The organism is Actinoplanes sp. NPDC089786 (assembly GCF_040684855.1).
Classification (GTDB): domain Bacteria; phylum Actinomycetota; class Actinomycetes; order Mycobacteriales; family Micromonosporaceae; genus Actinoplanes.
The window spans coordinates 118,393-174,698 of record NZ_JBFBGU010000021.1 but is presented as its reverse complement, the minus strand read 5'-3'; the positions used below and the strand labels follow the sequence as shown (position 1 = coordinate 174,698).

Below are 56,306 nucleotides of genomic sequence, written 5' to 3'. Positions count from 1 at the left end.
GACCGGCGACGGGGTGAGCCGGGCCAGCGCGTCGTAGAGTGCCGCGATCCGCTCCCAGTCGGTGTCCCCGGGTCGGAGGGCCCGCGCGTGGCAGGCCGCGATCGCCGCCTGGAGGGCGTAGTTGCCGCCCGTTCCGCCCAGCCGCTCGATCCGGTCGAGGTTGGTCAGCCCGCGCCGGATCAGCAGCCGGTCCCCACCGCGTACGGTCCTGATCCATCAGCAGGATCGGCGTCCCCGACGGGGTGACCCGCGCCCGCAACCGCGACGCCTGGAGCTCGATCAACGCCAGCAGCCCGAGCGTCTCGGTGTCCCGTGGCGTCAGCGTCGAACCGGCTCACCCCGGCGAGCCCGCCCTCCTCGTCGACGGCGTCCTCGCCCCGGAGCAGCCGCCAGAACTCGCGGACCGACTCCGCCCCCGGCACACGGCACGCCATGCCCACGATTGCTCCATGACCTCGCGCTTCGTCGCCAGCGAGTAGGCCACGTCCACCGCTTGCACCGGCTCTCCCGAGGACAGGCGCTCGCACAGCCCGTCCAGGACCCGCACGGCGCCCGGCTCGACCTCGACCCGGGCGCCCTGCGAGCTCCCGTGCACGCCCTCACCGGCGAGCAACACGCCGGACATCGCCGCTTCCCGCGTGTAGTCACCGATCGCGGCCTGGGTCTCCGGGGTCGGCGGGACCCCGTCCTCCATCTCCTGCGTCTGAAAATGCATCACCGTTCCAGCAGCCGGCGCACGAGCGTGGCGCTCCCGGTCGTACCCAGCTTGGTCGTCTTCTTCACCGCCCGCAGCTCGTCGATGCTGGTCAGGGAGGTGTTCTCCCAGTCCGGTGCGCCGAGCGTGGTGGAGACGACGTACTTCCGCGCCCCGTTCATGGCCGCGGTCATCGGGTCGGCCGGATCGGCGGTCGGCCAGTAGGCGGCGAACTCCTCGTAGGTGGTCCGCCCCAGCAGCGTCGCCTCGGTCTCGCCCATCAGCTGCCCGACCACGGCGCCCATCTGGTCGTCGAAGTAGGGGAAGTGCCATTCCGCCGGCTTCTCGATGACGCCGTCGAGCGAGATGAACAGGCTGGCCTTGATGAATCCCATGATCGCTCCTCGTCCGCAGTGGTTGCTTCACCCCCTGCGCCGAACGAGCCCGCGTCATTTCGACAACCCGGCAAGAAAATCTTTTTTCGTGGCTTGGTGGGGGGTTCAGACCGCTGCTCCCGCCGAGGTCGGCTCGCTTCGCGTCGCCTGCGGCCGGCGTGCCCACTCACCCTTTTTCCTCCTTCCGGCCGAGGAGCCGCCGAGATCATCGGACCGTCAGCCGGGCTCGATGAAGCCGGTCACCGCCCGGTCCAGCGCGGCCGCGGCGACCGGCTCGACCGGCCGGTCGGCCGCGTCGAAGGCCTTGACGAGCCGGCGGCACTCGGCCCCGGCGGCCAGGTCGACGCCGGTGGCCGAGCGGCAGAACACCTTGAAGCTGGTTCGTCCGTCGTACCCCGCGTCGGCCCAGGTCTTGGCGGTCAGGCCGAACACCGACGGGTGCACGACCTGGAAGATGTCGGAGAGCCCGTGCATGACCAGGTGGAGCCGGTCCTCGATGCCGCCGTCGAGCACCGACGCGAACATCCGCAGCATCTCGACGTCCTCGGCGCGACCGCGACCGGCCCCGATGCCGGCGCGCAGCTCACGGATCGCCGCCGCGCGGCCCCGGGTCGCCAGCGTCTCCCGGACCCGGGCCCAGCGCCGGCCGGCCTCCGCGGCCGACACGTGGTCGAACATCATCCCGAACGAGGTCGAGGTCATCCGCTGCCACACCGAGGAGGCGGCGATCCCGGCCCCGCGGACGCCGTGCATCCGGCTCATCACGATGTTGGCCGCGGCCAGCCGGGGTCCGTGCAGCCGCTCCAGGATCTCGAAGTCCCAGTCGCCCTCGACGTGCAGGACGCGGGTCGCGGCGAGCGCGCCGGGACCGTAGGCGGTCAACCGGCCGAGCAGGTCGACGATGCCGCGCTCGGGACGTTCGAGGGAGTACCGGCCGGGCCCGTCGAACAGCAGGAAGTCGGCGACACCGACGAAGCGGGCGGCCAGGTCGAGGCTGTGCGTGGCGATCAGGGTGCGGCCGACGCCGGCCCGGGCCGCCAGCGTCTCGGCGAGGTGGTGCGCCGCCGGCGCGAACAGGTTCACTTCCGGCTCGTCCATCGCCACCCAGGTCGTCCGGGTGGCGAAGGCGCCGGGCTCGCCGGGCGGCAGCAGCGCCCGGTCCAGATCGCCGGCCAGCGTACGGGCGGAATCGGTCTTGATCTGGGTCAGTTCCGCCTCGGCCACGGACTGTTGCAGCTCCCGCAGCGTCTCGGTGGCGGACAGCGTGCACCAGCGGCTCAGCGCCCGGCTGGCCGACACCAGCGGTATCCAGTGGCCGTCGGCGCTGACCTGCCAGGCGAAGTTCTCCACGGCCAGGCACCGCAGCTCGACCGCGAACCCGGCCAGCACCCGCAGCCGGCGCGCCGCGCGTTCGGCGAGCAGGCCACAGAACGCCTCGGCCAGGGCCAGCAACGAGATCGACCCCAGGGCGTCCGACCGCGCGACCAGCGGGTTGGCCGGAACGGTGGCCCGGGCCGAGCCGGTGGCCAGCGCGGCGTGCGCCCAGTCCCGGAACACCCGGGTCGTCTCGGCGTCCAGCGCGGTGGGCTCCAGGTCGCCGGGCCGCACCCACGGCTCGACGGCCAGGCCGGTGTGCCGGTGGGCGGCCGGGATGGTCACCAGCGGCGTGAACGGGTCGTCGGGCGCCACGGCGTGCAGAGCGTCGGGCGCCACCGACCACCACAGCTCGGGCCGGTCGAGCCGGGCACACCACCACCCGCGGTCGTCCTCCCGCGGTCGGATCGATTCGGCCGTCTCGAACAGCTCACGATCGCCGCGCGTGGTCCGCCGGCCGCTCTCGATCGCGGCGCGTTCCATGGTGAGGTACGGGCTGAGCCGGCCGGGCAGCGTCGCGAACAGCCGTGGGGTCCGCCGGTCGACGATCGCCTGGAGCAGCCGCGTCTTGCCGTACCCGTTCGGCCCGATCAGCACGATGAGACGCTCGCGGTACGGAATCAGCACCGGCCCCGGGAACGGCGGCCCCGGCGCCGGCAGCCAGCCGAGGAAGGTCATCGGTTGCCCACCAGCCGGTCGATCACCGCGTGGACGGCCGGCCCGGCGACGTCGGTGCGCACGAACGTGACCACGTCGGCGCGCGCGTCGGGGTCCATCGTGAGGCACACGGTCGGCCGGCCACTCCGGTTCATCTTGCCCTCGTAGACCAGGCCTTCGGCGCGGAGGGCCCGGTACAGCCGCCGGACGACGAAGTCCTTGTGCTGCGGGTCGGTGCCGCCCATGAACGCGGTCCAGCTGATCGCCTCGTCGACCGCGACGTTGTTCTCGCCCATCCGGGACTTCACGAACTTGCCCAACCGCGCCTTCACCACGTCCCGCACCCAGCCGGTGAAGTCGGTGGCGTGGTCGCTGGCGGCCCGGGTCACCTCCGGCGGGAACCGGTCGCGCAGCTGAGGTCCGAAGAACTGCGACTCGTCGATGATCACGCTGGCCACGGCGGCGTCGGCGATCCCGGGCGGCACCACACAGTCCTGCAAGGTTGTCCGGTCGAGCACGGCCCCGGCGAACCGTGCCCCGGTGAGGTCGCAGTCCTTCAGGTAGCAGCCGGTCAGGTTGGACTCGCTCAGATCGGTCCCGGCGAAGCTGACCCCGGTGAACGTGAGACCGGACAGGTCCCGGCCGGCCAGCAGCCCGCGGAGGTCGTCCGGGACCGGCGCCACCTGCCCGCTGTCCGGTTCGCGGCGCAGCAGCCACATGCGCAGCAGGTTGCGGACCAGCTTGTCGCCGCTCTCGGTGGCCTCGACCAGCAGCCAGATCCGGATCTCCTCGTCGATCAGCCCGGCCGCCGAGCGCAGCACACCCTCCGGCAGGTCCCGGTTGGTGATCGCGTCCCAGGCGGTCTCGTTGCGCTCGTTCACCCGGACGGCCAGCGCGCTGCCCTGGAAGTAGTCCCGCCACACCTGGTGCCGGATGCTGATCAGGGTGGTCCCGCCCCGGTCGTCCGGGAGCAGGAAGTGGTGGCCGGCCAGGGCCTCCCAGTTGGTCAGGGCCAGTTCGTCGTCGACCGCCTCGGCCACGAAGAGCTCGATGTCCTCCCGGAGGTAGCCGGTGCTGCCCGAGGTCAGCAGGTCGAAGGCGATGCCCTCGAGGAAACGCCGTTGCTGCCCGTCGGTGTACTCGTGGAACTGCCGCTCGCGTTCACGCTGGAAGGTGCGTTCGACCAGGAACTGCAGGCTGCCACGACGCTGGATGTCGGGGATCGACCACTTCTCGTTGGCCACCATGTTGACGAACTCGGCCAGGAAGATCGGGCTGCCGAGAACCTCCAGGTTGCGATCGTTGTCGAGGATCGTCTGGGCCCGGGTCAGCACGTTCGACCGGTCCGGCCCCTCGCCGATGCGCTTGCGCAGGTATTCCTTGGCCTGCACCCGATCGAACGGCAGTAGGTCGATGACCTGGACGTCGGTCTCGTCGAGCAGCGGGTCGCCGACCTGACCGACCACATCGGAGTTGGTGCGGTAGAACGTCGAACGCGAGGTGAGCAGGATCCGGCTCTCCGGTCCCGCACCCTGCACGAACGCCGTGATGTTCTCCTGGGCGTTCTCCGGGTTGGCCTCGACCATCTCGTCGTAGCCGTCCAGGATGAACAGCACCCGCCGCAACGAGACCAGGTACTGGAAGGCGTCGATGGTCAGGCGGTTGTTGCCGAACCGGTCGAGCGCCTCCAGGATCAGCCCCGCGAACGACGTCGAGCGGCGGTACTGCCCGAACGGGATGAGGATCGGCACCGGCATCCGGTTGGCCTCGTCGGCCTGCTGGTAGGCCGCCGCGATCTTCTTGGCCAGCACATGCGTGACCTTGCTCTTGCCGTGCCCCGCCGGCGCCAGCACGATGCACAGCCGCGGGGTGTTGCCTTTCGCCCACCCGTTGAAGAGGTGGTCGATCGCGTCGACCCGTTTCCGGTCCAGGGACGCGTGCTGCCGGATGAAGTCGTCATCCTTGAGCAGGTCGGTGCGGCTCCCGCCGGTGGTGAGGTCGTCGCAGACGGCGGTCGGCCGCAGAAAGCCGTCCAGCAACTCGGACAGCGCCACCACCCGCCGGACCAGTCCCTGAACGGCCCGGTTGAGCCGGGGCACCGCCGGGGCGAGCCGATCGGGCACCACCATCTCGGTCCGTGACGGGTCCAGGTCGGCCCGGAGCAGCGCCGCCCGATCGGGCGTCACGTCACCCACCGGCCCGTCCGGCTCGTACAGCACATAGGTGTTCAGCAGCGCATAGTCGTCATCGGTGGTGACGAGACTGGTCACGTCGTCCACCGGAACGGGCCCGACCACCCCGACCCGCTGCGCGCGCAGAAACCCGCACAACACTTCCGGAACCGCGGTGAGCGGCACATTCGACACCGGCGCGGACGTCATGAGCTGCCCCCTCGGCCGTGGCTGTCACGTCACGTGTCTCTGACGGACGGCCGGGCCGGCGGTGACCCCCTGACGGGCGCGGGTTTGCCGCCCCGCGCCCGCCGGGGGCCCTAATCACCGGAGGTGACGATCGACGGCCGCCGCCGGCCCGGACGCCGAGTGAGCCTGCAACGACCCGAAGGCACACAACCCGAGCAGGAATCCCAGAATCGTGCAGATGAAGGCGACTTTGATGATCGAGGAAACGTCCGACCACACCTTCATGATCGTGTTCCGCCCCGGCGGTCCGAGCCTTTCCGGCCCGGGTGATGAGTTGTGCCGGGGGATGAATCGGCCGCGACGACACCCGCACCGTTGCGGTTATGCCTGATAGTTTGGTTCATTGGTTGCCATCCTGTGGGGTCGGACCCCGGAGGGTTGCCGAGCTGGGCCGGTGCCACAACCGGCCCAGCTTCATTGTCTGAGCGCCGATGAATTGATCGCTGATCTTCCGATCACCCCCTGTCGACGTCGGGCTGAATGATGATCGGGCAAGCTCTGCATTGATCAATTTAAACTTGGCCGTAACACCATGCTGCGTGATCCATTGGCAATTGCCAAGAATCAATTGCCAAGATATTGTTGCCGAGGGAACATGCCATGTGGCGGAATGCAATGTGGCCTGTCCGTCGGAGGTGAGCCGGCTTTGTCTGATGACCCCGGACCGATGGTCCGCCGTCGCCAGCTGGGCAGCGCCCTGCGTCGTTACCGCACGGCGGCAAAGCTGACCGTCACGGAGGTCGCGGCTCGGCTGTCCGTGGCGCCGTCCACCGTCAGCCGCATCGAGAACGCTCAGCGAAAGCCGTCGGTCGGCGACGTCCGCTACCTGTGCGAGATCTACGGGATCAACGATCAGGCCACTCTCGATCAGTTGATGGGCCTGGCCCAGGGGAGCCGGAAACGCGCGTGGTGGGAGGACGGCAACATCCCGCCCGCCATGCAGAAATTGATCGGGCTGGAGGGTGCAGCTGAATTGATCAAGGAGTTCGAGCCGCTCGCGATTCCCGGACTGCTGCAGACCTTCGGCTATGCCACGGCGGTCGTCACCACCTATCACGGCGGCGACGCGGATCAAATAGATAACATCATCAATACGAGGATGCGGCGACAGCAGATCCTCGACAGGGAGTCATCGCCACGGTTCCACGCCGTTGTGGACGAGGCCGTCCTCTATCGGGTCGTCGGTGGCCCGGACGTGATGCGTGGACAGATCGAGCATCTCATCAAATTGTCCGAGGAATCCCACGTCTCGCTCCGCGTCATCCCCTTCACGGCGGGGGCGCACATCGGCATGAACGGTGGATTCACGATCCTTGAATTCTCGCCGGCCGAGGAGCCGCCGTCGACTTCGACGCTCAGATCGGCGGTCTATGTGGAGGCACTGTACGAGTACGCATTCCGTGATTCGGACGAGGAGCTGAGAAGCTATTCGGCCGCCTTCGCAACGCTGACGGAGCGCTCCTTGAGTGAATCTGAGACCCTTGCTCTCCTCAAGCGCGCAAGCCACACGAAAGGGTGAATTTCGGGTGGGGCACTGGACGCAAGGACGTCGACCGGGACGGGTTTCCACAGCCGGCGCGGCCCTCGGGATCCGGCTTGCGGCGGCTCCGATGAGCGGTTCGCAACTCAAGACACACGAGCACCAGACGTCCGCGAGACGGTTGACGTCCCCGAAGATGGTCGATGCGGTGAGTGATCATACCTGCTCAGATCATCACGGAATAAGGAATGCCGGTCGGCGGAGCGTGCCGCTGCGTGCCCTAGTAGCCTCTCTGCGTCCGAGGCGGATCAAAGAGCAACATCATGGGTGGGAGTCTTAGATGACCGGTACGGTGCAGGAGGATCTCGATTGGTCGGTCTCCAGTTATTGCACGAGCGGGAATTGCGTACAGGTCGCTGTCGTCGACGGTGGAACTGTGGCGATGCGTGATTCCAAGAATCCCGGCACAGTCCTTCTGTATTCGCTGGAAGAATGGCGGGATTTCCTCGACGGCGTCGACAACGGAGACTTTTAGCACGCGCACCGAGGAAAGGAACGGCGTCCCGCGACGCTGTTCCTTTTTCATTTGTCGAGAATCGGGCCCGGGCTCAGCCGAAGGCGGCGAACTCGATCAGCTCGGCATCGCCGCGGCGCCAGCCGTCGACCACCACGGCCAGGTAGCGGGCCGAGGTGTCGAGCGGGATCTCGGTCAGACGGCCGGGACGGCGGACCCGCGCGACGGCCGGGTAGGACACCCCGTCGGTCGAGCGCTCGATCCGGATCGGCGGGCGGCCGCCCTTCGTCCAGGACAGACGCAGCGACGACACGGTCGAGACGGCGCCCAGATCCACCACCATGCGGCCGGTGGGACCCGGACGCCACGACGTCAGCGGGTTGGCGTCGACGGCGAAGGACGGGGAGTTCATTCCCACCGGGAGCGGGGACGTCGGGAAGGTTGCCCGGGAGCGGGCCAGGTCGGAGGTCGGGGTGATCGGGCCCCCGGGGACGATCACGGTTCGAGCCTGGCCGGCCGCGAGGCGCACCGGGGTCGACCAGGCGCCGGACATCAGAGTTACCGCCACCGGTGACGAGGGTGGCGCGGTCACCGTGACGCGGTGTGAGTTCACCACCTCGAAGCGGGTGCCGATGGGCGGGTGGCCGGAGACCACGAAGCGGGGTGGCTCGACCCGGCCGGTGGCCGCGGGCTGGGTCACCGACCAGGCCAGGCCGTCGCGGCGGACGGTCTGGAGGCCCTGGTAGAGGCGGCGGGTGGACGGGATGATCACCGTCGCGCCGCGGACCGCGTCGTGCGAGAGGTTGAAGAGGCTCAGGTAGCCGTCGGCGTCGCTGGCGCGCAAGGGGGGCGGGGTGCGCGGGATGCGGCGGCGGGACAGGGCGGGCAGGTCGAGGCCGTCGCGGGCGTAGCCCTCGATCAGGACGGGGGACGCGGGGCCGGTGGCCGCGATGACACCGGTCGAGGTGACCGTGATCGGACGGTCGGTGCCGTGGGTGACCAGCGCGGCGCGGCCGTCGATGTCGACCCAGCCGCCGGAGATCTCGTGCGACTGCGGCACGACGACGGCGTCGGACCAGCCGATCGCGTCCATCGACGTCTGGATCACGTACTTGGTGGCGTACGCGGACTCCCAGAAGAGCCTGACCCCGGCGACCGAGACCGGCGAACCCAGATCGACCGCGAACCAGCTGTCCTGCCGGTGTCGTTGGGTGCGGTCGACGGCCCAGCGGGTCTCGGGGTTGCCGTCGGTGGCGTTGTAGGCCGGGTAGGTCACGTCGGACGACGACGCCGCGGGCAGGGCGCCCTGGGCGATGTCGGCGCCGGCCTCGTCGAGGACGCTGAAGGTCCACAGTGAGTAGCCGTACTGGTTGGCCGCCTCGCGACCCTGCATGCGGACGTAGCGGGCGTTGCGCGGCTCGAACCGCAGCTCGTCGACCCCGCCGTCGCCGCCCCCGCCGCCGCTGCCGTCCAGCGTGAGGGTGCCGGTCGAGCTGGTGAACGTGCGCCGGCCGGTGAGCCCGGGCATGCCCGGCATGTCCAGGTTGAAGAGGCTGAGCGGGCCCTCGTCGGTGCCGATGCCGGTGCTGGCGTACACCACCGTGCCGGTCGGCAGCGTGGCGTACCCGGCGAAATTGTCACCGAAGGTGAGCACCGCGGCCGTGGCGTCGACGCCGTCGCGCAGCCGGTCGTAGGCCCGCGTCCACGTCTCGTCGGGATTGCGGGCGGAGGCCGGCACGAAGGCCGCGGCGCGGGTGTCGACCAGCCAGTTGTCGTGGCGCGGCTGCCAGAGCAGGTTGACGTAGCCCTGCTTGGTGACCGTGGCGGCGAAGGCCGAGACCGACTGGTGCGCGGTCAGGCCCACGTCGGGGCCGAAGTCGCGGGTGCCGCTGGCCCGGGCGAAGAACTCGGCGCTCGACACCGGCCGGGTCGGTGTCCGGCGGCGCCGGTGGAAGAGGTAGGCGATGGCGAGCTCGGCCCGCGCCTCCGGCTCGTACTTGTCCTCGCCGCTGAACTTGGCCAGCCGGTACTCCGGCTCGTGGCGCAGATACGGCACCAGCCGGGCGGCGAGGTCGGCCTCGGCGCGGGCGGCGTCCTGGTCGCCGATCACCTGGGCCAGGTAGGCCAGCGGCAGCACGTCCCGCCCGTACAGGTGGTAGCGGTCGGCGATCATCGGCATCACCGGCTCGCCCGCGTCGCTGGCCAGCAGCCGCAGCGTGCGCCACAGCTGTTGCCCGTTGGGCTGGTGCAGCAGCACCTCGGGCACCGGCTTGCCGGCGGCCAGGAAGTGGATCGCCGCCCGGCCCGCGGTCCGCCACAGCTCGGCCTGGTAGTGCGGATTCACCGTCTCGTGGTTCTCCACCACGAACGTGTCGTGGATGTTGTGCGCGCGGCTGCGTTCCTTGACGAGCAGCCCGTCCAGCCGGGCCAGGTTGGCCCGGTCGGCGGTCGGCAACCCACTGGCGTTGGCCGCCCAGAACGAGAACCGCTCGCGCAGCGCCGCGTCGTCCTTGCCCCAGGCCAGCCCGGGGGCGATGGCCTGCGCGTAGACGCCCATCTCCTCGAGCTTGGTGTCGCCCCGCCAGCCGCCGGCCGCGCCGTTCGGGCTCCACTCGCCGCTCATCGGATCGTCGGAGTAGGCCAGCCCGAACGCGTACGCCGCCTGCCCCGACGCGATCGCCGCGACCCGGGTCCGCGTCCGCGCGTCGAGTTCCCGCCAGAGCAGCCGCGCGGCCAGCACGAAGTACAGCTCGAAGGTCGAGTCCCAGAACAGCTGCTTGCCCCACTCGTCCCCGCCGGCCAGCCGGTTCGTGCCGGCGAACCGGGCGATCGTGGCCACCGTCCGGGCCAGCAGGGTGTTCTTGGCAACACCGGCCAGCGCCGGGTCGTAGTCGCGATCGGTGAGCAGCACGGCATTGCCCAGCACCGCCGCGAACCGGAAGTCGGCCGGGCTGTAGGCGCCGATGCCTGGATCCCACTGTTGCTCGACCCAGCGTGTGTGCAGATGCAACACACGGTGATAGATGTCGGCGACTCCGTCCGATTTGGGCGGACTTTGCAGGGGGTCGGGCGTGGCGGCGACGTCGAGCGGGGCCGGCAGGGTGAGGCCCGCGCCGAAGACCCCGCCGTAGGCGAGGAAGCGGCGGCGGGACAACGACACTCGGACCTCCACGTCGCGGCAGACGAGCAATGAATATCCCGCCACGACACGCCCTGACAAATCGGAGCAGTCTTCGTTATAGAGACGCTCCTTTTCGATCAAGATCAAGTTCAAGATCAAGGTCTGGATGTCGTAGCTGGGTGGGTGGTGCCGACGTCGCTCCCGCCGAGGCCGGGCGCGAGGCTCCAGGCCGCTGGCGCGGCCAGAACGGAGCCGCGCACCCTTCATTCTGCGTAAGTGGTTGAACCCCCCCCGGTCACTCCAGGAGGCGGAAGAGGGTTAGCCACTGCTCGGGCCATACGGCTCCTACCGGGGTGTCCGCCCAGACCCGGACTGCTCGGCAGGCGCCGGATGCGCGGCGGCCGTAGCGGCGGGACAGGGTGGCCTGTAGGGAGCCGCCGACGCCGGAGAAGCCGAGGTCGACGAAACGGCGCCAGGCCGGCATCAGTGACGGTGCCACCAACGGGATGTCGCGGTGGATCAGGCGCAGGATGGCGCCGTCGACGGCCGGGACGGGACGGAAAGCTGTGCGCGGGATGGTGGCGCCCAGTTGCCAGTCGTGGGTGGGCCAGGTCAGGAGGGTCAGCCGCGTCCAGCGGTGGTAGTCGCCGGTGCGTTTGCGGGCGTATTCGCGCTGGGTGACCAGGGTGGCGTGATCGAGGAAGGCGGCGTCGAGGCACCACGAGACCACGGCGGCCGTCAGGGCGAACGGCACATTGCCGACCACCGCGAACGGCTCCCGTGGCGGCGTGGCGGCGAGGAAGTCGCCGACCACCAGCGAAGCACCGTCCACCGGGGTCGCCACCGCCGGATCCACCTCGTAGGCCAACAGGGAACGGCAGCGCGGCACCAGCATCCGGGTCAGGTGGCCGCGGCCGGCGCCCACCTCGTACACCAGGTCGTCGGGTTTGAGGTCGGCCGCGTCACACACCTGACGGAGGACGCGGCGGGAGGAGAGGAAGTTCTGTCCATAGATGCGGCGAGCACGCCGCGGAGAAGAGGGCGCCATGACCATGTCCTGGGAGAAGGAACAACGGACTCTGGACGGCCCTGGTGAGAAGCGAGCGGAAAGAGAGCTACGCGCCCAGGACCGGACGCCGGTCGCGCAGGCGGATCGAGTGCATCGAGCCCCGCGCGGGCGTCATCGCCATCGTGAGCAGGGCGTGCGTCGTGTGCATCCGGCGACCGTAGCGCCCACCGGAGAGTCGCGACAGCGAATTACCCGGCCGCCTGCCGCAGGTCGACCTCCGCGATCAGGTCGCGGGCGGTCGCCTCGTCCATCCGCCGGTCCATGACGGCCTGGCCCAGGGCGGTGCGCTGCCCGTCGTACCTGTCGATCCCGGCGATGATCTCCGCACCCTGCCGGCGCATCTCCCCGGCGCTCGTCTCCTCCGCGCTCAGGTCGATCTTCAGCCACCGGCTCATCGCCCGCAGCGTCGTGCCCTGGATCAGCAACGTCCCCAGGGTGATGACCAGCGCGATCACCTGGATGGCATCGCGGCCGGGCACATCCTCCGGAACCGCCGCGGCCGCCGCCAGGGTGAGGATGCCGCGCATGCCGGTCCACGACACGAGCAGCGTCTCCTTGCCCGACAGCGGCTCGAACGGCTGACCGCCCCGCCGCTCCCGCCACGTCTCGTAGCGCTGCCGGAAGACCAGGTCGCGTTCCAGCCGCCGCTTCCACTGCCGGTCCTTGAGCGCCCACCGCCCGAACAGCAGGAACACCGCCGCCAGCCGGATCACGATGGCGGCCACCAGCAGCACCCCGGCCGCGAGCAGCGTCCGGCCCAGCCCGAACTCGAGGTCGGTCAGGACGAACCTCAACTGCAGGCCGATGTACGCGAAGACGAAGGTTTCGAGCAGGAAGTCGAGCACCGGCCAGACCCGGTCCTCCTGGATGCGTGTCAGGTGGGCGCCCTCGTACTGGTGCCGCGGGTCGAAGGTCAGGTTCGTGGTGACGCCGAACGAGGCCACCACCACGGCCAGGATGCCCGACGCGTGGATCTCCTCGGCGGCCAGGAACGCGGTGAACGGCAGCAGCAGGACCAGCGACGTCTCCAGCGCCGGGTTGTGCAGCCGTTTGCGCAGCCACAGGGCGCCGGCGGCGAGGATCCCGCCGATCGCCATCCCGGCGACCGCGGTGTAGAGGAACTTCCCGATCCCGCCGGCCCAGGTGGTGCTCTCGCCGCTGACCGCCGCCACCGCGATCGTGAACAGGGTCAGCGCGGTCGCGTCGTTGAGCAGGCTCTCGCCGGTGAGGATCGAGGTGACCCGTTTCGGCAGGCCGATCTCGCCACCGTGCGACACCGTGGTGATGGTGTCCGGCGGGGCGAGCACCGCACCCAGCACGAACGCCGCCGCCAGCCCCATCGACGGCAGCAGCCACGACGAGATCACCCCGAGCGCGGCCGTGGTCAGCAGGACCAGCAGGACACCGAGGGTGAGGATGGGCCGCAGGTTGGCGCCGAGCGACGTGAACGAGGCGGTCCGGGCGCCCGAGTAGAGCAGCGGCGGCACCACGATGGCCAGGATCAGCTCACTCTCCAGCTCGAGCCGCGGCAGCCCCGGTATGAAGGACGCGGCCGCGGCCAGCACCACGATGACCAGGCCGGGTTCGATGCCGCGCCGCTTGGCGATGGCGGACACCGCGATACCCAGTCCGATGATGAGCAGGATCTCGACACCGTTCACGTTGATCAACCTAGAGGCACCGGTATGCTTTGGCGCGGGCCGTGACTGGCGTGTTCGGATGGGCAACCATCGGGGAGCGGCCCCGTCACAGATGACGCCTGCCGTGCGCCTGGGCCTTTCCCGCACGTGTGCTGTGCTTGCACAAACCGTGGAGGTCCGATGAACGCCGAGTCCCAAGCCTTCCGCTCCGCTCTCGAGGTCGTCCGCACCATCGAGCCGCGCATCGCCGACGCGATCGCCCAGGAGCTCACCGACCAGCGTGAGTCGCTCAAGCTGATCGCCAGCGAGAACTACGCGTCACCGGCCGTTCTGCTGGCCATGGGCAACTGGCTGTCCGACAAGTACGCCGAGGGCACCATCGGCCGTCGCTTCTACGCCGGCTGCCAGAACGTGGACACCGTCGAGTCGGTCGCCACCGAGCACGCCCGCGAACTGTTCGGGGCGCCGTACGCGTACGTCCAGCCGCACTCCGGCATCGACGCCAACCTGGTCGCGTACTGGGCGATCCTGGCCGACCGGGTCGAGGTGCCGTACCTCAAGAAGTTCTCCAAGCGCCAGGTCAACGACCTGACCGACGCCGAGTGGGCCGAGCTCCGGGCGGCGTTCGGCAACCAGCGGATGCTCGGCATGTCGCTCGACGCCGGCGGCCACCTGACCCACGGGTTCCGCCCCAACATCAGCGGCAAGATGTTCGACCAGCGCAGCTACGGCGTCGACCCGGCCACCGGCCAGATCGACTACGAGGCGTTGCGGGCCACGGCGCGCGAGTTCAAGCCGCTGGTGATCGTCGGCGGCTACTCGGCGTACCCCCGCAAGGTGAATTTCCGCATCATGCGCGAGATCGCGGACGAGGTCGGCGCCACCTTCATGGTTGATATGGCCCACTTCGCCGGACTTGTCGCCGGCAAGGTCTTCACCGGCGACTTCGACCCCATCCCGCACGCCCACATCGTCACCACCACCACCCACAAGAGCCTGCGCGGCCCCCGCGGCGGCGCCGTCCTCTGCGGCCCCGAACTCTCCGACCAGGTCGACCGCGGCTGCCCGATGGTGCTCGGCGGCCCGCTGGCCCACGTGATGGCGGCCAAGGCGATCGCGTTCGCCGAGGCGCGGCAGCCGTCCTTCGCCGGCTACGCGCAGGCGATCGTCGACAACTCCCAGGCGCTGGCCGAGGGCCTGCTCCAGCGCGGCGTCCGGCTGGTCTCCGGCGGCACCGACAACCACCTCGTGCTGATCGACGTGCACCCGTTCGGGCTCACCGGCCGCCAGGCCGAGCAGGCGCTGCTCGACTCCGGCATCGTCACCAACCGCAACGCCATCCCGCAGGACCCCAACGGCGCCTGGTACACCTCCGGCATCCGCGTCGGCACGCCCGCGCTCACCAGCCGTGGGCTGGGCACGGCCGAGATGGATCAGATCGCCGAACTCATCCACACGGTGCTGTCCCAGACCACGCCGGCCGCGGGTTCGAAGGCCAAGTACAACCTCGACGCCGCCCTGGCCGACCGCATCGGCAAGCAGGCGACCGAACTGCTGGCCCCGTTCCCCCTCTACCCCAGCGTCGACCTGGGCTGAAATCACGATCAGGATGTCGTGCCTCGGTGGGTGGCGCCGATGGTCGCTCCCGCCGAGGCACCTTCGTCTCGCCGCCCATCTTCAAGATCAAGAGCTTGATGTCGTAGCTGGGTGGGTGGCGCAGACCGTCGCTCCCGCCGAGGCCGGGCACGAGGCTCCTGGCCGCTGCGCGTCCATAACGGAGCCGCGCGCCCTTCATGCTGGTGAGTGGTTAATCGTTCGGCCTGCGTGGGTGGTTGATCGTTCGGCGTGCGTGGGTGGTCAGTCGTTTGGCGCTTCGCGCCGGGGGAGGGGGCGCGGGCGGTGGCGGATGATGGCCATGGTCAGCAGGGCGAAGCCTGAGATGACGAAGATGAAGCGGACCGTGCTGTTGAACAGTCTCAGCTCGACGCCGAGGTAGCCGGCCACCTGGAGCAGCCAGAACAGGGCGAAGCAGAGTGTGTATTTTCCGATGCGGTGCGGCTCGTGGTCGGCGCCGTACCAGCGGGGCACCCGGCCGGTGGCGAGGATCCGGATGCCCATCGCGAGCAGGCCTAGCCCGGCGACCGCCATCACCACGTTGATCCACGCCATGAAGTCCATGTGATGTGTGTACCCAGCGAAGGCAAACCGTCCACATAGATCGGTCGTCGATCGGGGATGGCGCCGGCATGGGAGAACCGCTGAAAGTAGCCGAGCCGGTCGGTCGTGCTGGTCGTCGCCCTGATTCTGGTGGTGGCGGCCGTTCTGGTCAGGCGTCGGCGGGAACGATCGGGTGCAGAGTGACCTCGCTCAGCGACCCTTCCGAGACCGTGGCGGTCAGGTAGGTGGCGTGGGGCTGACGTCGGCGGTCGGTCGGCGAGCCGGGGTTGAGCAGGCGCAGCCCGTTGGGTGCCGGGGTGTCCCACGGAATGTGGGAGTGGCCGAAGACCAGCACATCGGCGTCCGGGTAGGCGGCGGCGCAGCGCTTCTCCCGCCCGTCCTTGCCCCCGGTCTCATGCACGACCGCGAAGCGCACCCCTTCCAGCGTGACCGTCGCGACGAGCGGCAGCCGCGCCCGCAACCCCGGCCCGTCATTGTTGCCGTACACCCCGACCAGCCGCTTCGCCCGCCCCAGCAGCGCGTCGAGCGTGGCCTCGTCGACCCAGTCCCCGGCGTGGAACACCACGTCGGCCTGGTCGACCGCGGCCCAGAGCGCGGCCGGCAGCTTCCGGCTGTGGGTGTCGGACATCATCAGAAGTCGCACACCCCGAGATTACGGCGGGATCTCGCCGGAGCCCCGGGGGATCAGGATGGCCGGGATCCAGAACTCGCGGGGCGGGACAGCCAGACCGTCGATGCGCTCGAAGAGGGCCCGGACCGCGGTGTGGCCCATCCGGGCGGGATCGGCGTCGACGACCGTGACGGCGGGTTCGAGCAGGTCGGCCAAGGGGAAGTCGTCGAAGCCGACCAGCGCCACGCGGCCGTGCGCGCCGCGGCGGCGGAGCGCGCGGAAGGCGCCGATGGTGATCGGGCTCTGGGCGGTGAAGAGCGCGGTCGGTGGGGACGGGCCGTCGAGCAGCGCCAGCGTCGCGTGCTCCGCCGACGCGGGGTTGCGCACCACGTGCGCGATGAGGCCGGCCGCGCCCAGGGCGGCGAGATAGCCGCGGTGCCGGTCGCTGGCCACCTCGCCGAGGTAGGCGATGTGCCGATGGCCCCGGGCGATGAGATGCCGGACCGCGTCCCGGCTGCCGGCCGCGCCGGTGGCGAGGACCGCGTCGACGGTGCCGCGGCGCTCGACGAGCACAGCCGGGATGTCCGGAAATGATCGGGTGTCGGCGCCGCCCGCGGCGATGATCAGCCCGTCCAGGAGCGCCGGCGGGCCGGGGCCGGAGCCCGGTGGCACGCGCGCGGCCAGTACCCGCACCCCGCGCGTCCGGGCCTCGTCGTCGATGGCCCGGTGCAGCGCCGCCGGGACCTGGTCGTCCAGCAGCAGGCCGATGGTTCCGGTGCGGCGGTCGTTGCGCCGGAGCAGGCCGGCGGCCAGGTGCGGGCGGTAGTGCAGCGACGCGACGGCGGCGTGCACCCGGGCGGCCAGGGCCGGCGCGACCGTCGGCTCGCCGTTCACCACCCGGGACACGGTCTTCAGGCTCACCCCGGCGGCGCGTGCGACGTCGTTCATGGTGGGTCGGGATCCTCCGGGCACCGCAGACCCCCAACGTCGCTGGTTGCAACAGTTCCGAAACTCATTGTTGACAGTCGATGCCCGTAGTCGTCTAGTAGGGACAACGTTGTCTCGAAACGCGCGGGGGCTGAATCGATTCGGAGGGGACATGCGCCATCCACATGCGATGCGGTCCACGATGGCCGCATGCGCTGCCGTGATGCTGATCTCGGGAACCGCGGCCTGCGGCGGTGACGACGGCGGCAGCGGCGGCGGCGACAAGCCGGTGGTCGGGCTGATCACCAAGACCGACACCAACCCGTTCTTCGTGAAGATGCGCGAGGGCGCCAAGAAGGCGGCCGACGCCCAGGGCGTCGAACTGCAGTCCTTCGCCGGCAAGCAGGACGGCGACAACGAGGCTCAGGTGCAGGCGATCGAGAACCTGATCTCGGCCGGTGCCAAGGGCTTCCTGATCACCCCGAGCGACTCGAAAGCGATCGTCCCGTCGATCGACAAGGCCAAGCAGGCCGGCCTGCTGGTCATCGCCCTGGACACGCCGACCGACCCGGCCGACGCGGCCGACGCCACCTTCGCCACCGACAACCGGCAGGCGGGCAAGCTGATCGGGCAGTGGGCGAAGGCGAAGTTCGAGAAGGAGGGCAAGCAGGCCAAGATCGCCATGCTCGACCTGAACCCGAACGGCGTCTCCGTGGACGTACAGCGGGATCAGGGTTTTCTCGAGGGGTTCGGCATCCCGGTGGGCGACAACAACCGGATCGGCGACGAGAACGACCCGCGGATCTCGGGGCATGACGTGACCGACGGCGCCGAGGACGGCGGGCGTACCGCGATGGAGAACCTGCTCCAGAAGGACCCGGCGATCAACCTGGTCTACACGATCAACGAACCGGCGGCGGCCGGCGCCTACCAGGCGTTGAAGGCGGCCGGCAAGGACAAGACGGTCACCATCGTGTCGATCGACGGCGGCTGCCCGGGCGTGGACAACGTCAAGGCCGGCGTCATCGGCGCCACCTCGATGCAGTTCCCGCTGAAGATGGCCGAGGACGGCATCGCCGCGATCGCCGCCTTCGCCAAGGACGGCACGAAGCCGCAGGCGTCCGCGGGCAAGAACTTCGTGGACACCGGCGCCACCCTGATCACCGACCAGCCGCAGACCGGAGTCGACGCCAAGGACTCCGCCTGGGGCAAGCAGAACTGCTGGGGCTGATCATGACGACCGCCGTGAAGGAGCCCGAGTTCGACACTCGGCAGCACGACTCACTCGGCCTGCGGATCCAGCACCTCCTGCACGGCAATCCCGTGCTCGGTCCGCTGGCCGTGCTGGTCGTGGCGATCATCGCGTTCTCGATCGTCAACCCGCGGTTCTTCTCCGCGCCCAACCTGTCCCTGGTGCTGGCCCAGGTCACCGTGATCGCGGTGCTGGCGCTGGGTCAGACCCTGATCATCCTGACCGCCGGCATCGACCTGGCCACCGGCGCGATCGCGGTGTTCTCGTCGATCCTGATGGCCAACTTCTGCGTCAAGCTCGGCCTGCCCGGCGTACTCGCGCTGGTTCTGGGTCTGCTCTGCGGCACCGCGATGGGCGCGCTGAACGGGTTCCTGGTCACCCGGATCAAGCTTCCGCCGTTCATCGTCACGCTGGGCACGCTGACGATCTTCTTCTCGCTCAACTCGGTGGTCAGCGAGAGCGAGACGGTCCGCGGCTCGGACATGCCGGACGTCATGTCGTGGACCGGCACCACGATCCCGATCGGCGGCTTCCGGCTGACGTACGGGTCGATCATCATGTTGGTGCTCTTCGCGGTGTTCTTCTACGCGCTGGGGCGCACGGCGTGGGGCAAGCATGTGTACGCCACCGGCGACGACATCGAGGCGGCCCGCCTGGCCGGCATCCGCACCAACCGCGTGCTGTTCTCGGTCTACACGGTGGCCGGGCTGCTCTACGCGGTCGGCGGCTGGATCCTGATCGGCCGGCTGGCGTCGGCCAGCCCGAACGTCGGCACCGAGTACAACCTCGACTCGATCACCGCGGTCGTGCTCGGCGGCACCAGCCTGTTCGGCGGCCGGGGCGGCGTGCTCGGCACCCTGATCGGCGCCCTGATCGTCGGCGTGTTCCGCAACGGCCTGCAACTGGGCGGCGTCGAGGTGGTCTGGCAGGGCTTCGCGATCGGCCTCCTGGTCCTGGTCGCGGTGTCGCTCGATCAGTGGATCAGAAAGGTGAAATCGTGACGACTCCCGTTCTGGAGGCACGTGGTCTCACGAAACGGTATGGGCGGGTTACCGCGATCGAGGCCGGTGATCTCGAGCTCTACCCGGGCGAGATCCTGGCCGTGATCGGCGACAACGGCGCCGGCAAATCCAGTCTGATCAAGGCGCTGTCCGGGGCGCTGATCCCGGACAGCGGCGAGATCTACCTGGACGGCCGGCGGGTGGTCTTCCGCAACCCGATGGAGGCGCGCGACGCGGGCATCGAGACCGTCTACCAGACCCTGGCCGTGGCGCCCGGCCTGGACATCGCGGACAACCTCTTCCTCGGCCGGGAGCAGCGCAAACCCGGAATCCTGGGCTCGGTGTTCCGGATGCTGGACCGGTCGGCGATGCGCGCCGAGGCCCGGCGGCACATGTCCGAGCTGGGCATCGGCACGCTGCAGAACATCGGCCAGGCCGTCGAGTCACTCTCCGGTGGTCAGCGGCAGGCGGTGGCCGTGGCCCGGTCGGCGGCCTTCGGCAGCCGGGTGGTGATTCTGGACGAGCCGACCGCGGCGCTGGGCGTGAAGGAGAGCAACCGGGTGCTCCAGCTGATCCGCGACGTCCGGGACCGCGGCCTGCCGGTGATCCTGATCAGCCACAACATGCCGCACGTGTTCGAGGTGGCCGACCGCATCCACATCCAGCGGCTGGGCCGCCGGGCGACGGTGATCACCCCGCAGTCGCATTCGATGTCCGACGCCGTGGCGATCATGACGGGAGCGGCCCCACCGCCGGAACACACCGCGTGAGAAAAGATCCCGCACACGAATCCACAACGGAGGTGTGCGGGATCTTTCGCTGTATTATTCCCGATCAGAGAATCACTGATTCGGCCGGTTGTTCGTCCGACAAGGCGCATGCGATCCTGAGTGGCCTGACAAAATTTGACGCAATTTAGCGCGGGTCGGAGCGTGTTGCGTGGCCATCGCCCTTCCGGGTCGGGACCGGTTACCGCCGGGTCCGAGGCGTGACTTCGTCGAGGCCCTCCATCGCCTCTACGACTCCGCCGGTCAGGTCGCTTCACGGCAGATCAGCCGGGCCATCTTCAAGAGCACCGACCTCGAGTCGGTCTCGCACGAAACGGTCAGCGCGACCCTCAAGGGTGTCGTGGTGCCGAGCTGGGCCAAGGTCAACGCGATCGTCACGGTCCTGAGCCAGCAGGCGACGCCGCCCCGGGACACCACGCTGGTGCTCCAGGAGATGCAGGCATTGTGGATCAACGCCCGCAAGCCGGCCGACGCGGCCGAGCCGGGCGACGACAGCGACGACACCAGCGACAAAACCGAAGACACGGGCGCCGATCCGGGCCCCGAGCTGCCGGATCCGCCGGCGGTCCCGCCGCCCGTCCCGGCCCCGGCCGCCGCCACGCCCGAGGACGATCGGGTGGTCGGCGAGATACCCGAGCGCAGCGCCCAGTTCACCGGCCGGGAGCCGCTGCTCGACACGATGCGGGCCAAGCACCTGGCCCACGGCGAGGCGCCGCTGGTGCTCTACGGCGTCGGTGGCGTGGGCAAGACCCAGCTGGCCCTGGAGTACGTCGTCCGGTACGGCAGCGCGTACGAGCTGGTCTGCTGGGTGCCGGCCGACCGGGTCGCCGCGGTCAACGCCGCCCTGGTCGGCCTGGCCGGCCGGCTCGACGTGACGCCCCGGGCGAACGCCGGGCAGACCGTCACCGCCGTGCTCAACCGGCTGGAGAACCAGGGGCTGAGCTTCCTGCTGATCTACGACGGCGTGGACGACGAGGAGATCCGCACCCTGATCCCGTCGATCGGCGGGAACGTCATCGTCACCACCCGCGACCCGAGCTGGGCCCGGGACAACACGAACGAGCCGCTCGAGGTGCTCGACTTCGAGGAGGCGGAGGCGGTCGACTTCCTGCGCAAGCGCGACCCGGCCATCGACGACGAGCTGGCCCGCGACGTGACGCAGCGGCTCGGCCGGCTCCCGCTGGCCCTGGAGCAGGTCTCCGCGCTGCGGCTGGCCACCGGCATGCCCTGGGCCGACCTGGTCGCGCGGCTGGACGACCCGGACGCGGGGCTGTTCCCCGAGGGCGCCGAGCCCGACTACTACCCGCGCACCGTCTCGGCCTCCCTGCTGCTGGGCCTTGATCAGCTGCGCCGGGCGAACCCCTCGGCCGCCCAGATCTTCGAGCTGTTCGCCTGGTTCGGCAGCGAGCCGGTGCCGCTGCCGCTGCTCCGGCAGGGCCGGGACGGCGACGTCACCCGGCCGCTCAAGCGCCTGCTCCAGCAGCCGATCGAGCTGGCCCGGGCGGTCCGGGTGATCAGCCGGTACGGCCTGGCCCGGCTGCACGCCGACCAGCGCATCGAGGTGCAGCCGCTGATGCGCCTGGCCCTGCGCGACCTGCTGCCCGAAGAGAGCCGGGTGCGTGCCCTGCGCAACGTGCAGGCCATCCTCACCGAGGCCGGGCAGGGCTGGCCCGACCGGCTGAGCCACTGGGACATGCACCGGGCGGTCGCCGCGCACGTGACGCACGCGCGGCTGATCCATTCCACCCGGCTGGCGACGGCCCGGGTGGTGCACAACCAGATCCGGTACCGCTATCTGACCGGCGACCTGGAGGACGCCCGGCGCCTGGGCGAGGCGGCCGTCACCGCGTGGCGGAAGCGCTCCGACATGGGCCCGGACAACGAACTGGTGCTGCTGGCGAGCCGGGAGTGGGCCAACGCGCTGCGTGCGCTCGGGCATTACGACCAGTCCCGGGAGATCACCGCGGACGCGATGGGCCGGATGCGGGCCGACCACCCGTACGCGCTCGAGATGGCCCGCAGCCACGCCGCCGACCTGCGCATCGCCGGGGAGTACCGGGGTGCTCTGGACCTCGACCGCACCACCTACGAGCGGGCCCGGGAACTGCACGAGGACGACCACGACCGGGTCGTCGCCAGCCGCCACAACCTGGCCGTCTGCCTGCGCCTGCTGGGCGACTTCCGGGAGGCCGAGGAGATCGACCGGGACGAGGTACGCCTCCAGCGCAACCGCCGCGGCGACGCTCACAAGCGCACCCTGCAGTCGGTCAACGCGCTGGCCGAGGACCTGTTCGGGCTGGGCCGGTTCGCCGAGGCGGTCGAGGTGCAGACGGCCGCGCTGGAGGCGAGCGGGTCGGCGCTCGGGCCCGGCGACGAGGCCGTGCTGCTGGCCCGGCGGATGGTCGGGGTGGGCCACCGCCGTCGGGGTGACGCCGAGGTGGCCGCCGACCTGCTCCAGAGCACGTACGAGGACAGCGCCGGCGCCTGGGGCGACAAGCACGAGAACAGCCTGGCCGCCGCCCTGAGCTACGCGAACGCCCTGCTCGCGGCCCATCGGAGCGGCGAGGCGTACGCGCTGGCGATGGATGCCGTCGCCGGGTACGAGCGGGTGTTCGGGCACACCAACCCGCTCACCCGGGCGGCCCAGATCGACCTGGCGGTGATCATGCGGGCCCGTGGCGACCGGGCCGGCGCCCGCCGGCTCGACACGGTGGCCCTGGACGGGCTGCGGGCGACGGTGGGTGAGCGGCACCCGTACACGGTGGTGGCCATGACGAACCTGGCCACCGACCTGGCCTACGCGGGTGACCACGCCGGCGCCTACGCCCAGTCGCTCCTGGCCTGGCGGACCGCGGCCGAGATCCGCGGCGAGCGGCATTTCGACACGCTGGTGGCGGCGGCCAACCTGATCCTGGACCGGCGGGCGGCCGGTGAGCACGCGGCCGACGCGCCGAGCCGGGAGTCGGTGCTCGCCGGGCTGCACGAGGCGGTCGGCGCCGATCGGCCGGTGGCCACCGGGGTGGCCGGCGAGCAGCGCGCCGAGGCCGACGTCGAGCCGCCGTCAACCTAGGAGATCTGGTTCGGCGTAAAGCAGCCCGGGCCGTCAAGTGTTGTCAAGAAAAGCGGGCATTTGAACGGGCGCGTACGCGCGCTCGTTTACCCTCACGCACGAGGTGTGTCCCTGGGTGGGCACACACATCGCCCGCCTTGGAGGCCCCATAATGGATGTCAAGCCCGCTCCGCGTGACCAGGGCTTTGTTCCCGTGTTCGACGTCTCCAGGGTGTCGCTCGCCCAGTTGGTGCGGAGCAACCCTCCGGAGATGACCCGGTCCCTTCGTCAAGTGATCAACACGCTGGACGATCCGAACGGTGTGATCTCGGCGTTCCAGTCGTTCGCGTCGGACAGATGACCATGGCCGCCCGAGAGGCGGTCCGAGAGGCGCACCGGTCCGCGGCCCGCTGGCCGTACGCCGAACTCGACCCGGCCGCCCTGCGCGCCACCGGCTGGACGCCGACCCCGTTCCGGGAGATCGTGCTGAAGGTTCATCAGCGCTGCAACCTGGCCTGCGACTACTGCTACGTCTACGAGCAGGCCGACCAGAGCTGGCGGGACCGTCCCCGGATGATGTCCGAGGAGATCCGCCGGGCCGCCGCCGGGGCGATCCGCCGCCACGCCGAGGAGCACGGCCTGAACAGGGTCCGGATCATCCTGCACGGCGGCGAGCCCCTGCTCTACGGCCCGCGCCGGCTGGGTGAGCTGGCCGCCGAGTTGCGCGCCGCCGCCCCGCCGGGCTGCACGGTCGAGATCGGCATGCAGACCAATGGGGTACGCCTGACCGAGGCGACCGTCGCGGTGCTGCGGGAACACGACGTCAAGTGCGGCGTCAGCGTGGACGGCACCCAGCGTGACCACGACCGGCACCGCAAGCTCAAGAGCGGCGAGGGCAGCTTCACGGCCGTACAGAATGGTCTGGATCTGCTCCGGCGGCCGGAGAACCGGTCGCTCTACGCGGGGCTGCTGTGCACGGTGTCGCCGGACACCGACCCGGTGGAGACGTTCGAGCAACTGGCCAAGTTCGAGCCGCCGGTGATCGACTTCCTGCTGCCGCACGCGAACCACGAGTCCCGGCCCTGGTTGCCGGCCGGCGCGTCGCCCACGGCGTACGGCGAATGGCTGGTGAAGGCCTTCGACCACTGGTATCTCGGGCGGCCGAGCCAGCCCACCCCGCGCGTCCGGCTGTTCGAGGACGTGATGCGGATGGTGCTCAAGGGCAGCAGCAGCAGCGAACAGATCGGTCTGAGCCCGTCGGCCACGCTCGTGATCGAGACCGACGGCGCGATCGAGCAGGTCGACGCGCTGAAGTCGGCCTACGAGGGGGCGGGCGCCACCGGGCTGGACGTGACCCGCGACGAGTTCGACGCCGCGTTCGACGACCCGGGGGTGGCCGCCCGCCAGATCGGCCTGCGCGCGCTCTCCGACACGTGCTTGAGCTGCCGCTTCCACCCGGTCTGCGGTGGCGGCCACTACGCCCATCGCTACCGGCCGGGCGATGGGTTCCGTCAGCCCTCGGTCTATTGCGACGACCTCCGGCTGCTGATCGACCACATCCACCACCGCCTCGAGGCCGACATCCAGCGGATGATGGCCATGGGAGAACCGTGACGACCACCTACCACTCCGTCAGCCCGCCGACCTTCGCCGCGATCGCCACCGGGCGGGGCGGCGGCGACGCGATCGAGGAACTGCACGCCGCGCAGGTCAGCAAGCACCTGATGTTGATCATGCACCTGCTGGAGGCCTGGCCCGACACGGCCGCCGCGCAGGCCGCGACCGATCTGCTGGAACGCTCCCGGGCCGCCGCGCCTGAGGCCTTCCAGGAGATTCTGGGAGCGCCGCTGGTCGGCGCCTGGTCCGGCATCGCCGTCCGGGCGCTGGAACGGGACTCCGCCCAGCGGGCCGACTTCCTGCATGTCAACACGCTGGCCCTGCGCGCCGCGGCGGCGGCCGGGATCGACGCGTCCCTGCCGGTGCCGGTGAACTCCGGCGTCGTCGTGCTGCCCGGCTGGGGTGCGGCCTCGGCCGGCGACCGGGCTTCGGCCGGCGACCCCGCTTCAGCCGGCGCCCCGGCCTCGTCCGACCGGGCCGAGGTGCTCGCGTCGGTGTCCGCCGGCCGGGTTCGGGTGGGTGACGTCGAGGTGCCGGTCCCGCCGACGGCCGCCGCACCGGGCTGGCAGCCGCTGCGCCACCTGACCGGCGACGGCATCGACCTGGAACTGGACGACCTGCACCCGTACCGGCACGGGCACCACGTGCCGCCGGCGGCCCGCCTGAGCGACGAGGCGGTCGTCGCGTGGCAGGCCGGTTTCGCCGCGGCGTGGGAGCTGCTCGCCGACCGGCTGCCCGAGCGGGCGGCCGAGCTCCGGGCCGGGCTGCGCACCCTGGTCCCGTTGCAGCAGACCGACCGGGCCGCGCGCAGCGCCACGATCCGGCACGCGTTCGGCGTCTTCGGGCTGACCCTGCCGCCCGCGCCGGACGAGTTCGCGGTCACGCTGGTCCACGAGTTCCAGCACTCCAAGCTGAGCGCGCTGCTCGACCTGGTGCCGCTGACCGACCCCGAGGACACCGGCCGCTACTTCGCGCCGTGGCGTACCGACCCGCGTCCGCTGCCCGGCCTGCTCCAGGGCGTCTACGCCTTCGCCGGGGTGGCCGACTCGTGGCGGGCGCTGCGCGGCCCGGACCGGGCCGGCGCGTACGCCGAACGACAGTTCGCCGAGGCGCGCATCCAGGTCGACTGTGGACTGATCGCGGTCGAGCGCTCCGGCGCCCTGACCGCCGACGGTGAGGCCCTGGTGTCCCACCTCCGCCGCAGCGTCGACGAGATGCTGGCCGAAGACGTTCCACAGCGGACGGTGGACGATGCGGAACGCGCCCTGGCCGACACCTTGAGCGCGTGGCGCGAAAGGAACGGTCTCTAGGTCGGCGGGGCCTCGATGTCGGCCGCCAGGCGGCGGCGCTCCTCGGCCGCCGCCACCTCGGTGTGCTCGGGGCCGAGCGCCTTGGTCAGCTCGGCCAGCGACTCCTGGTAGACGTCCTCGCCGTCGGCGCCCTGGTCGAGGGCCAGGTTGATCCCGCAGACCGAGCGGTAGGGGTGCTCGGCCCCGTTGCGGGCGTCGTGGCGGGCGGCGCGCCCGGGGTCGGAAGGGTCGACGCCGAAGGCTCGTAGGCTGCGTTCGTAGAGCAGCGCCGACAGGTCGCGGGCCCGCTGGGTGTCGCCGGCGGCCGCGTGGTCGGAGGCCAGGGAGACGCCGGCCGACATGGTGAACGGGTGCTCCGGCCCGAGCCGTTCGGCCAGTCCGTCGAAGGACGCCTGGTCGAGGTCTCGTGCCGCTTCCACATCGCCCAGCGTGCGCAGGTTGATGCCGGCGTTGACCTGGGCGGCCAGGGTGAGCGGATGGTCGGCGCCGAAGTTGACGCGGTAACGGCCGATCGCTTCGTCCAGCAACTCGGCCGCGTGGTCGGGCGCCCCGGCCTCGCGCCGCGCGTTGGCGAAGCTGACCGCCGCGGCCAGGGTGAACTCGTGGTCGGCGGTGAACCGGTCGCGCACCTGGCCGTGGTTCTCCTCGATGACCTCCAGGGCGCGGGTCAGGCGGCCGAGCTTGCGCAGGGTGATCGCGTACGTCCGGCCGGCCAGCAGCCGCTGCGAGTTCTCCGGCCGGGTGATCTGGCGCAGCGTCGGCAGCCAGCGCTCGATCAGCGCCACCGCATGCGAGTACGCCCCCATGCTGTAGTAGCTGCGGGCCTGGTTGAGGTAGGCGAAGACCAGTGACGGCTCGGTGCCACCGGCGTTCTCCCACTGCTCGCCGATCTCGCGGTCGAGGGCCAGCGCGTCGGTGTAGCGGCCGGTCAGCCGGTAGTCGACGGCCAGGTTGGCCTTGGCGCGCAACACGTACGTCTCGGCGGGGTCGAACACCTCGAGGTGGTTGCGGACGTTGCCCGTGTCGAAGTCGAGGGCGTCCTGGTAGCGGCCGGCGATCCGCAGGTCGAGCCCGATCTGGTTGGCGTTGATCAGGGTGAACTCGTGCAGTTCGCCCAGGCTGCCGCGCATGCCTTCCCACGCCTCGGACATGATGTTCGCCGCCTCGGTGCTGAACCCGAGGGTACGCAGCGCGTTCGCCTCCTGGGCCCGGGCGAGCAGGGTGAGCTCGCCGGTCGGGCCGAGCCGTTCGTGCCACGTCTCCTCGGCCCACCGCCGGGCGGCGCTGGTCGCGAGGTAGCGGGAGTTCTCGTAGTCGCCGCTCAGCCAGAGGAAGCGCGCGTGGTCGAGCACCAGTTGCCGGCCCTGGAGCGAGTCGGCCTCGATCATCGCGGCCGGTTCGATGTGTGGGCCGATCTGCACCTGGCGGTCGTAGCCACCGTGTTCGTCGGGGTCACCGGGGTTGGCGGCGATCAGCACGTTGCGGACGTTGCGCAGGGTCTCGGCGCGCTGCCCGTCGCTGAGGGTGTCGCGCAGCACCCGCTGGACCAGCCGGTGCACCTGGACCCGCTGCGACGGGTCGACCTTGGCCAGGCCGTACCGGCCGAGCGTGCGGACCGCGCGGCCCATCTCGATGCGGGAGTTGAGCACCACGCGCAGCGGCTCGCTGGTCTGTGCGCCGCTGCCCCGGCGCAGCAGGGAGATCGGCACCGGTTCGCCGCCCAGATAGGCGAACAGCGAGAACAGCTGCGCGACGCCGTCCTGGTGGCCGCGGAACGTGTCCAGCGCCAGCCCGACGAACGCGGCCACCGAGAGGTGGTAGTCGGCCGGCTTGCCCTCGTCGAGCAGCTCGCGGGTGTGGCTGTCGAGCAGCTCGATGTATTCGCTGACCGGCATGGCCGTCGCGAGGTACCACGCCGCCGCCTGCTCCAGGGCCAGCGGCAGGTCGCCCAGCCGGTCGGCCAGCAGTTCGGCGTCGGGGCCGGAGATCTTCTTGTCGCCGCGCTCGGTGGTGCGCCGGCCGAGCATCTCGACGCTCTCGTCACGCTCGAAGACATCCACCTCGAGCGACGGACCGGACGAGCCCCACTCTTGATTGCGGGTGGTCACGATGACGTGCCCGCCGGTTGTCGGGATGAGTTGCTCGAGGTCGCCGGGGTCGTCGGCGTTGTCGTAGATCAGCAGCCAGTCGCGGTCGCTGCCGGCCAGCACGGTCAGCACCGTACGGGCGGTCTCCTGGAGGTTCTCGGTCACCGGCAGGTTCAGCTGGTCGGCCAGCTCGCGCAGGGCGGTCAGCACGGTGGTCGTCTGTTCGGCCGGGATCCACCAGATCAGGTCGTACTCGTCCTGGTGACGGTAGACGTACTCGGTGACCAGCTGGGTCTTGCCGACACCGCCGATGCCCTGCAGCGCGTGTGGCAGCACGGCCAGCTTGGAGCCGCTCTTCAGCTGTTCGACCAGGCGGTCGAGCAGCGAGGCGCGGCCGGTGAAGTGTTGGTTGCGGCCCGGGACGTTGCCCCAGATCATGCCGGTCCGGGTCATCCGGTGGATGGGCTGTTCGGCCGGGCGGGTGTCGGCGCGTTCCAGCTCGCCGACCAGGGACGCGGCGTCGTCGGTGGCCAGGCTCGGGTGGTCGCGGCTGAGCAGCCGGGTCAGCGCCTGGAGCCCGCCGGCCTGGGCCGCGCAGGCGCCGGCGATCGCCGCCAGGTCGGCGCGGGTGTCGTCGGAGCGTCGTGGGTCGAACGGCAGGGGCAGTCCACTGGTCAGGTTGATGACGATCGCGTCGCGCATCTCACGCTCGGTCAGCGCCGGCACCCTCAGAAGAATCTCGAGCAATCTGTCGAAACGGTCACGATCGACCACGTCGGACACGGGTTTCTCTTTTCCGCCGGACCCAGACCTCTGGGCGAAAAGAATATCCGAATGCCCGGTCACGAGGAATCGCCGGATTTGCTGGATGACGGTGCATCTTTCGTGATCTTGCGCCGAACGTCACAGTCGGGGAGATGACTACACGCTTGTGTAGGCTACACACCCGTGCAGTAGCCTACACACGTGAGTAGCCAGAACGGAGATCTGACGGCGCGGGCGCGCATCCGCGACGCGGCCATCGAGTTGTTCGCCGAACGGGGGGTCGGGCCGGCCACCATCCGCGACATCGCCGAGCGCGCCGGGGTGTCGTCCGGCCTGCTCCGGCACCACTTCGGGTCCAAGGACGGCCTGCGCGAGGCGTGCGACGAGTACGCGATGGCCAAGATGGCCGAGCTGCGGGAGCGGCTGCTCGGCCCGAACGGGATGATGGAGCCGGCCGTGCTGGCGGCCATGCACCCCACCGCGATGCTGCTCCAGTCCTATCTGGTGCGCTCGATGATGGACGGCACCTCGTCGGTCCTGTTCGACTCGGCGATGGAGTCCGGCCGCACCTGGCTGCACAACGCCGACTTCCACCCCTCCGATCCGGAGGGTTATCTCGCGGTGCTGATCGCCATGAAGATCGGCATCTTCCTGATGCGCGACCAGATCTCCGAGGTGCTCGGCGAAGACATGATGTCGCCGACCGGGCACCGCCGCATGCTGCGCGCGTCGGTCGAGATCTTCAGCCTGCCGATGCTCACCCCCGAGCAGGGGGAGCGGGCCCTCAAGGCATTGGATTCCCTGATCCCCACAGAGGAGCAGTCATGACCGAGGCCATCGACGCCGACGGACTGATCAAGCGATTCGGGCGGGCGAGCGCGCTCGACGGCCTGAATCTCCAGGTACGCACCGGGGAGGTGCACGGTTTCCTGGGCCCGAACGGCGCCGGCAAGACCACCACCATCCGGATCCTGCTCGGCCTGATGCGCCCCGACGGCGGCAGGGCGACGCTGCTCGGCGGTGATCCGTGGCGGGACGCGACCGCGCTGCACCGGCGGCTGGCGTACGTGCCGGGCGACGTCACCCTCTGGCCTACGCTCAGCGGCGGCGAGGTGATCGACCTGCTCGGGCGGCTGCGCGGCGGCCTCGACACCAAGCGCCGCGCCATGCTGCTGGAGCGCTTCGAGCTCGACCCGCGCAAGAAGGGCCGGGCCTACTCGAAGGGCAACCGGCAGAAGGTGGCGCTGGTCGCCGCCCTGTCGTCCGATGTGGAGCTGCTCATCCTGGACGAGCCCACCTCCGGCCTCGACCCGCTGATGGAAGAGGTCTTCCGCGAGGTGATCCGTGAGGAGAAACAGCGCGGCGACCGTACGGTGCTGCTGTCCAGCCACATCCTGTCCGAGGTCGAGGCGCTCTGCGACCGGGTGACGATCATCCGCGAGGGCCGGGCCGTCGAGACCGGGACGCTCGACCAGATGCGCCACCTGACCCGCACGTCGATCCGGGCCGAGCTGGCCGGCTCGCCGAACGGCCTGGCCACGCTGACCGGGGTGCACAACCTCAGCGTGGACGGCGTGCGGGTGGCCTTCGAGGTGGACACCGACGCCCTCGACCAGGCGCTGCGGGCGCTGGTCCAGGTCGGCGTGCGCAACCTGGTCAGCCAGCCGCCCACGCTCGAGGAGCTGTTCCTGCGGCAATACCAGAAGGCCGGGGCCTGACCATGACCGGAACCGGGAAACTGCTCCGGCTGATCCTGCGCCGGGACCGCTTCATCCTGCCGATCTGGGTGCTCGTCCTGGGCATCCTCCCGGCCGCCTACGTGACCACCATCGAGGGCCTGTTCAGCACCGACGCCGAGCGGCTCGACTACGCCCGGATCAGCCAGACCAACGCCGGCTTCGTGGCGCTCTACGGGCAGTTGCGCGGCGACAGCGTGGCCGAGATGGCCATCTGGCGGGCCGGGTTCGTGCCGGTGATGCTCGGCGTCGCCGTGGCGCTGATGCTCATCCGGCACACCCGCGCCGACGAGGAGGCCGGGCGGACCGAGCTGATCGGCGCCGGCGTGATCGGCCGGCGGGCGCCGCTGGCGGCCGCCCTGATCGCCACCATGGCGGCCGGCCTCGTGCTCGGCGTGATCGCCACCCTCGGCCTGATCGGCTCGGACCTGCCGGTCGCCGGGTCGGTCTGGGCCGGCGCCGAGATGACCCTCGCGGGATGGGCGTTCGCCGGGGTCGCGGCGATCGCGGCGCAGCTCACCGGCGGCGCGCGCAGCGCACGGTCGATCGCGGTCCTGGTCGTCGGCCTGGCCTTCGTGCTGCGGCTGGGCGGCGACCTCTCGGCGATGAGCGACGGGCCGCTGTCCTGGCTGTCCTGGCTGTCGCCGATCGGGTGGGCACAACACATCTATCCGTACGGCGCGGCCGACTGGTGGCCGGCGCTGCTGATGCTGCTGTTCGCGGCGGCCACCACGGCGGTCGGTGTGATCCTGCTCGGGCATCGGGACCTGGGCGCGGGGCTGTTCCCGGGCCGCCCGGGGCCGGCCACGGCGGCGCCGTCACTGCGTACCCCTCTCGCTCTGGCCTGGCGCCTGCACCGCGGCCTGCTGATCGGCTGGGCCTCGGCCTTCGCCGCGCTGGGCCTGGTCTTCGGCGCGGTCGGGCAGAGCGTGGCGGACATCGGCCAGGGCACCGCGATGGGTGACATCTTCGCCCGGATGGGCGGCAGCGACGTGATCGTGAGCAGCTACTTCGCGTCGATCGCGGGCATGGTCGGCATCCTCGCCGCGTGCTACGCCGTGCAGGCCACGCTGCGGATGCGCGACGAGGAGTCGGCCGGGCACGCCGAGATGGTGCTGACCTCGTCGTCGAGCAGGTGGAGCTGGGCCGCCGGCCACCTGGTCTTCTCGCTGCTCGGCCCGGCCGTGGTCCTGCTGCTGGAGGGCGTGGTGTCGGGCGCCGCGTACGCCGCGATCACCGGCGACAACCTGATGGGTGACGTGGTCGGCGGCACGGTGGCCGAGCTGCCCGCCGTCTGGGCCATCGCCGGCGTCGCGGCCCTGCTCTTCGGCCTGCTGCCGCGCTGGGCCGCGTTGTCCTGGGGCGCCCTGTCCGTCTGCCTGCTGATCCTGCTCGTCGGCGCGCCCCTCCAGCTCGACCAGTGGGTGCTCGACATCTCCCCGTTCACCCACATCCCGCATCTGCCGGGCGGCGACCTCACCTGGACACCGCTGGTCGTGCTGACCGTGGTCGCGGCGGCCCTCGTGGCGGCGGGCCTGACCACCCTGCGCCGGCGGGACATCCCGGCCTGACGCCCGCCCCGTAAGCAACCGCGGTTGACTGATCGAGGATTAGTCAACTACGGTTGCTTGCATGTCTGATCCCGCCGACGCGCTGGCCGCCGTGGCCGCGCTGCGCCGCCTCGCCGACCAGCTGGAGGACGCCGCCGTCGAACAGGCGATGCGTGCCGGCTGGGGCTGGCCGAGGGTTGCCGAGGCGCTGGGCGTCACGCGGCAGGCCGTCCACAAGAAACACCTCAAGCGACTCGTCGCCGCGGGTGTGACGCTGAGGAGGCGCTGACCATGTCCGGGTTCAAGCAGTACCTGACCGGGGTGATGGACCAGGCGGTGGCCGAGGCGCTCCGGGACCGGTCGGCCACCGTGGAGGCGCAACACCTGCTGCTGGTCATCCTGGCCGGCCTGGATCTGGCCGGGCTCGACGCCGACTCGTTCCGCGCCGCGCTCGACCGCGACTTCGAACACAGCCTCGGCGTGGCCGGCGTCGCGCTGTCCGCCTTCGACCTGTCCCCGGCCACGCCCGACCCGGCGCGCCGGCCCGGCCTCGGCAACTCGGTGCGCCTGGCCCTCGACCGGGCCATGCGGGCCGCCGGCGCCGGGGCGCCGCAACCCGATCACCTGCTGATCGGCATCCTGAGCGCCGAGGTCGGCCCGGTGCCACGGGCGCTCGCGCAGGCCGGTGTCGACCGCGAGGAACTGCTGGCCCGGCTGCGGGCGGCGGCGTGAACCCGATCGAGGTCACCGGCCTGCGCATGCGGTACGGCGCCCGGGAGGTGCTCGACGACGTGACCTTCCACGCGCGGCCGGGCGAGGTGCTGACCCTGCTCGGCCCCAACGGCGCGGGCAAGACCACCACGATCGAGATCCTCGAGGGCTTCCGTACGCGATCGGCCGGCGCCGCCACAGTTCTCGGGGTCGACCCGGCGCGTGGCGACGAACGGTGGCGCGCCCGCCTCGGCGTGGTGCTCCAGTCGTGGCGCGACCACGGCAAGTGGCGGGTCCGGGAGCTGCTGGCCCACCTCGGCGGCTACTACCCGGCGCCGATCCCGCCGGACGAGCTGCTCGCCCTGGTCGGGCTGACCGGCCAGGCCCGGGACCGGCTGCGGACCCTCTCCGGGGGCCAGCGCCGCCGGCTGGACGTCGCGATCGGGATCGTCGGCCGGCCCGAGGTGCTCTTCCTGGACGAGCCGACGGCCGGTTTCGACCCGGCGGCCCGGCGCGAGTTCCACGAGCTGGTCCGGCGGCTCGCCACCGAGAACCGGACGACCGTCCTGGTCACCACCCACGACCTGGCCGAGGCGGAGCGGCTGGCCGACCGCATCGTCATCCTCGACGGCGGCCGGGTCGTCGCCGAGGGCACGACCGGCGAGCTGACCCGGCGGATGGCCGGCCGGGACGAGGTGCGCTGGACCGTGGGCGGCGAACGCTTCCGCCGGTCGACCGACCGGTCCACCCCGTTCGTCCACGACCTGTTCCGCGAGCACGGTGACGACGTCGCCGACCTCGAGGTCCGCCGCGCGTCCCTGGAGGACGCCTATCTCGCCCTGGTGAGGTCGTCATGAGCTTGCGTCCGGGCCTGGTGCGGGGCCTGATCGAGCTGCGGCAGGCGTTCACCGGCGCCGAGCTGCTCGGCAACCTCTTCTGGCCGGTGGCGACGCTGGTGGCGGTGGTCTGGCTGGGCGACGCCACGGTCCTGCCCGGGACGCTGGGCATGTTCGTGACCTTCGGCATGCTGCTGATCGCCCAGAACCTCGGCGCCGACCGGGAGGACGGCACGCTGCTGCGGGCCAAGGCGATCCCGGACGGCGTACGCGGCTATCTGATCGGCAAGATCGTCACCGTGTCCGGGACCGTCCTGGCGTACCTGCTGATCCTGTTCGTCCCGGGTCGGCTGATCGTCGGCGGGCTGACCGTCCGATGGTCCATCGTGGCCTGGCTGCTGCCGCTCGGGCTGGTGGCCACCCAGGCCCTGGGCGCGGTCCTGGGTTCGCTGATCAGCAGTTCCCGCGGCGCCGGCCTGCTGTCGCTGCCGGTGCTGGGCCTGATCGCGATCTCTGGTGTCTTCGTGCCGATCGCCGTGTTCCCGGGCTGGCTGCAAGGGGTCGCGCAGGTCTTCCCGGTGTACTGGCTCGGCGAGGGGATGCGCGCGGCCATGCTGCCGGGCGGCGGCCGGCTCGCCGCGACCGCGGCGGTCCTGGGCGCCTGGTCGATCGCCGGCCTGGCGCTCGCGCCGGTCCTGCTGCGGCGGATGGCCCGCCGCGAGTCCGGTTCCCGGGTCGCCGCCCGCCGCGACCGGGTGCTCCAGCGGGTCGGTTGACCGAGGTCGGCGGCGGTGGAGCGGCTAAGAGAGATAGCCGCAAGATAAGGAAAGCGGCACCGGCGAGATGCGGAATATTTCCCTTTCAGATGCGGAAGAATGTACCCTCTGAATGTGGAAGGATCTCTCACTGGTATTTCTCCACGCCAGCTCACGGCGGTACTGGCTCGCCGCCTGACCGAGGAACCGGCCCTGGTCCTCAACGGCCCCCGCACCGTCGGCAAGAGCACCCTGTTGCATGCCCTCGCCGATCAGCTGGGACGCCCCGTCATCGACTGCGACGATCCCGCCACCCGAGCCGCGGTTCGCGCCGATCCCGGCCGCTTCGTCAGCGGTCCCGGCCCGATCCTGATCGATGAGTACCAGCATGTTCCGGTCCTGCTGAGCGCGATCAAGGCCGAGTTGAACCAGGACCTCAGTCCAGGACGCTTCGTCCTGGCCGGATCGACGCGGTACTCGACCCTTCCGGAAGCAGGACAGGTTTTGACCGGCCGGGTCGACATCCTGGAGGTGCTGCCCCTGACGCAAGCGGAGATCGACGGGGCAACCGCCGGCTTCATGGTCAGCAGGCTGCTCGACGGCGCTGATGTTCCGCTCGACCGGGCGCCGTCCACGACATCACGCGGCGAGTACGCCCGGCGGGTCACCTCCGGCGGTATGCCCGTCGCCCTACGGCGGCCACCGGGCCGGTCCCGATCGCGCTGGTTCGCGAACTACCTTGATCTTGTCATCGAGCGCGATGTGCTGGAGCTGAGCCGGGTACGTCAGCGAGAGATGCTCCCGCGGCTACTCCGTGTCCTGGCCGCCCGATCCGGTCAGGTCTTGAACATCGCCGGCAGCGCCTCGACGGTCGGGATGGAGAAGTCCAGCGCCGAGAACTATTTGAAACTCCTCGAGGCCGTCTTCCTCGTCCAGCGACTACCGGCCTGGGGAACGACCTTGGGCTCCAGGGTGGCCCGTCAGCCGAAGGTCCATCTCGTCGACTCAGGCATCATGGCGTGGCTTCTCGGTCTAACCCCGGAGAAGATCGCCACGAATGATCCGGCCGCCTTGACGGAGTACGGCCATCTGGTGGAGACGTTCGCCGTCGGCGAGATCCTGCGGCAGGTGTCCTGGTCGGACGCGCCGGTCACGGTCGGCCATTTTCGAACGTCGGAGGCCCAGGAGGTCGATCTGGTGCTCGAGCGCGATGACGGGACGGTCTTTGCGTTCGAGATCAAAGCCGGCACTCGCGTCGACAAGTCCGACCTGGCCGGCATCCGGGCGCTACGCGCCCGAGTCGGTGAGCGTCTTGCGGCGGCCGTCGTGTTGTACACCGGCGCGTTGACGTTTCGATTCGACGACGGCACGGTCGTGCTTCCCCTGGACGCACTCTGGTCGGAGCCGTCATGACGGACGCTGCCGAGGCGCTGCACGGCTGGTCGGCTGAGCCGGTCAGCCGAGGGCGGCGGCCTTCTTCAGCAGCACGGAACGTTCGCGGGCGTTGCCGCACAGGCGGGCGGCCAGCTCGAGTTCGGCGCGGGCCTCGGCCGGCCGGCCGAGCCGGATGAGCAGTTCGCCGCGTACGGTCGGCAGCAGATGCGATCCGACCAACTGGTCGGTAACAAGAAGGTCGTCCACCATGGACAGCGCCCGTTCGGGGGCGCCGGCCATGGCCAGGGCGACGGCGCGGTTGAGTTCCACGATCGGCGACGGCGCGATCCGGCCCAGCGCCTCGTAGAGCAGGACGACGCGTTCCCAGTCGGTCTCCGCCACCGAGGTCGCCCTCGCGTGGCAGGCGGCGATCGCGGCCTGGAGCCCGTACACGCCGAGGCCTTTCTTCCCGGCGCGCTCGAGCGCCGCGAGGCCGCGCCTGATCGCCGACCGATCCCATCGCCGCCGGTCCTGGTCCTCCAGCAGGATCGGTTCGCCGGCCGGCCCGGTCCGCGCCGGGAACCGCGCGGCGGTGAGCTCGCACAGGGCCAGCAGCCCGGCCACCTCGGGTTCACCGGGCAGCAGCGCGGCCAGCATGCGGGCCAGCCGGATCGCCTCGGCCGCGAGGTCGGTACGCATCAGGTCGTCGCCGCTGGTCGCGGTCGAGCCCTCGGTGAAGATCACGTAGAGCACGCTGAGCACGCCGCCGAGCCGCTCACCGCGCTGGTCGGCCGGTGGCAGCTCGAACGGCACCCGGGCCGCGGCGATGGTCTTCTTGGCCCGGGTGATCCGCGCCTGGATGGTCGGCACCGGCACCAGGAAGGCCCGGGCGATCTCCTCGCTGCCCAGGCCGCCGACCGCCCGCAGGGTGAGCGCCACCCGCGCCTCGGCCGACAGCACCGGGTGGCAGGCGATGAACATCAGCGCGAGCACGTCGTCGTCGATCCGGTCCGGGTCCCACGGCGGCTCGTCGGGCGATTCGCCGGGCGTCAGCAGGGCGTACTTCTCGTCCTGCACGGACCGCCGGCGGAAGGCGTCGATGGCCCGGCGCCGGCCGGTGGCCAGCAGCCACCCGACCGGGTGGTCCGGCGTGCCGTCGCGGGTCCAGCCGGTCAGCGCCTCGGCCAGCGCCTCCTGGGCGACATCCTCGGCCAACGCGAAGTCGCCGGTGTAGCGGGCCAGCGCGCCGACGATCCGGGCCGACTCCATCCGCCAGACCGCCTCGACGGTCCGCCGGACGGAGCCGGACGACGACATCAGACCTGGCCCGTACGCTCGCGCCAGGCCTTCTCCTTGAGGACCCACTCGCTGTCCTGCGGGAACTCGTCGATCCCCGGCACCCGGCGGATCTCCAGCTTGGAGCCCGGCACCATCATCGGCATCCGGAGGCCCCACTCGATCGCCTCCTCCTGGGAGGCGACCTCGATGATGTAGAAGCCGCCGAACAGCTCCTTGGTCTCGCCGTAGGGCCCGTCGGTCACCACCGGCTTTTCGCCGGCGAAGTCGATCACCACGCCCTTGGCCGCGTCTTCCATCCCCTCGGCCGCGATGAGCACGCCGGCGTTGATCAGCTCCTCGTTGTAGCGGCCCATGGTCGAGAGCATCTCGTCGAAGGTCACCGTCTCGGACACCGTCGCCCAGGCCTCGTCGGTGGCCCGCATGATCAGCATGTACTTCGCCATGATGGTTCCTCCTCGTCCGTCGGGCCTTCTGGCCCATTCACCCACAGGTCGAACGGCGCCCGGCCCGGATCGACAACGGCCCGGGAAAACTTCTACGACGTCCGGCGCTGGGGCAGCGAGTGTTCCTCGTGGTCGAGTTCGCGCTCCAGTACGCGCAGCCCCTCGTCGTTGAGCCGGCCGGCGTCGCGCCAGCGCAGCAGCTCCTCGCGCTGGGCGTCGATCACCGCCCGGCGCACCATCAGCGCCGCCTCGTACTGCGGCGACTCCGGCACCTCGTCGGAGTCGGCCTTCTCCAGCAGGTCGAGCCGCCGCCGGTAGCGCTGGAGGCGCATCTCCAGCTGGGCCCGCATGTTCCCGATGGCGTGGTCCTCGACGTGGTCGTGCTGCTGGAGCTGGATCTCCTCGAGCCGGTCGAGCGCCGCCTGCACCGACGCCGACCGGGCGACGTTGCGCTCCCGGGCCTGGTCGTTGCGGTTGGCCCGCAGGCCCAGCCGGCGGACCAGCGGACCGAAGGTCAGGCCCTGCCCGATCAGCGTCACCAGCACCACCACGAACGCGCAGAAGTGCAGCAGCTCACGATCGGGGAAGCCGGCCGGCAGCGTGAAGATCGCCGCCAGCGTGATCACGCCGCGGGTGCCGGCCCAGCTCATCGCGGTCGACTCCTTGGAGGTCAGCGGCTGGTTGCGGCGCAGGGCGAGGTCTTGATCGGTCTCGCTGCCGGTGGTGTTCAGGTCTTCACCGCCGAGCCGGGCGTGCATCGAGCGGGGCAGCAGCTGGGTCACCAGCAGCCAGATCGGGCGCAGCAGCAGCACCACACCGAGCGTGATGGCCAGCGCGATCACGATCGTCGAGGTCTGGTATTTGGACAGTTCGGCCAGGACGGCCGGCAGCTGGATGCCGATCAGGAGGAAGACCACGCCCTCCAGCAGGAAGTCGATCAGCCGCCAGACCGCGCCGGTCTGCAGGCGGCTGGCGCCGGTGGCGTACCTCGGCGCGTCGTGCCCGATGATCAGGCCGGCCACCACCACGGCCAGCACGCCGGAGACGTGCACCCGCTCGGCCAGCAGGTAGGCCGCGAACGGGGTGGCCAGGGACAGCGCGTTGGCGGTCAGCGGGTCGGTGCGCAGCGGGCGGAGCAGCCGGACCACCCGGGCGACCAGGTAGCCCGCCACCACCCCGCCGGCCGCCGACAGCACGAACACGCCGACGGCGTTGGTGAAGGTGAAGTTCTCGCCGGTCGCGGCGTCCAACGCCACGGTCAGGATGGTCAGCGCGGTCGCGTCGTTCAGCAGCCCCTCGCCCTGGATCAGGGTGACCAGGTTGCTCGGCAGGCCGGCCTTGCGTCCGACGGCCAGCGCCGCCACCGGGTCGGGCGGCGCCACGGCCGCGCCCAGCGCCACCCCGGCGGCCAGCGTGGCGCCGGTCACCCAGAGCGAGAAACCGGCCCCGACCAGCAGCGACGTGACGATGACGAGGCCGACCGAGAGGCTGATCACGGTGCGCATGTTGCGCCGGATGTCGATCAGCGAGGAGTCCAGCGCCGCGTTGTAGAGCAACGGCGGCAGCAGGAACGTCAGGATCACCTCGGGATTGATGTCGACGTTCGGGCCGGGCAGGTACGCATATCCGATGCCGACCAGGGTCAGCACCGCCGCGGCGGGCAGGCCGCTGCGTTCGCTGAACCAGCGGACGACGATCACCACCGCGATGGCGGCCAGCACGAACAGCAGGAACTCCTCGGCGTGATGCACTCGGCCATTCTTCCGGAACATGATGACGATCTAAAAACTTGACACCCTGAGTGTCACTGTGACACTTTCAGTGTCATGATGAGCGGAGCCGAAGGCCTGTACGAGATGCTCCGCCACGTGCGGCCGCTCCATCAGTGGTCGGCCAAGGTGGTCGCCGACGCGCTGGCCGAACATGACGTGAGCATGCCGATGCGGGCGGTGCTCGAGCGGCTGGCCGACGGGCCGCAGACCGTTCCCCAGGTGGCCCGGTCGCTGTGGCTGCCCCGGCAGGTGGTGCAGCGGCTGGCCGACGCGGCGGCCGGGCTGGGCTTCCTGCGGTTCGCCGACAACCCGGCCCACCGGCGGTCCCGGCTGGCCGAGCTGACCCCGGCCGGGCGGCGGGTGTTCGCCGAGATCCACGACCGCGAGCTGGACGAGCTGCGCGAGCTGGCCGATCGGCTCGACCCGGCCGACATCGCGGCGGCCGTACGCGTGCTGGCCGCCCTGACCACGCACGCACGTGAGGTGGCGCGGCGAGCCGGTAACGACGACGGCTGGTCGGCGCCCGGGCCGCGCCCAGGAGAGGAGATCCGATGATCCACTACGAGGAGGCGGGCAGCGGGCCGGCCGTGGTGTTCCTGCACGGCGGGGCGCTCGATCGGCGCGAGTGGGACGACCAGATGGTGCTGGCCGACCGGTTCCGCGTGATCCGGGTCGACGCCCGCGGGCACGGCTTGTCGGAGACGCCGATGACGCCGTTCCGGCAGTGCGACGACATCGCGGAACTGCTGGGCCGGCTCGGGATCGAGAAGGCCGCCCTGGTCGGCCTGTCGATGGGCGCCGGTGCGGCGACCGACACCGCGCTGGAATACCCGCACCTGGTGTCACATCTGGTGGTTTGCGGCGCCGGCACCAACGAGCCGGTCTTCGTCGACCCGTGGATGTTGGACATCCAGCGGCAGATGGCCGAGGCGCAGGCCCGGCTCGACGCGCCGGCCTGGATCAACCTGTCGCTCAAGCAGGGCGTGATCGGCCCTTATCGCGATAAAGCCGATGAAGCGGTCGAGGCGCGATGTCGCGAGATGATCACCGACACGGTGAACAACCACGTGAAGCCGGGCATGACCACGCCCGACCACGTGCAGGGCTCGTGGGAACGACTCCACGAGATCAACATTCCCGCCCTAGGCGTGATCGGCAGTCTGGACGCGCCCGATCATCATGCGATGGTCGAGCGTTTCACTAAGAATGTCCGAAACGCCAGGAAGCACGAAATCGGCGGAGCGGCCCATGTGGTGAACATGGACCGCCCCGCCGAGTTCAACGACCTGCTGGCTCAGTACCTGTAGTGGTCCGGCTTGAACGGACCCTCGATGGCGATGCCCAGGTATTCGGCCTGCTTCTTGGTCAGCGTGGTCAGCCGCACGCCCAGGGCGTCGAGGTGCAGCCGGGCCACCTTCTCGTCCAGGTGCTTGGGCAGCACGTAGACCTGCTTGGCGTACTCGTCGGGCTTGGTCCACAGCTCGATCTGGGCCATCACCTGGTTGGTGAAGGAGTTGCTCATCACGAACGACGGGTGGCCGGTGGCGTTGCCCAGGTTCATCAGGCGGCCCTCGGAGAGCACGATCACCGAGTGGCCGTCCGGGAAGCGCCACTCGTGCACCTGCGGCTTGATCTCGATCTTCTCGATGCCCGGGACCTTGGCCAGCCCGGCCATGTCGATCTCGTCGTCGAAGTGGCCGACGTTGCCGACGATCGCGTTGTGCTTCATCCGGCCCAGGTCGTCGGCGGTGATGATGTCGGTGCCGCCGGTCGTGGTGATGAAGATGTCGGCCTCGGCGATGACGTCCTCGAGGCGGACCACCTGCATGCCGTCCATCGCCGCCTGGAGCGCGCAGATCGGGTCGATCTCGGTGACCACGACGCGGGCGCCCTGGCCCCGCAGCGTCTCGGCCGAGCCCTTGCCGACGTCGCCGTAGCCGCAGACCACGGCCAGCTTGCCACCCAGCATCACGTCGGTGGCCCGGTTCAGGCCGTCGACCAGCGAGTGCCGGATGCCGTACTTGTTGTCGAACTTGCTCTTGGTGACCGCGTCGTTGACGTTGATCGCCGGGAACAGCAGCTCGCCGTCCTTGGCCAGCCGGTAGAGCCGGGCCACGCCGGTGGTGGTCTCCTCGGTCACGCCGCGGATCTCGGCGGCGACCCGGGTGAACAGCTGCGGGTCCTTGGCCAGGGTGCCGCGCAGGGTCTCGAGGATGATCCGGTATTCGTGGTTGTCGTCCTCGGTGGCCTGCGGCACCGCGCCGGCCCGCTCGAACTCGACGCCCTTGTGCACCAGCAGGGTGGCGTCACCACCGTCGTCGAGGATCATGTTCGGGCCGCGGCCGGCGCCGAAGTCGAACAGCTGCTCGGTGCACCACCAGTACTCCTCCAGCGTCTCGCCCTTCCAGGCGTAGACCGGGGTGCCGGTGGGCGCGTCGACGGTGCCGGCGCCGACCACGATCGCGGCGGCCGCCTCGTCCTGGGTGGAGAAGATGTTGCAGGACACCCAGCGCACCTCGGCGCCGAGCGCGACCAGCGTCTCGATCAGGACGGCGGTCTGCACGGTCATGTGCAGCGAACCGGCGATGCGCGCGCCCCGCAGCGGCTGTGAGCCGGCGTACTCGTCGCGGATGGAGATCAGGCCGGGCATCTCGTGCTCGGCCAGCCGGATCTGGTGGCGGCCGGCCTCGGCCAGGCTGAGGTCGGCGACCGCGAACTCGAGGCCGTTGACGGACTGCAGCTTGTCGGACGTGAAGTCGGACATGAAGAAGGCACCCCCTGGAGCCAGGAGGCGCCCTTGCGGATTCGTCGGCTCGGCCGAGCGTGGCGGAGAGCATCTCCGTCGCAGCGCCTCTCGACCGGCCCGACCATTTTAACCCCAACGTCAAACCCGTCGCAGGTACGCCGGACACAAAGTCCCGCCCTCTCGGCGGCCCAGGCGGGTGGCCAGGCCGTTCCCCGCCATCCGGCTGTCTTGCCACGAGAGCGCCGCTGACGCGGCGCCCAGCCGGCCGCGCGAGCGCCGCCGACGCCGCGCCCGGCGTCAGTCGTTGAACGGGCCGTCCGGGGTCACGACGTTGCCCTTGGCCAGGTCGCAGTAGGGGCTGAGCTCGACCTTGGCCAGGTCGGCGGCGGCCGGGACCATGGTGCCGTCGAGCAGCGCGCTGGCCGCGCCGGCCGAGCCCGATCCGCCCGCCTTGCACATCCGGTCGTCGTAGTGGCCGTCGAAGCCGCCCCCGACGATCTTGCCGGTGGTGTCGCGCCAGACCACGCCGACACCGCGCATGACGAGGTCGGCGCAGTTGGCCGTGGCGGCGGTGAACCTCACCTCGTCGCGGGTGGCGTTCTCGATCTTCGTGGTGATCGGGGCCAGGCCGTCGGCGCCGTCGCCGGCCGGCAACCAGCCGGTGACCACGGGCGTGAGGGAGACCTTGGTCACCTTGCCGACGTTCTCCGGCTTGATGGCCAGCGTGAAGCCAACCGACACCGCGGCGCCGGGCAGGATCATCGGCACCTCGAGGATCTGATATCTCGGCTGCGGCGCGAACACCAGGCTCGGCCCGGAGGCGCCGGTCGCGTCGATGAAGACGCGGGTCCGCCAGGCCACCCGGTCGGTGGTGTTCCGCAGGAGGGCGCCGACCGAGAGGTAGGGCTTGCGCTCCGGCGCCGGGGAGAAGCCCTGCTCGGCCACCGTGAGGCCGGCGGTCGCCGTGGACGAGGCGGTGAGGACCGGCGGCGACCCGGCCGGGGCGGTGGCCAGGGCACACGTGGGGGCGGCGTCGTTCCCGTCGCTGTTCGCGCGGACGACGGTGACCACGACGGCCGTCACCACGGCCACCCCGATCACTCCGGCGACCACGCCGAAAACGGACCTCCGCACCGGGCGAGCCTCCTATGGCTGGTCGTTGCCGTAGTACTTGTTGGACAGTGCGGCCAGCCGGGTGAACTGGTCGCGGATCAGCGCGCCGGCCGCCTGCCCGGCCGCGGCGATGAACTGCTGCTCGTCGAGGGTACGGGTGGTGCCTGGGCGAATCGTCACGGTCCAGTTCCGGAGGCCGACGGCCCGCACCCGGACCCGGCCGTCCTCGGACGCGCCGTGCGCCTCGATGGCGTCTCGCTCGGCCCGCCAGTCGCGCTCGCGCTCGGTGACCGGCGGGCCCTCGCCGGTCGAGTAGTCGCCGGTCACGTCGCTGTAGATGCGTTCGTACTCGCGGGTGCGGGCGACCCACAGCAGGCTGGCCACCGCGGCCAGCCGGCGCCCCAGGTCATCGTCGTCGCACTGGCGGTAGTAGTCGTTGTGGAAGGTCAGCGTCAGCTGGTCGCGGTCGTACAGCTCGGCCGTGAGCGACCCGTCCGGCGCGGTCGCGCGTACGCGCATCGTCTCGACCCGGTCGGCCAGTTCACCCATCGCCGGTCACCCCAGGGCCGTGCCGAGACCGGCGGTCTCGTCGCGGATGGTCGCCGGGGTCGCGTCGGCCAGCGCCGGCCGCGGGGCGATGAACAGGTCGGAGCTACCCGCGACGGCGGACAGCCCGGCGTTCAGCGACTCGAGGATCTTGTTCTCGGCCGCGATGACCTGGCCGATCAGCTCGGTGATGGCGCCCTGGACGGCGTTCACGATCGCCATCGCGTTCTTGCCGCTGAACGGCAGCTCCTTCTTGTCCCCGAACGGGATGGCCCCGGCCGAGGCCGAGACCTCGCCCAGCACGGTGAGCGTGAGCGACAGGCCGCCGGTGGTGACGAAGCCGCCGACCGCCCCGATCGAACCGGCCACGGTCAGCAGGAAGGCCAGGTCTTTCGGGTTGCAGTCGAGCATCGCGTCGAGCGCGGCCTGCGCCTTGTGGGCGATGTCGTCGATGCTGGCCCGGGCCGCCCGCCACACGCCGGCCTCGGCCTCGGCGGCGCCCTTGAGGATCATGATCAGCAGGAACTGGTTGGCGGTGATCCCCGGCCACTTGGACAGGAAGTTGTCCCGGAAGTTGACCGCGGCGGCCCCGAACCAGGGCTCGACCAGGTTCTTCACGTCGTCCATCCGGCCCAGGTCGGGGTTGGCCGCCATCTCGGTGCCGCCCTTGCCCTGCCCGGCGTTGAGCCAGTGGGCGACCTCGGTCGCGAGGCGTTCGCTCAGGCGGTCGAACCCGGCCGGGTCGGCCGTCTTGATGAACGGGTCGAACATCGCGGCCACCCCGGCGAACCGCCCGGCCGTGATGTCGACGACGGTCTGCACCTGCTCGTCGGTCATGCTGGAGTCGTAGACGCGGCCCTTGTCGTAGCCGAAGCCACGCTGCCGCAGATCCATGATGATCGCCGACTGCTGGATCTTGGCGGCGTGGTCGCCCAGCTGCTCCCAGCTCACGACGGCACCGGCGGCACGTGGTTCTCGGCGTCCAGCGTCTCGCGGATGCCCTTGAACGCCGTTCGCGAGCCCTCGTCGGTCGCGGCGTACTCCAGAGCGGCCATCACCAGGGCGTCGCCGGTGTCCTGCATGTTCTGCTGTGTCTCCTTGAGCAGCCCGACGACCTGGTCGCGCAGCTCGTCGAAGGCGCCCTTGGCCGGGCCCAGGCTGCCGCCGACGCGTGGGTCGCGCGCGAAGATGCCGTCGCCGGCCTGGGTGCCCAGCAGACTCGTGGCGGCCCCGCCGAACTGGTCGGCCAGCACCTTCACCTTGAACCGACCGGCGTTGTACAGGTTGGCGGCGTCGACACCGAGCGCCTCGCCCGAATGCGGCATGACCCGTCCCTCCCCCCGTCAGGAAGGACCGAATGTAGCAGTCGCATCCGGGCTTTTCGATCCCGTGCGTCAGCCGGCCGCCCGGCGATTGCGCTGGTCATGCACGGCCTTGGTGAAGGTCGCCGGGTCCCAGCGCTCGCTCAGGGCCTGCCGCATCAGCTCGGCCTGGGTCGGCGGGGCCAGCCCGCCGATCGGCTGGTCGCGGTCGAGGTTGGTCGGGAACGCGTACCCCTCGGCCGAGGCTGCGACCACGTGGTCGGTGCTGCCCTCGTACCCCAGCAGAACGGGGTAGAGCGCCTCGCACATGGCCGTGCGGTCGACGGTCTCCATGGCGCGGCCGAAGGCGGAGCTGATCTGCAGCAGGTTGGCCATCCGTCGGACGTCGGCCGAGCGGTTGGTGCCGGCGCCGTGGAAGAGCGCCGGGTTGAAGAACGCCGCGTCGCCCTTGGTCAGCGGCAACTGCACGTGGTGCGCGTCGAAGTAGGCGGTGAAGCCGGGCTGGTGGAAGGCGAGGTAGCCCGGCGGATACTTCTGCGAGTGCGGCAGGTAGAGGGTCGGCCCGGTCTCCACCGGCATGTCCACGTGCGCCACCGCGCCCTGCAGCGTGAGCACCGGCGAGAGCAGGTGGACGTGGGCCGGGAACCTCGACGCCTGAGCGCCGGACATGAACCCGAGGTGGTAGTCGCGGTGGGCGACCTGGGCCTGGCCGCCCGGATTGACCACGTTGACCTGGGAGGTGATCTGGTAGCCGGCGCCCAGCCAGGCGGCCGAGATCAGCGCCAGCGTCGGATTGTCGTAGTAGGCGGCGAAGGCCTCGGGGTCACGCAGGGCGAACTTGTCGAGGGCGCCCCAGACCCGGTCGTTGGCGCCGGGCTTGGCGAAGTGGTCGCCACCGACCACGCCGGCGCGGTGCTGGTCGGCGATCAGGCCGGCGAAGACCTCGGTGGCGCGGTCGACCACGTCGGTCGCGAACGCGCCCCGGAACACCACGATGCCGGGGCCGTCCATCAGCGCCCGGGCCAGCTCGGCGCGTACCTCGGTGGTGTCCGGCAGGTCGCCGGGATAGATCAGGACGTTCTGCGCCACGTCGATGGCATCCGGGAAGTCGGACCTCTGCGTCGGCTGCTCGACGATCGCCCGGAAGTCTTCCAGACGACAGTCGGCGGCCGTGAACCAGCTTGTCATGGGTCTCACGCTAGGCCCGGCCGTACCTCAGGAAGAGGTTGAGAAGACCTCAAAAAACCATCATTGTGTACGCCATCCGCAGCCTCGCCACCGCCCTATGATCGGACTGAAGGCAGCCATGCCCCACCCGTACCGGATCCGCGAGATCGCCGCCCAGGCCGGCCTGAGCCCGGCCACCGTCGACCGCGTCCTGCACGAGCGCGGCGGGGTCCGGGCCAGCACCGTCCGCGAGGTGCGTCAGGCCATCGCCGACCTCGACCGGCAGCAGTCCCAGGTCCGGCTGGGCGGCCGGACGATCATGCTGGACGTGGTGGTGCAGGCGCCGCCCCGGTTCACCGCCGCGGTCCGGGTCGCGCTGGAGGCCGAGTTGCCGTCGTTGCGCCCGGCCACCATCCGGTCCCGTTTCCACCTGCTCGACTCGCCGGCCGTCGCCGACCTGGTCGCGGTGCTGGAGAAGGTGGCCCGCACCAAGTCGGACGGGGTGATCCTGAAGGCGCCGGAGACGCCCGAGATCATCGCCGCGGTGGCCGGGTCGCCGGTGCCGGTGGTCACCTTCGTCACCGACCTGCCGGGCAGCAAGCGGGCGGCGTACGTGGGCATCGACAACCGCGCGGCCGGCGCGACCGCGGCGTACCTGGTGGAGCAGTGGCTGGCCGACCGCGCCGGTGACGTGCTGGTGGTGCGCGGGCACGGGTCGTTCCGCGGCGAGGACGAGCGGGAGATGGGCTTCCGGGCCGAGATGCGGCTGCGGTCGCCGGGCCGGCGGATCGTCGAGGTGGTCGACGAGGAGGACAAGGCGGACGCGGTGCACTACAGCATCCGCGAGCTGCTGGCGACCAGCCCGTCGGTGCGCGCGGTCTACTCGCTCTACGCCGGGGCGGGCGGCAACACGGCGGTGGTGGACGCCTTCGACGCCGAGCGCCGCCGCTACGACGTCTTCGTGGCGCACGACCTGGACGGCGAGAACACCGCGCTGCTGCGGGACCGCCGGCTCTCCGCGGTGCTGCACCATGACCTGCGGGCGGACATGCGTCAGGCCTGCCTGGCGGTGTTGCACGCGCGCGGCGTACTCGAGGGGCGGCCGCACCCCGCGCCCAGCGCGATCCAGGTGATCACCCCGCACAACGAACCGCTGGCCAGATTTTCTTGAGCAGGCTGTCCGGTTCGGCCGGGGCCGTTCGTCATCGGCATGAAAACCCAAGACGAGAGGGGTACGCAGTGAAGTTCATGATGTTCGTCTGCACCGACACCGAGCCGGAGACGTCGGAGGCCGGAGTGCCGGCCATCGAGCAGTGGGTGGCCGACACCTACGACAAGGGCAGGGCGGTCATGGGTGAGCGGCTCGCCCCGGCCACCACGGCGACCACGGTCCGCGTGCGGGGCGGTGAGCTGCTGCTGACCGACGGCCCGTTCGCCGAGACGACCGAGGTCATCTGCGGCTTCGACATCCTCGAGTGCGCCGACCTGGACGAGGCCATCGAGATCGCCCGCAGCCACCCGATGGCCTACCACGGGCGCCTGGAGCTGCGCGCCTTCGACCCGTTGAACCTGTGAAGGACGCCCTCGCCGCCGCGGCGCAGGAGTCGTACGGCCGGATCGTCGCCACGCTGATCCGGGTGACCGGCGACTGGGACCTGGCCGAGGACTGCGCCCAGGAGGCCCTCGCCACGGCCCTGGAGAAGTGGCCGGGCGAGGGCGTCCCGGCCAACCCCGGCGGCTGGCTGATGACGGTGGCCCGCAACCGAGCGATCGACGTGCTGCGGCGGGCCACCGTGGAACAGCGGAAGCTCCGTGAGGTCCTGCTGCTGTCCGCCGAGGCGAAGGAGTCGGAAGAGTGGGACGACGACCGGCTGCGGCTGATCTTCACCTGCTGCCACCCGGCGCTGTCGCTGGAGGCCCGGGTGGCACTGACGCTGCGGACCGTGTGCGGGGTGCCGACCGGGGAGATAGCGCGCGTCTTCCTGGTCGCCGAGCCGACCATGACCCGCAGGTTGACCAGGGCGAAGACCAAGATCTCGACGGCGAACATCCCGTACCGGGTGCCGTCCGGTCCGGCCCTGTCCGAGCGGCTGCCCGGGGTGCTGGCGGTGATCTACCTGCTGTTCACACGGGGCTACACCAACGACGGCGAACCGGCCTTCGCCGACGAGGCGATCCGGCTGGCCCGGCTGCTCCGGCGGCTGATGCCCGACCAGCCCGAGGCCGCCGGCCTGCTGGCGCTGTGCCTGCTCCAGCACTCGCGGCGGCGGGCCCGCCGGGACGCCGCGGGCCACCTGCTGACCCTCGACCAGCAGGACCGCACCCTCTGGGACCACGAGGCGATCGCGTCGGGCCTGGCGCTGCTGCCCACCGCCGGGCGCGGCGCCTATGCCACACAGGCCCACATCGCCGCCGAACACACCCGGTCCCCGGCCGACTGGCCCGCGATCGCCGGCTGGTACGACCATCTGGTGGCGCTCCAGCCCACCCCGGTGGTGCGGCTGAACCGGGCGGTCGCGCACGGGTTCGCGTACGGGCCCGCACGGGGTCTTGATCTGCTGGCCGAGGCCCGTGCGGGCGGTGCGCTGGACGGCTACGCCCCGGCCTCCGCGGCCGAGGCCGAACTGACCGCCCGCCTGGGCGACCGGATCCGGGCCGAGCTGCTGTTCCGGACGGCCGCCGACGAGACGACATCGCCCGCCGAGCGACACGCGCTGCTGGGCCGGGCCACCGAGATGGAGGACGCATGACCACCCCGACAGTGGAATTCGACGGCCGGTTCAGCGAGCCGGACGCCACGGCGGTGCCCTGGGCCGACGTCGACGAGATCCTGCTCGGCACGAAGATGTTCTGGCTCTCCACGGTGCGGCGGGACGGGCGGCCCCATGTCACGCCGGTCCCGATGATCTGGGACGACGGGCAGCTGCACTTCACCGTCGGCCTCGGCGAACAGAAGATGGTCAACCTGACCGCCAGTCCGGCGGTGGCCATCACCACCGGCACGCCGTCGCTCACCTCGGGCACCGACGTGGTGACCGAGGGCACCGCGGTCCGGGTCACCGACCACGACCGGCTGGTCGAGCTGGCCGACCTGTGGCGGTCCCGCCTCGACTGGGACTACGAGGTGGACGGCGACGCCTACCACCACCAGGGCGGCACGGCGCACGTCTTCGGGGTCAGCCCGGCCAAGGTGCTGGCGTTCGGCAAGTCGCCGTACTCCCAGACGCGCTACCGGTTCTGAAGGGCTCGCAGGGCGTCCGCGCTGCGGCGTACATCGGCCATCGGTCCTTCACCGATCGGCGCCTCGGTCAGGATGGTGTCCTGTTCGAGCACCCACCAGCCGTCGTAGCCGGCGCCGGTGAGCGCGGCGGCGACCGCGGCGAAGTCCACGTCGCCGTCGCCGATCGGGCGGTACAGGTTCGCGCGCACCGCGTCGGTGTAGGTGAGCTCGCCGGCCTGCACCCGCTTGGCCAGGCCATGATCGACGTCCTTGGCGTGCACGTGGGCGATCCGGCCGGCGGCGTGCCCGGCCAGCGTCGCCGGGTCGGTCCCGCCGATCAGCACGTGGCCGGTGTCCAGGCAGAGGGGGATGCGTGAGCCCTCGAGGACGCGCTCGATCTCCGGGCCGGTCTCGATCATCGTGCCGACGTGCGGGTGCAGCACCGCGGTGATGCCTCGCGCCGTGGCTTCGTCGTGGAGGCGATCGAGGCTCCTCAGCAGGCGCCGCCACCCGGCCGGGTCGAGGTCGGGGCGTTCGTCGTACCCGTCCCGGCCGGTCGCCGCCGCGAGCACCAGGACGTCGCCGGTGAAGTCGGGGAACTCCGGCTCGTCGTGCAGCACCAGGGGGACGAAGCCGCCCAACGCCTCGAGCTGGTGCTCGGCCAGCAGCGGGGCGGGATCGGCCGGGAGGAAGCCGTCGGGGCCGTACTCGGTCGCGGTCAGGCCGACCTCGCGCATCTCGCGCAGCACCCGCTCGGGGAAGAGCTGGTAGCCCCAGCCGGGCACCTCGCAGACGCCCCAGGAGATCGGGGCTCCGGCGATTCTCACGGCTTCACCTCGTCTCTCATTGCTTCACCTCGTCGATCCGCACCGGACGGTGCTCGCGCAAGGACGTCGTGCAGGCCTCGGCGATCCAGCCGGCCTCGACCGCGTCCGCGACCGTGCACGGCGACTCGCGCTCGCCGGCCACCAGCTCGGTGAACGCGGCCAGCTCGCGGCGGTAGGCGTCGAGGAAGCGGTCCATGAAGAAGTCGTGCGGCGTACCGGCCGGGAAGGTCACGCCCGGTTCGGCCGACCGCATCGGCCAGCGGTCGTCCAGTCCTGCCGCGATGCTGTCGGCCGAGCCGTGCAGCTCCAGGCGTACGTCGTAACCACGCCCGTTGTACCGGGTGTTGGAGACCACGGCGATCGTGCCGTCGTCCAGTGTCAGCACGGCCGCGGTGGTGGACGCGTCGCCGATCCGGGCGAAGACCTCGTCGCCGCGGTCGCTGCCGGTGGCGTACACCTCGATCACCTCGCGCCCGGTGACGTAGCGGATCGTGTCGAAGTCGTGGACCGAGCAGTCGCGGAAGATGCCGCCGGAACCCTCCAGGTAGGCGGCCGGCGGGGGAGCGGGGTCCATCGTGGTCGACCGGATGGTGTGCAGCCGGCCCAGCTCGCCACTTTCCACCGCGTGTTTCGCGCGCTGGATCGCCTCGTCGAATCGCCGGTTGTAGCCGATCTGAACCCTGGCGTCCGATGTTCTCCGCTGGATGTCAGCGGCTTCGGTGGCGCCGCGTGCCACCGGCTTCTCACAGAACACCGGCAGGCCTCGCTCGGTGCCCGCAATGATCAACTCTGGGTGGGCATCGGTTGCGGCGGCGATGACCAGGCCGTCGATCCCGGCGTCCAGCACGTGCGTAATCGACATTTCGGGTTTCGCGGCATATTTGTCGGTGACCCGCTCGGTCACGCCCGGCGCCGGGTCGTAGACCACGAGGTCGACGCCCAGCCCGGTCAGCGTCTCCGCGTGGAAGGCGCCGATCCGGCCCAGTCCGATCAGTCCGAGGCGCATCAGTCCATCCCTCCGAAAACGTTCCGGTCACCCACCACCCGAGAATGCGGCCGGTAACCGGGTCGTAACAAGCGGCCCCGCACATCAAAAACACCTCAGGGTTTGACCTGCTGATCTCGGGGCATCGATACCAGCCGTGGTGGGCAGACTGGCAGACCGCTATCGGCTGCTCGACCGGCTCGGCGCCGGAGGCATGTCGGTGGTGTGGCGTGCCCACGACGAGGTGCTCGACCGCGAGGTGGCGGTCAAGGTGCTCGCCCCCGGCCAGGCCCTCTCCGACCGGATCCTGGTCGAGGCCCGCGCCGCGGCCCGGCTCCGCCACCCCCACGTGGTCGAGGTCTACGACTTCGGTCGCTCGCCGTCGTTCATCGTCATGGAGCTGGTCAACGGCCGGTCGCTGAACGACCTGCTCACCGGCGGTCCGCTGCCGTGGCGGGTGGCCGTGACGATCGGCGCCCAGGTGGCGGCCGCGCTGGCCGCCGCGCACGACCGCGGCATCGTGCACCGCGACGTGAAGCCGGGCAACGTCATGGTCACCGCCTCGGGCGTGAAGCTGGTCGACTTCGGCATCTCCGCCTCGACCGGCGAGGCCGACCTGATCGGTGGCCAGGTGCTGGGCACACCGGCCTACCTGGCCCCCGAGCGGATCGACGGCGGCCCGGTCCGCCCCGCCACCGACGTCTACGCCCTGGGCCTGCTCCTGCACCTGATGCTGGCCGGCCGCCTGCCGTGGGACGCGTCGACCACCACCCAGATGGTGCGCGCCCACCGCTATCGCACCCCCGACACCCTGCCGCCGATCCCCGGCCTTCCCGCCCCGGTGGTGGCCCTGGTCGGCGACTCGCTGGCCAAGGAGCCCGGGTCCCGCCCCGACGCCGCCACCGCGGCCCGCGTCCTCGCCGACGCCGCCGGTCTGGTCGCCCCGCCGCCCCTGCTGGGCGCGCTGGACGCCCCCACCGAGGCCATCACCGTGCCGGTCGACCCGCCTTCACCCGGCCGCCGCGGTCACCCCGCCATGACGGCTGCGGTGGCCCCGCCATCGCGCCGCCGCACGGTCATCGCCGCCGCGGTCGCCGCGGCCCTGGTCACGGTGGCCGCGGCCGCCTGGGCCACCGGACGCGGCGACCCACCACCGACCGTCCCCGCCGCCGCGGCCGCCCCGCCCGCCGCGGCCCCGCCCGCCGTTACCTGCCAGGTCGGCTACGCCATCCGCAGCGCCCTGAACGGCCGGTTCTCGACCGCGGTGACCATCACCAACACCGGCCGGGCGGCCGCCGCGACCTGGAAACTCAGCTTCGACCTGCCGGAGGGCCAGAAACTGGTCCGCGGCTGGAACGACGGCTGGGCCCAGAACGGCCGGTCCCTGGGCCTGACCGGGCGCAACCTGGCCGCGGGCAGCAAGGTCACGACCGGCTTCGACGCCAGCTACCGCGAGTCGGCGGCGTTGCCCGGCGAGTTCAAGCTCAACGAGACCGTCTGCACGCCCCAGCTCTCGGTGACGGGCCAGACCTTGACGCCACCCACCACCACGAAGCCGGCCGTCCGCTCGCCCGCGAGGCCGCCAGCCGCCCGGCCGCCGGCCCCGCCTGCCCCGCCTGCTCCGAAGAACGCCGAGAAGAACAACAGCGGCAAGGATAAAGACGACAAAAAGAATAATAGCGGCAAGGGTAAAGCTGGCGACGACTGAGCAGCAGGCCGTGCCCGTACTGAGCGCGAGCTTGCGGTGGTCAGGGCTCGACGATTCCGTGGCGGGCCATGATCGCGGCTCGGCGGGTGCGGTTGATCGTGTGGACGCGGCGGCCCACGAAGAAGACGTCGATCAGGGTCCAGACGCCGAGACCGCCCAGGGTGAACAGCATGGCGATGGAGCGGCCGGTGTCGCCAGGTAGAAGCGGTGGCCGCCGAAGATGCCACAGGCGAACCACAGGGCGTACGCCACCCGCGCGTCCTTCTTGACCGAGTCGTACTCGAACTCGGCCTGACCGAACCGCACCGGCTGCATCGCCGCAACGATAGCCGCGTGGTCACGGCCACCGGCGGCGGTCGAGGACGGTGGCCGCGGCGGTGGCGATGATCAGGGCGGCGCCGATCAGCAGCAGGGTGCGGGCGCCCAGGCCCAGGGCCGTGCCGGCGGCCGCCGTGCCGGCCGACTGGCCGCCGACCTTGAGCGCGGCCATCGAGACGAAGACCTGGGCCCGGGCCTGCGGCGGCGAGTACGCGGCCCGGGACGCGAGCGTGGCCGTGAAGAACGGCGCGTTCAACACCCCGATCAGCGTGAACCCGGCGAAGGCGAGGGCGAATCCGGGCGCCGCCGCGCACAGTCCATAGGCGACACCCATCAGCGCGCCGGCGCGGGTGACCAGCCGTTCCGGCTCGCCGAGCAGCGGCCGTGCGGTCACCGCGAGCGAGCCGAGCAGAACACCGAAGCCGTAGGCCGCGGCCAGCAGGCCGGCCGTGCCGGGGGAGACGCGCAAGGCAGGGGCGTAGGCGACGGCGATGACCGCGATCGCGCCGCCGGGCACGGAGGCCACCACCGTGGTGTACATGACGCGGCGCAGCGGGCCGGTGGTCAGGATCAACGTCAGGGCTTGGCGTACGGAGAGAACCTCGTCCCGGGGCACCGGGTTGCCGGCGGCGGGCAGGGAGAGGACCAGCAGGCCGGCGATCACGGCCGCGGTCGCCAGCACCAGCAGCGAGACGCGCGCGCCGGTCAGGCTGGCGAGGGCCGCCGCGGCCGCGGGCCCGGCCGTACCCCCGATGCCGTAACTGAGCGCGTCCAGACCCTGCGCGCGTCGCTGCGCCCGCTCGTCGCCGGGCACCAGGGCGGCCAGGCGGCTGCTCAGTCCGCCGGTGAGCAGCGGGCCGCAGACGCCGGCGGTGGCCGCGGCGAGCACGACCAGGACGAGGGGTATCCGGTCCAGGCCCAGGGCGGCGATCGCGAGGAAGACGCCGTACGCCGCGCAGACCACGGCGATCAGGCGGCGGCCGTCGCGGGCGCGGTCGAGCCGCCGGGCCAGCACCGGTCCCAGCAGGTGTGGCGCGGTCAGGCAGGCGGCCAGCACGGCCCCGACCACGGTGGGCTTGAGCAGCACGAAGCCGACGGCCGCGCCGGCGTCGGCGCCACGGGCCAGGGTCGCGCCGCCGAGGTAGCGCATCACCGCCGTCCGCACCTGCACGCCCGTACCCCGGCCGGTACTGGCTGAACCGCACGACGGTCACCGGCTCGAGCGCTGAGGAGGATCAGGGGCGGGCGGTGGCCCGGGCCGACCAGCGGATGGCCTCCATGTAGGCGGTGGCCAGGTCGGCGCCGGCCGTGTCGCCGGCGTTGTAGGCGTCGACCACGCGCAGGACCTCGCCCAGGGCGCCGCTGCCGTTGACCAGGGCGCTCGACACCTCGGCGGACAGCGGCAGCTGGGACGCCAGGGACGCCGGCGAGGTGCCCAGCAGGTCGGCCATCCCGCCGACCAGGCCGGCCATGAAGGCCGCGTCGCTGGAGGCGCCGACCGTGCGGGCCACGTTCTCGCTGAGCCGGGCCCGGGTCAGCGCCGTGATCATCTGGTCCTCGGTGGCCTCGGCGACGTCGTCGATGACCATCAGCGTGGCCCATTGGCGGATGTGGGTCAGGCCGATCATCACGACCGCCTGCCGGACCGACGACACCCGGCTGGAGCCGCCGGCCGCGGCCGAGTTCGACGCGCGGAGGACGCGCAGGGACAGCGCCGGGTCGGCGGCGATGATCGAGACGATGGCGCCGAGGCCGGCGTCGGGGGCGTTCAGGGCGGCGAGTAGTTCCAGCCGGCGCAGGCGGGACGGTGAGAGGCTCGCCGCGGTGAGCACCTGGGGACGGCTCAGGGCGTACCCCTGGCGGAGCTCGCAGTGGAATTTGTCGGCGATCGCGAGCTGGTCGGGGCCTTCGAGTCGCTCGGCCACGATCTGGATCCCCGGGAAGCCGCGCAGGTGGGCGACGTGTCGGTCCAGGTCGGTCAGGTCACCGTCGAGAAGATCGAGTTTCACGTACGAGGCCAGCGGCAGCAGCCTCTCGTGCGCCGACCCGAAGACGAAGTCGTCGAGTGCGATCCGGTAGCCGGCCTCGACGAGCGCGGTGATGCCGGCGATCACGGCGTCGTCGACCGTGACCGTCTCGAGCACCTCGAGGACGACCTGCTCGGGCCCGAACGGAAGGGTCAGTTCGCCGGTGAGGAACTCGGTGGTCAGGTTGATGAAGCAGAGCTTGTCGCCGGCCACCTCGGGCAGCCCGAACTCGGTGAACGCGTTGATGATGACCTGGCTGGTGGCGTAGGTGTCCTGCCGGCCCGCCTGGACCGCGTCGACGCTGCCGCGGAACAGCAGTTCGAAGGCCACGACCGTGCCGGCGGCGTCGAAGATCGGCTGCCGGCCGACGTGCACGAGGTGGGCATGGTTCACGTCCGTCCCATCGGCACCCGTACGTCGGACTTTACTAATCTGCGAGTTGCGTCGATAGCTGAGTCGGTTTACCGTCGTGGTATGAAACCCGCAACGGATGAGGCGCGCGCCGGCGCCGATGAGATGATCAAGGCGATGGCAGCGATGCCCGCGGCCGATCCGCGCCGCGCACGACTGCGGGAACGGGTCATCGAGGCGTGGCTGCCGCTGGCGAAACACCTGGCCGCGCGCTACCACGGCCGTGGCGAGCCGGCCGATGACCTGCTGCAGACCGCGACGGTGGGTCTGATCAAGGCGGTGGACCGGTTCGACCCGGTGTACGGCGTGGAGTTCGTCGGGTTCGCGATCCCGACCGTGCTGGGCGAGATCAAGCGCCACTTCCGTGACCGCACGTGGTCGGTCCGGGTCCCGCGGCGCACCCAGGAACTGCGGATGGCGATCACCAACGCCAACAACGCGCTGCTGGCCACGCTGGGCCGGTCGCCGACGGTGGCCGATGTGGCCAAGCAC

At 70.9% G+C, this 56,306-nt stretch carries 51 protein-coding genes, 1 pseudogene and 2 riboswitches (1 of these 54 running past the window's edge); of the genes and pseudogenes, 26 read left to right on the top strand and 26 right to left on the bottom strand.

From position 1 onward, the window contains the following. Positions 1-344 precede the first annotated feature (344 nt). The 4 genes and pseudogenes from AB0O15_RS38485 to AB0O15_RS38470 all read right to left on the bottom strand — a co-directional run. A pseudogene (locus AB0O15_RS38485) lies at positions 345-434 on the bottom strand (hypothetical protein); the annotation flags it as partial. A 280-nt stretch (positions 435-714) separates the two neighbouring features. Then, positions 715-1,089: a dihydrofolate reductase family protein gene (locus AB0O15_RS38480; protein ID WP_364329748.1), complete on the bottom strand. Its 375-nt coding sequence runs from the start codon at positions 1,087-1,089 to the stop codon at positions 715-717. Positions 1,090-1,305: 216 nt separating this feature from the next. After that, entirely contained in the window at positions 1,306-3,141 is a 1,836-nt protein-coding gene (locus AB0O15_RS38475) for a hypothetical protein (protein ID WP_364329745.1), read from the bottom strand. After that, positions 3,138-5,501, bottom strand: a complete 2,364-nt coding sequence (locus AB0O15_RS38470; RefSeq protein WP_364329742.1) for an NACHT domain-containing protein — start codon at positions 5,499-5,501, stop codon at positions 3,138-3,140. Before AB0O15_RS38470 ends, AB0O15_RS38475 begins: the two co-directional genes overlap by 4 nt. A 685-nt stretch (positions 5,502-6,186) precedes the next feature. Here AB0O15_RS38470 and AB0O15_RS38465 point away from each other — a divergent pair. Both AB0O15_RS38465 and AB0O15_RS38460 read left to right on the top strand, forming a co-directional pair. Continuing rightward, positions 6,187-7,059 carry a helix-turn-helix transcriptional regulator gene (locus AB0O15_RS38465; RefSeq protein ID WP_364329739.1) on the top strand — a complete coding sequence of 291 codons (873 nt, stop codon included), beginning with the start codon at positions 6,187-6,189 and terminating at the stop codon, positions 7,057-7,059. A 301-nt stretch (positions 7,060-7,360) separates the two neighbouring features. After that, entirely contained in the window at positions 7,361-7,555 is a 195-nt protein-coding gene (locus AB0O15_RS38460; RefSeq protein ID WP_364329737.1) for a DUF397 domain-containing protein, read from the top strand. Between the two features lie 73 nt (positions 7,556-7,628). On the opposite strand, the gene AB0O15_RS38455 is transcribed toward AB0O15_RS38460, so the two are convergent. From AB0O15_RS38455 to AB0O15_RS38445, 3 genes are all read right to left on the bottom strand, one after another. Next, on the bottom strand, positions 7,629-10,694 hold the full coding sequence (locus AB0O15_RS38455; protein ID WP_364329734.1) for a discoidin domain-containing protein: 3,066 nt from the start codon (positions 10,692-10,694) through the stop codon (positions 7,629-7,631). A gap of 256 nt (positions 10,695-10,950) precedes the next feature. Continuing rightward, a complete protein-coding gene (gene erm, locus AB0O15_RS38450) occupies positions 10,951-11,703 on the bottom strand; it encodes a 23S ribosomal RNA methyltransferase Erm (RefSeq protein WP_364329731.1) in 753 nt (250 codons plus the stop codon). Positions 11,704-11,912: 209 nt separating this feature from the next. After that, positions 11,913-13,385, bottom strand: a complete 1,473-nt coding sequence (locus AB0O15_RS38445) for a sodium:proton antiporter (protein WP_364329729.1) — start codon at positions 13,383-13,385, stop codon at positions 11,913-11,915. Between the two features lie 31 nt (positions 13,386-13,416). After that, a riboswitch (ZMP/ZTP riboswitch) is annotated at positions 13,417-13,507 on the top strand. A 37-nt stretch (positions 13,508-13,544) separates the two neighbouring features. Here AB0O15_RS38445 and AB0O15_RS38440 point away from each other — a divergent pair. After that, the gene (locus AB0O15_RS38440; protein ID WP_364329726.1) at positions 13,545-14,960 is read left to right on the top strand and encodes a glycine hydroxymethyltransferase; all 1,416 of its coding nucleotides are present in this window, start codon (positions 13,545-13,547) and stop codon (positions 14,958-14,960) included. A 261-nt stretch (positions 14,961-15,221) separates the two neighbouring features. Here the strand turns inward: AB0O15_RS38440 and AB0O15_RS38435 are convergent, their stop codons facing one another. The 3 genes from AB0O15_RS38435 to AB0O15_RS38425 form a co-directional block, all read right to left on the bottom strand. Next, positions 15,222-15,542 (bottom strand): hypothetical protein, encoded by a 321-nt coding sequence (locus AB0O15_RS38435; protein WP_364329723.1) that lies wholly within the window; start codon positions 15,540-15,542, stop codon positions 15,222-15,224. A 148-nt stretch (positions 15,543-15,690) separates the two neighbouring features. Beyond that, entirely contained in the window at positions 15,691-16,185 is a 495-nt protein-coding gene (locus AB0O15_RS38430; RefSeq protein ID WP_364329721.1) for a metallophosphoesterase, read from the bottom strand. Between the two features lie 9 nt (positions 16,186-16,194). Further along, positions 16,195-17,100 carry a LacI family DNA-binding transcriptional regulator gene (locus tag AB0O15_RS38425; protein ID WP_364329718.1) on the bottom strand — a complete coding sequence of 302 codons (906 nt, stop codon included), beginning with the start codon at positions 17,098-17,100 and terminating at the stop codon, positions 16,195-16,197. Between the two features lie 202 nt (positions 17,101-17,302). Here AB0O15_RS38425 and AB0O15_RS38420 point away from each other — a divergent pair, with 202 nt between their 5' ends. From AB0O15_RS38420 to AB0O15_RS38390, 7 genes are all read left to right on the top strand, one after another. Then, entirely contained in the window at positions 17,303-18,310 is a 1,008-nt protein-coding gene (locus tag AB0O15_RS38420; protein ID WP_364329715.1) for a substrate-binding domain-containing protein, read from the top strand. Between the two features lie 2 nt (positions 18,311-18,312). Next, positions 18,313-19,332: an ABC transporter permease gene (locus tag AB0O15_RS38415; RefSeq protein ID WP_364329712.1), complete on the top strand. Its 1,020-nt coding sequence runs from the start codon at positions 18,313-18,315 to the stop codon at positions 19,330-19,332. After that, positions 19,329-20,102: an ATP-binding cassette domain-containing protein gene (locus AB0O15_RS38410; protein WP_364329709.1), complete on the top strand. Its 774-nt coding sequence runs from the start codon at positions 19,329-19,331 to the stop codon at positions 20,100-20,102. Before AB0O15_RS38415 ends, AB0O15_RS38410 begins: the two co-directional genes overlap by 4 nt. A 169-nt stretch (positions 20,103-20,271) precedes the next feature. Next, positions 20,272-23,190, top strand: a complete 2,919-nt coding sequence (fxsT, locus tag AB0O15_RS38405) for an FxSxx-COOH system tetratricopeptide repeat protein (RefSeq protein WP_364329706.1) — start codon at positions 20,272-20,274, stop codon at positions 23,188-23,190. Positions 23,191-23,341: 151 nt separating this feature from the next. Continuing rightward, positions 23,342-23,530 carry a hypothetical protein gene (locus AB0O15_RS38400; RefSeq protein WP_364329703.1) on the top strand — a complete coding sequence of 63 codons (189 nt, stop codon included), beginning with the start codon at positions 23,342-23,344 and terminating at the stop codon, positions 23,528-23,530. Continuing rightward, the gene (locus AB0O15_RS38395; RefSeq protein ID WP_364329700.1) at positions 23,527-24,783 is read left to right on the top strand and encodes an FxsB family cyclophane-forming radical SAM/SPASM peptide maturase; all 1,257 of its coding nucleotides are present in this window, start codon (positions 23,527-23,529) and stop codon (positions 24,781-24,783) included. Before AB0O15_RS38400 ends, AB0O15_RS38395 begins: the two co-directional genes overlap by 4 nt. Further along, the gene (locus AB0O15_RS38390) at positions 24,780-26,096 is read left to right on the top strand and encodes an HEXXH motif domain-containing protein (RefSeq protein WP_364329697.1); all 1,317 of its coding nucleotides are present in this window, start codon (positions 24,780-24,782) and stop codon (positions 26,094-26,096) included. The genes AB0O15_RS38395 and AB0O15_RS38390 overlap by 4 nt, the downstream gene beginning before the upstream one ends. Here AB0O15_RS38390 and fxsT (AB0O15_RS38385) read toward each other — a convergent pair. Then, positions 26,093-28,966: an FxSxx-COOH system tetratricopeptide repeat protein gene (gene fxsT, locus AB0O15_RS38385; RefSeq protein ID WP_364329694.1), complete on the bottom strand. Its 2,874-nt coding sequence runs from the start codon at positions 28,964-28,966 to the stop codon at positions 26,093-26,095. The genes AB0O15_RS38390 and fxsT (AB0O15_RS38385) overlap by 4 nt on opposite strands. Before the next feature lie 183 nt (positions 28,967-29,149). Between fxsT (AB0O15_RS38385) and AB0O15_RS38380 the strand changes: the two genes are divergently transcribed. From AB0O15_RS38380 to AB0O15_RS38345, 8 genes are all read left to right on the top strand, one after another. Continuing rightward, the gene (locus AB0O15_RS38380) at positions 29,150-29,776 is read left to right on the top strand and encodes a helix-turn-helix domain-containing protein (protein ID WP_364329691.1); all 627 of its coding nucleotides are present in this window, start codon (positions 29,150-29,152) and stop codon (positions 29,774-29,776) included. Beyond that, entirely contained in the window at positions 29,773-30,666 is an 894-nt protein-coding gene (locus AB0O15_RS38375; protein WP_364329688.1) for an ABC transporter ATP-binding protein, read from the top strand. The genes AB0O15_RS38380 and AB0O15_RS38375 overlap by 4 nt, the downstream gene beginning before the upstream one ends. Positions 30,667-30,668: 2 nt before the next feature. Beyond that, the gene (locus AB0O15_RS38370; RefSeq protein WP_364329685.1) at positions 30,669-32,255 is read left to right on the top strand and encodes an ABC transporter permease; all 1,587 of its coding nucleotides are present in this window, start codon (positions 30,669-30,671) and stop codon (positions 32,253-32,255) included. Positions 32,256-32,316: 61 nt separating this feature from the next. Then, the gene (locus AB0O15_RS38365) at positions 32,317-32,523 is read left to right on the top strand and encodes a hypothetical protein (RefSeq protein WP_364329682.1); all 207 of its coding nucleotides are present in this window, start codon (positions 32,317-32,319) and stop codon (positions 32,521-32,523) included. 2 nt (positions 32,524-32,525) lie between these two features. Then, a complete protein-coding gene (locus AB0O15_RS38360) occupies positions 32,526-32,966 on the top strand; it encodes a Clp protease N-terminal domain-containing protein (protein ID WP_364329680.1) in 441 nt (146 codons plus the stop codon). A 26-nt stretch (positions 32,967-32,992) separates the two neighbouring features. Next, entirely contained in the window at positions 32,993-33,802 is an 810-nt protein-coding gene (locus AB0O15_RS38355; protein WP_364329777.1) for an ABC transporter ATP-binding protein, read from the top strand. Next, entirely contained in the window at positions 33,799-34,557 is a 759-nt protein-coding gene (locus AB0O15_RS38350; protein WP_364329677.1) for an ABC transporter permease, read from the top strand. Before AB0O15_RS38355 ends, AB0O15_RS38350 begins: the two co-directional genes overlap by 4 nt. Before the next feature lie 114 nt (positions 34,558-34,671). Further along, the gene (locus AB0O15_RS38345) at positions 34,672-35,949 is read left to right on the top strand and encodes an ATP-binding protein (protein WP_364329674.1); all 1,278 of its coding nucleotides are present in this window, start codon (positions 34,672-34,674) and stop codon (positions 35,947-35,949) included. Positions 35,950-35,991: 42 nt separating this feature from the next. On the opposite strand, the gene AB0O15_RS38340 is transcribed toward AB0O15_RS38345, so the two are convergent. From AB0O15_RS38340 to AB0O15_RS38330, 3 genes are all read right to left on the bottom strand, one after another. Continuing rightward, positions 35,992-37,227, bottom strand: coding sequence for a DUF6596 domain-containing protein (locus AB0O15_RS38340; protein WP_364329671.1), 1,236 nt, complete (start codon positions 37,225-37,227; stop codon positions 35,992-35,994). After that, positions 37,227-37,652, bottom strand: a complete 426-nt coding sequence (locus AB0O15_RS38335) for a YciI family protein (protein ID WP_364329668.1) — start codon at positions 37,650-37,652, stop codon at positions 37,227-37,229. Before AB0O15_RS38335 ends, AB0O15_RS38340 begins: the two co-directional genes overlap by 1 nt. 92 nt (positions 37,653-37,744) lie before the next feature. Beyond that, on the bottom strand, positions 37,745-39,424 hold the full coding sequence (locus tag AB0O15_RS38330; RefSeq protein ID WP_364329665.1) for a Na+/H+ antiporter: 1,680 nt from the start codon (positions 39,422-39,424) through the stop codon (positions 37,745-37,747). A gap of 54 nt (positions 39,425-39,478) precedes the next feature. Here AB0O15_RS38330 and AB0O15_RS38325 point away from each other — a divergent pair, with 54 nt between their 5' ends. Both AB0O15_RS38325 and AB0O15_RS38320 read left to right on the top strand, forming a co-directional pair. Then, positions 39,479-39,979, top strand: coding sequence for a hypothetical protein (locus AB0O15_RS38325; RefSeq protein ID WP_364329662.1), 501 nt, complete (start codon positions 39,479-39,481; stop codon positions 39,977-39,979). A gap of 35 nt (positions 39,980-40,014) precedes the next feature. After that, a complete protein-coding gene (locus AB0O15_RS38320; RefSeq protein ID WP_364329659.1) occupies positions 40,015-40,731 on the top strand; it encodes an alpha/beta hydrolase in 717 nt (238 codons plus the stop codon). Here the strand turns inward: AB0O15_RS38320 and ahcY are convergent. From ahcY to AB0O15_RS38290, 6 genes are all read right to left on the bottom strand, one after another. Continuing rightward, positions 40,719-42,188: an adenosylhomocysteinase gene (gene ahcY, locus AB0O15_RS38315; RefSeq protein WP_364329656.1), complete on the bottom strand. Its 1,470-nt coding sequence runs from the start codon at positions 42,186-42,188 to the stop codon at positions 40,719-40,721. The genes AB0O15_RS38320 and ahcY overlap by 13 nt on opposite strands. An 18-nt stretch (positions 42,189-42,206) precedes the next feature. Continuing rightward, a riboswitch (S-adenosyl-L-homocysteine riboswitch) is annotated at positions 42,207-42,286 on the bottom strand. Positions 42,287-42,467: 181 nt separating this feature from the next. Next, entirely contained in the window at positions 42,468-43,304 is an 837-nt protein-coding gene (locus AB0O15_RS38310) for a hypothetical protein (RefSeq protein ID WP_364329653.1), read from the bottom strand. Positions 43,305-43,316: 12 nt separating this feature from the next. Continuing rightward, positions 43,317-43,832 carry a hypothetical protein gene (locus AB0O15_RS38305; protein WP_364329650.1) on the bottom strand — a complete coding sequence of 172 codons (516 nt, stop codon included), beginning with the start codon at positions 43,830-43,832 and terminating at the stop codon, positions 43,317-43,319. A 6-nt stretch (positions 43,833-43,838) separates the two neighbouring features. Then, positions 43,839-44,780, bottom strand: a complete 942-nt coding sequence (locus tag AB0O15_RS38300) for a hypothetical protein (protein ID WP_364329648.1) — start codon at positions 44,778-44,780, stop codon at positions 43,839-43,841. Next, positions 44,777-45,154: a hypothetical protein gene (locus AB0O15_RS38295; protein ID WP_364329646.1), complete on the bottom strand. Its 378-nt coding sequence runs from the start codon at positions 45,152-45,154 to the stop codon at positions 44,777-44,779. Before AB0O15_RS38295 ends, AB0O15_RS38300 begins: the two co-directional genes overlap by 4 nt. Positions 45,155-45,223: 69 nt before the next feature. Continuing rightward, positions 45,224-46,339: a phytanoyl-CoA dioxygenase family protein gene (locus tag AB0O15_RS38290; protein ID WP_364329644.1), complete on the bottom strand. Its 1,116-nt coding sequence runs from the start codon at positions 46,337-46,339 to the stop codon at positions 45,224-45,226. A 118-nt stretch (positions 46,340-46,457) separates the two neighbouring features. On the opposite strand from AB0O15_RS38290, the gene AB0O15_RS38285 reads away from it, so the two are divergent. From AB0O15_RS38285 to AB0O15_RS38270, 4 genes are all read left to right on the top strand, one after another. Beyond that, the gene (locus AB0O15_RS38285) at positions 46,458-47,489 is read left to right on the top strand and encodes a LacI family DNA-binding transcriptional regulator (RefSeq protein WP_364329642.1); all 1,032 of its coding nucleotides are present in this window, start codon (positions 46,458-46,460) and stop codon (positions 47,487-47,489) included. A 77-nt stretch (positions 47,490-47,566) separates the two neighbouring features. Beyond that, on the top strand, positions 47,567-47,893 hold the full coding sequence (locus tag AB0O15_RS38280; RefSeq protein WP_364329774.1) for a YciI family protein: 327 nt from the start codon (positions 47,567-47,569) through the stop codon (positions 47,891-47,893). Then, positions 47,890-49,068 carry a sigma-70 family RNA polymerase sigma factor gene (locus AB0O15_RS38275; protein WP_364329640.1) on the top strand — a complete coding sequence of 393 codons (1,179 nt, stop codon included), beginning with the start codon at positions 47,890-47,892 and terminating at the stop codon, positions 49,066-49,068. The genes AB0O15_RS38280 and AB0O15_RS38275 overlap by 4 nt, the downstream gene beginning before the upstream one ends. Further along, positions 49,065-49,559 (top strand): pyridoxamine 5'-phosphate oxidase family protein, encoded by a 495-nt coding sequence (locus AB0O15_RS38270; protein ID WP_364329638.1) that lies wholly within the window; start codon positions 49,065-49,067, stop codon positions 49,557-49,559. Before AB0O15_RS38275 ends, AB0O15_RS38270 begins: the two co-directional genes overlap by 4 nt. Here AB0O15_RS38270 and AB0O15_RS38265 read toward each other — a convergent pair. Both AB0O15_RS38265 and AB0O15_RS38260 read right to left on the bottom strand, forming a co-directional pair. Further along, positions 49,547-50,365, bottom strand: coding sequence for a TIM barrel protein (locus AB0O15_RS38265; RefSeq protein WP_364329636.1), 819 nt, complete (start codon positions 50,363-50,365; stop codon positions 49,547-49,549). The two genes, AB0O15_RS38270 and AB0O15_RS38265, sit on opposite strands and share 13 nt — an antisense overlap. Before the next feature lie 16 nt (positions 50,366-50,381). Further along, on the bottom strand, positions 50,382-51,371 hold the full coding sequence (locus tag AB0O15_RS38260; RefSeq protein ID WP_364329634.1) for a Gfo/Idh/MocA family oxidoreductase: 990 nt from the start codon (positions 51,369-51,371) through the stop codon (positions 50,382-50,384). A 139-nt stretch (positions 51,372-51,510) separates the two neighbouring features. Between AB0O15_RS38260 and AB0O15_RS38255 the strand changes: the two genes are divergently transcribed. Further along, positions 51,511-53,058: a serine/threonine-protein kinase gene (locus AB0O15_RS38255; protein WP_364329632.1), complete on the top strand. Its 1,548-nt coding sequence runs from the start codon at positions 51,511-51,513 to the stop codon at positions 53,056-53,058. A gap of 40 nt (positions 53,059-53,098) precedes the next feature. On the opposite strand, the gene AB0O15_RS38250 is transcribed toward AB0O15_RS38255, so the two are convergent. From AB0O15_RS38250 to AB0O15_RS38235, 4 genes are all read right to left on the bottom strand, one after another. Further along, positions 53,099-53,230, bottom strand: coding sequence for a hypothetical protein (locus tag AB0O15_RS38250; protein ID WP_364329780.1), 132 nt, complete (start codon positions 53,228-53,230; stop codon positions 53,099-53,101). After that, positions 53,191-53,373: a TM2 domain-containing protein gene (locus AB0O15_RS38245; RefSeq protein WP_364329629.1), complete on the bottom strand. Its 183-nt coding sequence runs from the start codon at positions 53,371-53,373 to the stop codon at positions 53,191-53,193. The genes AB0O15_RS38250 and AB0O15_RS38245 overlap by 40 nt, the downstream gene beginning before the upstream one ends. Before the next feature lie 22 nt (positions 53,374-53,395). Further along, a complete protein-coding gene (locus tag AB0O15_RS38240) occupies positions 53,396-54,547 on the bottom strand; it encodes an MFS transporter (protein ID WP_364329627.1) in 1,152 nt (383 codons plus the stop codon). A gap of 64 nt (positions 54,548-54,611) precedes the next feature. Further along, the gene (locus AB0O15_RS38235) at positions 54,612-55,796 is read right to left on the bottom strand and encodes an HDOD domain-containing protein (RefSeq protein ID WP_364329625.1); all 1,185 of its coding nucleotides are present in this window, start codon (positions 55,794-55,796) and stop codon (positions 54,612-54,614) included. Positions 55,797-55,877: 81 nt separating this feature from the next. On the opposite strand from AB0O15_RS38235, the gene AB0O15_RS38230 reads away from it, so the two are divergent. Beyond that, positions 55,878-56,306, top strand: the 5' portion of a protein-coding gene (locus AB0O15_RS38230; protein ID WP_364329623.1) for a SigB/SigF/SigG family RNA polymerase sigma factor. 339 nt of this gene lie beyond the right edge of the window; the window shows 429 of its 768 coding nt (coding positions 1-429); its start codon is at positions 55,878-55,880; the stop codon falls past the right edge of the window.

Coding starts and splice junctions, on each gene's coding strand:
- AB0O15_RS38295 (WP_364329646.1), bottom strand. CDS start 45,154: ATGCCGCATTCGGGCGAGGCGCTCGGTGTCGACGCCGCCAACCTGTAC.
- AB0O15_RS38270 (WP_364329638.1), top strand. CDS start 49,065: ATGACCACCCCGACAGTGGAATTCGACGGCCGGTTCAGCGAGCCGGAC.
- AB0O15_RS38415 (WP_364329712.1), top strand. CDS start 18,313: ATGACGACCGCCGTGAAGGAGCCCGAGTTCGACACTCGGCAGCACGAC.
- AB0O15_RS38475 (WP_364329745.1), bottom strand. CDS start 3,141: ATGACCTTCCTCGGCTGGCTGCCGGCGCCGGGGCCGCCGTTCCCGGGG.
- AB0O15_RS38375 (WP_364329688.1), top strand. CDS start 29,773: ATGACCGAGGCCATCGACGCCGACGGACTGATCAAGCGATTCGGGCGG.
- AB0O15_RS38335 (WP_364329668.1), bottom strand. CDS start 37,652: ATGGCGAAGTACATGCTGATCATGCGGGCCACCGACGAGGCCTGGGCG.
- AB0O15_RS38285 (WP_364329642.1), top strand. CDS start 46,458: ATGCCCCACCCGTACCGGATCCGCGAGATCGCCGCCCAGGCCGGCCTG.
- AB0O15_RS38280 (WP_364329774.1), top strand. CDS start 47,567: ATGATGTTCGTCTGCACCGACACCGAGCCGGAGACGTCGGAGGCCGGA.
- AB0O15_RS38340 (WP_364329671.1), bottom strand. CDS start 37,227: ATGTCGTCGTCCGGCTCCGTCCGGCGGACCGTCGAGGCGGTCTGGCGG.
- AB0O15_RS38360 (WP_364329680.1), top strand. CDS start 32,526: ATGTCCGGGTTCAAGCAGTACCTGACCGGGGTGATGGACCAGGCGGTG.
- AB0O15_RS38305 (WP_364329650.1), bottom strand. CDS start 43,832: ATGGGTGAACTGGCCGACCGGGTCGAGACGATGCGCGTACGCGCGACC.
- AB0O15_RS38260 (WP_364329634.1), bottom strand. CDS start 51,371: ATGCGCCTCGGACTGATCGGACTGGGCCGGATCGGCGCCTTCCACGCG.
- AB0O15_RS38355 (WP_364329777.1), top strand. CDS start 32,993: ATGCGGTACGGCGCCCGGGAGGTGCTCGACGACGTGACCTTCCACGCG.
- AB0O15_RS38400 (WP_364329703.1), top strand. CDS start 23,342: ATGGATGTCAAGCCCGCTCCGCGTGACCAGGGCTTTGTTCCCGTGTTC.
- ahcY (WP_364329656.1), bottom strand. CDS start 42,188: ATGTCCGACTTCACGTCCGACAAGCTGCAGTCCGTCAACGGCCTCGAG.
- AB0O15_RS38395 (WP_364329700.1), top strand. CDS start 23,527: ATGACCATGGCCGCCCGAGAGGCGGTCCGAGAGGCGCACCGGTCCGCG.
- AB0O15_RS38365 (WP_364329682.1), top strand. CDS start 32,317: ATGTCTGATCCCGCCGACGCGCTGGCCGCCGTGGCCGCGCTGCGCCGC.
- erm (WP_364329731.1), bottom strand. CDS start 11,703: ATGGCGCCCTCTTCTCCGCGGCGTGCTCGCCGCATCTATGGACAGAAC.
- AB0O15_RS38480 (WP_364329748.1), bottom strand. CDS start 1,089: ATGGGATTCATCAAGGCCAGCCTGTTCATCTCGCTCGACGGCGTCATC.
- AB0O15_RS38370 (WP_364329685.1), top strand. CDS start 30,669: ATGACCGGAACCGGGAAACTGCTCCGGCTGATCCTGCGCCGGGACCGC.
- AB0O15_RS38330 (WP_364329665.1), bottom strand. CDS start 39,424: ATGTTCCGGAAGAATGGCCGAGTGCATCACGCCGAGGAGTTCCTGCTG.
- AB0O15_RS38470 (WP_364329742.1), bottom strand. CDS start 5,501: ATGACGTCCGCGCCGGTGTCGAATGTGCCGCTCACCGCGGTTCCGGAA.
- AB0O15_RS38460 (WP_364329737.1), top strand. CDS start 7,361: ATGACCGGTACGGTGCAGGAGGATCTCGATTGGTCGGTCTCCAGTTAT.
- AB0O15_RS38325 (WP_364329662.1), top strand. CDS start 39,479: ATGATGAGCGGAGCCGAAGGCCTGTACGAGATGCTCCGCCACGTGCGG.
- AB0O15_RS38250 (WP_364329780.1), bottom strand. CDS start 53,230: ATGCTGTTCACCCTGGGCGGTCTCGGCGTCTGGACCCTGATCGACGTC.
- AB0O15_RS38420 (WP_364329715.1), top strand. CDS start 17,303: ATGCTGATCTCGGGAACCGCGGCCTGCGGCGGTGACGACGGCGGCAGC.
- AB0O15_RS38425 (WP_364329718.1), bottom strand. CDS start 17,100: ATGAACGACGTCGCACGCGCCGCCGGGGTGAGCCTGAAGACCGTGTCC.
- AB0O15_RS38440 (WP_364329726.1), top strand. CDS start 13,545: ATGAACGCCGAGTCCCAAGCCTTCCGCTCCGCTCTCGAGGTCGTCCGC.
- AB0O15_RS38245 (WP_364329629.1), bottom strand. CDS start 53,373: ATGCAGCCGGTGCGGTTCGGTCAGGCCGAGTTCGAGTACGACTCGGTC.
- AB0O15_RS38435 (WP_364329723.1), bottom strand. CDS start 15,542: ATGGACTTCATGGCGTGGATCAACGTGGTGATGGCGGTCGCCGGGCTA.
- AB0O15_RS38290 (WP_364329644.1), bottom strand. CDS start 46,339: ATGACAAGCTGGTTCACGGCCGCCGACTGTCGTCTGGAAGACTTCCGG.
- AB0O15_RS38350 (WP_364329677.1), top strand. CDS start 33,799: ATGAGCTTGCGTCCGGGCCTGGTGCGGGGCCTGATCGAGCTGCGGCAG.